This window comes from Mesorhizobium sp. WSM4884 (genome assembly GCF_029625675.1).
Classification (GTDB): Bacteria; Pseudomonadota; Alphaproteobacteria; order Rhizobiales; family Rhizobiaceae; genus Mesorhizobium.
The window spans coordinates 398,968-454,922 of record NZ_JARTVO010000001.1 but is presented as its reverse complement, the minus strand read 5'-3'; the positions used below and the strand labels follow the sequence as shown (position 1 = coordinate 454,922).

At 63.6% G+C, this 55,955-nt stretch carries 52 protein-coding genes, 4 pseudogenes and 1 riboswitch (1 of these 57 running past the window's edge); of the genes and pseudogenes, 25 read left to right on the top strand and 31 right to left on the bottom strand.

Translation table 11 applies throughout. The annotated features are described in order from the left end of the window. Positions 1-267: 267 nt before the first annotated feature. Entirely contained in the window at positions 268-966 is a 699-nt protein-coding gene (locus P9236_RS02075) for a B12-binding domain-containing protein (RefSeq protein WP_278072931.1), read from the top strand. Positions 967-1,048: 82 nt separating this feature from the next. Here P9236_RS02075 and P9236_RS02070 read toward each other — a convergent pair whose 3' ends face one another. Beyond that, positions 1,049-1,186, bottom strand: a complete 138-nt coding sequence (locus P9236_RS02070) for an entericidin A/B family lipoprotein (RefSeq protein WP_081296086.1) — start codon at positions 1,184-1,186, stop codon at positions 1,049-1,051. A 52-nt stretch (positions 1,187-1,238) separates the two neighbouring features. Between P9236_RS02070 and P9236_RS02065 the strand changes: the two genes are divergently transcribed. Beyond that, on the top strand, positions 1,239-1,868 hold the full coding sequence (locus tag P9236_RS02065) for a DUF1638 domain-containing protein (RefSeq protein WP_278072930.1): 630 nt from the start codon (positions 1,239-1,241) through the stop codon (positions 1,866-1,868). Positions 1,869-1,873: 5 nt separating this feature from the next. On the opposite strand, the gene P9236_RS02060 is transcribed toward P9236_RS02065, so the two are convergent. After that, positions 1,874-2,788, bottom strand: a complete 915-nt coding sequence (locus P9236_RS02060) for an NAD(P)-dependent oxidoreductase (RefSeq protein ID WP_278072929.1) — start codon at positions 2,786-2,788, stop codon at positions 1,874-1,876. A gap of 120 nt (positions 2,789-2,908) precedes the next feature. On the opposite strand from P9236_RS02060, the gene P9236_RS02055 reads away from it, so the two are divergent. The 9 genes and pseudogenes from P9236_RS02055 to P9236_RS02015 all read left to right on the top strand — a co-directional run bounded on the left by P9236_RS02055 (position 2,909) and on the right by P9236_RS02015 (position 11,260). Further along, positions 2,909-3,484, top strand: a complete 576-nt coding sequence (locus tag P9236_RS02055) for a DUF4893 domain-containing protein (RefSeq protein WP_278072928.1) — start codon at positions 2,909-2,911, stop codon at positions 3,482-3,484. Positions 3,485-3,549: 65 nt separating this feature from the next. Next, positions 3,550-4,332 carry a formyl transferase gene (locus tag P9236_RS02050; RefSeq protein ID WP_278072927.1) on the top strand — a complete coding sequence of 261 codons (783 nt, stop codon included), beginning with the start codon at positions 3,550-3,552 and terminating at the stop codon, positions 4,330-4,332. Positions 4,333-4,466: 134 nt separating this feature from the next. Further along, on the top strand, positions 4,467-4,769 hold the full coding sequence (locus P9236_RS02045) for a virulence factor (RefSeq protein ID WP_278072926.1): 303 nt from the start codon (positions 4,467-4,469) through the stop codon (positions 4,767-4,769). After that, on the top strand, positions 4,762-5,361 hold the full coding sequence (locus tag P9236_RS02040; protein ID WP_278072925.1) for a methylenetetrahydrofolate reductase C-terminal domain-containing protein: 600 nt from the start codon (positions 4,762-4,764) through the stop codon (positions 5,359-5,361). The genes P9236_RS02045 and P9236_RS02040 overlap by 8 nt, the downstream gene beginning before the upstream one ends. Continuing rightward, positions 5,358-6,449 (top strand): methylenetetrahydrofolate reductase, encoded by a 1,092-nt coding sequence (locus tag P9236_RS02035; RefSeq protein WP_278072924.1) that lies wholly within the window; start codon positions 5,358-5,360, stop codon positions 6,447-6,449. Before P9236_RS02040 ends, P9236_RS02035 begins: the two co-directional genes overlap by 4 nt. A 143-nt stretch (positions 6,450-6,592) precedes the next feature. Further along, positions 6,593-7,567, top strand: a complete 975-nt coding sequence (locus P9236_RS02030; protein ID WP_278072923.1) for a methyltetrahydrofolate cobalamin methyltransferase — start codon at positions 6,593-6,595, stop codon at positions 7,565-7,567. After that, a pseudogene (locus tag P9236_RS02025) lies at positions 7,506-9,679 on the top strand (ASKHA domain-containing protein). The gene P9236_RS02030 and the pseudogene P9236_RS02025 overlap by 62 nt, the downstream one beginning before the upstream one ends. Before the next feature lie 185 nt (positions 9,680-9,864). Further along, complete coding sequence (locus tag P9236_RS02020; RefSeq protein ID WP_164772365.1) at positions 9,865-10,050, top strand: hypothetical protein; 186 nt, start codon at positions 9,865-9,867, stop codon at positions 10,048-10,050. A 244-nt stretch (positions 10,051-10,294) separates the two neighbouring features. Then, complete coding sequence (locus P9236_RS02015; RefSeq protein WP_278072922.1) at positions 10,295-11,260, top strand: alpha/beta hydrolase; 966 nt, start codon at positions 10,295-10,297, stop codon at positions 11,258-11,260. A 2-nt stretch (positions 11,261-11,262) separates the two neighbouring features. Here the strand turns inward: P9236_RS02015 and P9236_RS02010 are convergent, their stop codons facing one another. After that, on the bottom strand, positions 11,263-12,162 hold the full coding sequence (locus P9236_RS02010; RefSeq protein WP_278072921.1) for a LysR substrate-binding domain-containing protein: 900 nt from the start codon (positions 12,160-12,162) through the stop codon (positions 11,263-11,265). A 218-nt stretch (positions 12,163-12,380) separates the two neighbouring features. Between P9236_RS02010 and P9236_RS02005 the strand changes: the two genes are divergently transcribed. The 3 genes from P9236_RS02005 (at position 12,381) to P9236_RS01995 (ending at position 14,315) form a co-directional block, all read left to right on the top strand. Continuing rightward, complete coding sequence (locus P9236_RS02005; RefSeq protein WP_126093284.1) at positions 12,381-12,566, top strand: hypothetical protein; 186 nt, start codon at positions 12,381-12,383, stop codon at positions 12,564-12,566. A gap of 336 nt (positions 12,567-12,902) precedes the next feature. Beyond that, on the top strand, positions 12,903-13,037 hold the full coding sequence (locus P9236_RS02000) for a hypothetical protein (RefSeq protein ID WP_095791071.1): 135 nt from the start codon (positions 12,903-12,905) through the stop codon (positions 13,035-13,037). 276 nt (positions 13,038-13,313) lie between these two features. Next, positions 13,314-14,315, top strand: coding sequence for a GlxA family transcriptional regulator (locus P9236_RS01995; RefSeq protein ID WP_278072920.1), 1,002 nt, complete (start codon positions 13,314-13,316; stop codon positions 14,313-14,315). Between the two features lie 13 nt (positions 14,316-14,328). On the opposite strand, the gene P9236_RS01990 is transcribed toward P9236_RS01995, so the two are convergent. The 18 genes and pseudogenes from P9236_RS01990 to P9236_RS01905 all read right to left on the bottom strand — a co-directional run bounded on the left by P9236_RS01990 (position 14,329) and on the right by P9236_RS01905 (position 32,007). Then, the gene (locus P9236_RS01990) at positions 14,329-15,120 is read right to left on the bottom strand and encodes an ABC transporter ATP-binding protein (RefSeq protein WP_278072919.1); all 792 of its coding nucleotides are present in this window, start codon (positions 15,118-15,120) and stop codon (positions 14,329-14,331) included. Beyond that, on the bottom strand, positions 15,117-15,893 hold the full coding sequence (locus P9236_RS01985; RefSeq protein WP_278072918.1) for an ABC transporter permease: 777 nt from the start codon (positions 15,891-15,893) through the stop codon (positions 15,117-15,119). Before P9236_RS01985 ends, P9236_RS01990 begins: the two co-directional genes overlap by 4 nt. Before the next feature lie 168 nt (positions 15,894-16,061). Next, the gene (locus P9236_RS01980) at positions 16,062-17,012 is read right to left on the bottom strand and encodes an ABC transporter substrate-binding protein (protein ID WP_278072917.1); all 951 of its coding nucleotides are present in this window, start codon (positions 17,010-17,012) and stop codon (positions 16,062-16,064) included. 170 nt (positions 17,013-17,182) lie between these two features. Then, on the bottom strand, positions 17,183-17,524 hold the full coding sequence (locus P9236_RS01975) for a beta/gamma crystallin-related protein (RefSeq protein ID WP_278072916.1): 342 nt from the start codon (positions 17,522-17,524) through the stop codon (positions 17,183-17,185). A 289-nt stretch (positions 17,525-17,813) separates the two neighbouring features. Continuing rightward, positions 17,814-18,434: a class I SAM-dependent methyltransferase gene (locus tag P9236_RS01970; protein WP_347405165.1), complete on the bottom strand. Its 621-nt coding sequence runs from the start codon at positions 18,432-18,434 to the stop codon at positions 17,814-17,816. 148 nt (positions 18,435-18,582) lie between these two features. Next, positions 18,583-19,431, bottom strand: coding sequence for a DUF1194 domain-containing protein (locus P9236_RS01965; protein ID WP_278072915.1), 849 nt, complete (start codon positions 19,429-19,431; stop codon positions 18,583-18,585). An 88-nt stretch (positions 19,432-19,519) separates the two neighbouring features. Continuing rightward, positions 19,520-22,081, bottom strand: coding sequence for an FAD-dependent oxidoreductase (locus tag P9236_RS01960; RefSeq protein ID WP_278072914.1), 2,562 nt, complete (start codon positions 22,079-22,081; stop codon positions 19,520-19,522). 144 nt (positions 22,082-22,225) lie between these two features. Continuing rightward, positions 22,226-23,005, bottom strand: coding sequence for a hydroxymethylpyrimidine/phosphomethylpyrimidine kinase (locus P9236_RS01955; protein ID WP_278072913.1), 780 nt, complete (start codon positions 23,003-23,005; stop codon positions 22,226-22,228). Continuing rightward, complete coding sequence (locus P9236_RS01950; protein ID WP_278072912.1) at positions 22,996-23,601, bottom strand: thiamine phosphate synthase; 606 nt, start codon at positions 23,599-23,601, stop codon at positions 22,996-22,998. Before P9236_RS01950 ends, P9236_RS01955 begins: the two co-directional genes overlap by 10 nt. Further along, a complete protein-coding gene (locus tag P9236_RS01945) occupies positions 23,598-24,371 on the bottom strand; it encodes a thiazole synthase (RefSeq protein ID WP_278072911.1) in 774 nt (257 codons plus the stop codon). Before P9236_RS01945 ends, P9236_RS01950 begins: the two co-directional genes overlap by 4 nt. A gap of 3 nt (positions 24,372-24,374) precedes the next feature. Then, on the bottom strand, positions 24,375-24,572 hold the full coding sequence (thiS, locus tag P9236_RS01940; protein WP_278072910.1) for a sulfur carrier protein ThiS: 198 nt from the start codon (positions 24,570-24,572) through the stop codon (positions 24,375-24,377). Beyond that, entirely contained in the window at positions 24,541-25,548 is a 1,008-nt protein-coding gene (thiO, locus tag P9236_RS01935) for a glycine oxidase ThiO (RefSeq protein WP_278072909.1), read from the bottom strand. Before thiO ends, thiS begins: the two co-directional genes overlap by 32 nt. Positions 25,549-25,551: 3 nt before the next feature. Further along, entirely contained in the window at positions 25,552-27,396 is a 1,845-nt protein-coding gene (gene thiC, locus P9236_RS01930; protein WP_278072908.1) for a phosphomethylpyrimidine synthase ThiC, read from the bottom strand. A gap of 104 nt (positions 27,397-27,500) precedes the next feature. Continuing rightward, a riboswitch (TPP riboswitch) is annotated at positions 27,501-27,617 on the bottom strand. Positions 27,618-27,697: 80 nt separating this feature from the next. Beyond that, positions 27,698-28,021 (bottom strand): annotated as a pseudogene (locus P9236_RS01925) (hypothetical protein); the annotation flags it as partial. An 8-nt stretch (positions 28,022-28,029) separates the two neighbouring features. After that, positions 28,030-28,599, bottom strand: a pseudogene (locus P9236_RS01920) (aminotransferase class III-fold pyridoxal phosphate-dependent enzyme); the annotation flags it as partial. Next, positions 28,599-28,913: pseudogene (locus P9236_RS01915) on the bottom strand (prenyltransferase); the annotation flags it as partial. The pseudogenes P9236_RS01920 and P9236_RS01915, both read right to left, overlap by 1 nt. A 191-nt stretch (positions 28,914-29,104) precedes the next feature. After that, entirely contained in the window at positions 29,105-29,368 is a 264-nt protein-coding gene (locus tag P9236_RS01910) for a hypothetical protein (RefSeq protein WP_278072907.1), read from the bottom strand. A 152-nt stretch (positions 29,369-29,520) separates the two neighbouring features. Next, positions 29,521-32,007 (bottom strand): mechanosensitive ion channel family protein, encoded by a 2,487-nt coding sequence (locus tag P9236_RS01905; protein WP_278072906.1) that lies wholly within the window; start codon positions 32,005-32,007, stop codon positions 29,521-29,523. 206 nt (positions 32,008-32,213) lie between these two features. Between P9236_RS01905 and P9236_RS01900 the strand changes: the two genes are divergently transcribed. The 5 genes from P9236_RS01900 (at position 32,214) to P9236_RS01880 (ending at position 38,971) form a co-directional block, all read left to right on the top strand. Further along, positions 32,214-33,473, top strand: a complete 1,260-nt coding sequence (locus P9236_RS01900) for a sarcosine oxidase subunit beta (protein ID WP_278072905.1) — start codon at positions 32,214-32,216, stop codon at positions 33,471-33,473. A 68-nt stretch (positions 33,474-33,541) separates the two neighbouring features. Next, positions 33,542-33,835 (top strand): sarcosine oxidase subunit delta, encoded by a 294-nt coding sequence (locus P9236_RS01895; RefSeq protein ID WP_278072904.1) that lies wholly within the window; start codon positions 33,542-33,544, stop codon positions 33,833-33,835. Next, entirely contained in the window at positions 33,832-36,825 is a 2,994-nt protein-coding gene (locus P9236_RS01890; RefSeq protein WP_278072903.1) for a sarcosine oxidase subunit alpha, read from the top strand. The genes P9236_RS01895 and P9236_RS01890 overlap by 4 nt, the downstream gene beginning before the upstream one ends. Then, positions 36,818-37,405: a sarcosine oxidase subunit gamma gene (locus P9236_RS01885; protein WP_278072902.1), complete on the top strand. Its 588-nt coding sequence runs from the start codon at positions 36,818-36,820 to the stop codon at positions 37,403-37,405. The genes P9236_RS01890 and P9236_RS01885 overlap by 8 nt, the downstream gene beginning before the upstream one ends. Positions 37,406-37,528: 123 nt before the next feature. Then, positions 37,529-38,971 carry an MFS transporter gene (locus tag P9236_RS01880; RefSeq protein WP_278072901.1) on the top strand — a complete coding sequence of 481 codons (1,443 nt, stop codon included), beginning with the start codon at positions 37,529-37,531 and terminating at the stop codon, positions 38,969-38,971. Positions 38,972-38,999: 28 nt separating this feature from the next. Here P9236_RS01880 and P9236_RS01875 read toward each other — a convergent pair whose 3' ends face one another. Continuing rightward, the gene (locus tag P9236_RS01875) at positions 39,000-39,704 is read right to left on the bottom strand and encodes a nitroreductase (RefSeq protein WP_278072900.1); all 705 of its coding nucleotides are present in this window, start codon (positions 39,702-39,704) and stop codon (positions 39,000-39,002) included. Between the two features lie 226 nt (positions 39,705-39,930). Between P9236_RS01875 and P9236_RS01870 the strand changes: the two genes are divergently transcribed. The 4 genes from P9236_RS01870 to P9236_RS01855 all read left to right on the top strand — a co-directional run bounded on the left by P9236_RS01870 (position 39,931) and on the right by P9236_RS01855 (position 46,785). Then, entirely contained in the window at positions 39,931-40,518 is a 588-nt protein-coding gene (locus P9236_RS01870; protein ID WP_278072899.1) for an XRE family transcriptional regulator, read from the top strand. Between the two features lie 23 nt (positions 40,519-40,541). Continuing rightward, positions 40,542-42,995, top strand: a complete 2,454-nt coding sequence (locus P9236_RS01865) for an FAD-dependent oxidoreductase (protein ID WP_278072898.1) — start codon at positions 40,542-40,544, stop codon at positions 42,993-42,995. A gap of 164 nt (positions 42,996-43,159) precedes the next feature. Then, complete coding sequence (locus tag P9236_RS01860) at positions 43,160-44,341, top strand: pyridoxal phosphate-dependent aminotransferase (RefSeq protein ID WP_278072897.1); 1,182 nt, start codon at positions 43,160-43,162, stop codon at positions 44,339-44,341. Next, positions 44,338-46,785, top strand: coding sequence for an FAD-dependent oxidoreductase (locus P9236_RS01855; RefSeq protein WP_278072896.1), 2,448 nt, complete (start codon positions 44,338-44,340; stop codon positions 46,783-46,785). Before P9236_RS01860 ends, P9236_RS01855 begins: the two co-directional genes overlap by 4 nt. Before the next feature lie 165 nt (positions 46,786-46,950). Here the strand turns inward: P9236_RS01855 and P9236_RS01850 are convergent, their stop codons facing one another. From P9236_RS01850 to P9236_RS01820, 7 genes are all read right to left on the bottom strand, one after another. Beyond that, positions 46,951-47,538 carry an NAD(P)H-dependent oxidoreductase gene (locus tag P9236_RS01850; RefSeq protein ID WP_278072895.1) on the bottom strand — a complete coding sequence of 196 codons (588 nt, stop codon included), beginning with the start codon at positions 47,536-47,538 and terminating at the stop codon, positions 46,951-46,953. Next, entirely contained in the window at positions 47,538-48,119 is a 582-nt protein-coding gene (locus tag P9236_RS01845) for an NAD(P)H-dependent oxidoreductase (RefSeq protein ID WP_278072894.1), read from the bottom strand. The genes P9236_RS01850 and P9236_RS01845 overlap by 1 nt, the downstream gene beginning before the upstream one ends. Beyond that, the gene (locus tag P9236_RS01840) at positions 48,119-49,519 is read right to left on the bottom strand and encodes an FAD-binding oxidoreductase (RefSeq protein WP_278072893.1); all 1,401 of its coding nucleotides are present in this window, start codon (positions 49,517-49,519) and stop codon (positions 48,119-48,121) included. Before P9236_RS01840 ends, P9236_RS01845 begins: the two co-directional genes overlap by 1 nt. Beyond that, positions 49,516-50,817 carry a cytosine deaminase gene (locus P9236_RS01835; protein ID WP_278072892.1) on the bottom strand — a complete coding sequence of 434 codons (1,302 nt, stop codon included), beginning with the start codon at positions 50,815-50,817 and terminating at the stop codon, positions 49,516-49,518. The genes P9236_RS01840 and P9236_RS01835 overlap by 4 nt, the downstream gene beginning before the upstream one ends. A gap of 451 nt (positions 50,818-51,268) precedes the next feature. Continuing rightward, positions 51,269-52,120 (bottom strand): ABC transporter permease, encoded by an 852-nt coding sequence (locus tag P9236_RS01830; protein WP_278072891.1) that lies wholly within the window; start codon positions 52,118-52,120, stop codon positions 51,269-51,271. Next, positions 52,107-52,925, bottom strand: coding sequence for an ABC transporter ATP-binding protein (locus P9236_RS01825; protein ID WP_278072890.1), 819 nt, complete (start codon positions 52,923-52,925; stop codon positions 52,107-52,109). The genes P9236_RS01830 and P9236_RS01825 overlap by 14 nt, the downstream gene beginning before the upstream one ends. 15 nt (positions 52,926-52,940) lie before the next feature. Continuing rightward, entirely contained in the window at positions 52,941-53,945 is a 1,005-nt protein-coding gene (locus tag P9236_RS01820; RefSeq protein ID WP_278072889.1) for an ABC transporter substrate-binding protein, read from the bottom strand. Positions 53,946-54,198: 253 nt separating this feature from the next. Between P9236_RS01820 and P9236_RS01815 the strand changes: the two genes are divergently transcribed. Both P9236_RS01815 and P9236_RS01810 read left to right on the top strand, forming a co-directional pair. Beyond that, positions 54,199-54,582 (top strand): RidA family protein, encoded by a 384-nt coding sequence (locus P9236_RS01815; protein WP_192255768.1) that lies wholly within the window; start codon positions 54,199-54,201, stop codon positions 54,580-54,582. A gap of 69 nt (positions 54,583-54,651) precedes the next feature. Beyond that, positions 54,652-55,449 (top strand): creatininase family protein, encoded by a 798-nt coding sequence (locus tag P9236_RS01810; protein ID WP_278072888.1) that lies wholly within the window; start codon positions 54,652-54,654, stop codon positions 55,447-55,449. On the opposite strand, the gene P9236_RS01805 is transcribed toward P9236_RS01810, so the two are convergent. Next, complete coding sequence (locus P9236_RS01805; RefSeq protein WP_278072887.1) at positions 55,446-55,955, bottom strand: tyrosine phosphatase family protein; 510 nt, start codon at positions 55,953-55,955, stop codon at positions 55,446-55,448. The genes P9236_RS01810 and P9236_RS01805 overlap by 4 nt on opposite strands. After that, positions 55,952-55,955, bottom strand: partial view of a threonine-phosphate decarboxylase CobD gene (cobD, locus tag P9236_RS01800; RefSeq protein WP_278072886.1) — the 3' end only. Its footprint extends 1,052 nt past the window's final position; the window shows 4 of its 1,056 coding nt (coding positions 1,053-1,056); its start codon lies beyond the right edge, outside the window — the gene reads right to left on this strand; it ends in the stop codon at positions 55,952-55,954. Before cobD ends, P9236_RS01805 begins: the two co-directional genes overlap by 4 nt.

Below are 55,955 nucleotides of genomic sequence, written 5' to 3'. Positions count from 1 at the left end.
CGTCCATCCTAAATTTGACCTGAATTGGCTCGCGGCCGGTTTGTCGCCGCTTCTTGCCGGATCGTAGCCATGCACCCTATTGGAAACGGCCCGCCAGCGCCAACGCCTGTCGCAAAATCGACAAGAAAAGCGCCAACTTTTCAGTCGCTTTCCTTTTGCGGGAAGTCGCAAATCAGCTATGGCTACCTTGCCCTCGCGGGTTAGGTATTGGCGCATCGATTTTTAAGCTGCAGCAAGCATTCCGAGCAGCAAGGAGCCCGAGAAAAAATGTCCGACGACGAGATCATCCTTTCCGAGCTTTCCGACGAGGAACTCGTGCAGCAGATGCACGACGACCTCTATGACGGGCTGAAGGAAGAAATCGAGGAAGGCACGCATATCCTTCTCGAGCGCGGCTGGCAGCCCTACACGGTGCTCACCGAAGCGCTGGTCGAAGGCATGCGCATCGTGGGCGAGGATTTCCGCGACGGCATCCTGTTCGTGCCGGAAGTGCTGCTGTCGGCCAACGCCATGAAGGCCGGCATGGCCATCCTGCGCCCGCTGCTCGCCGCCACCGGCGCGCCCAAGCAGGGCAAGATGGTGATCGGCACCGTCAAGGGCGACATCCACGACATCGGCAAGAACCTCGTCGGCATGATGATGGAAGGCGCCGGCTTCGACGTCATCGATCTCGGCATCAACAACGCGGTCGAGAAATATCTGGACGCGATCGAGCAGCATCAGCCCGACATCATCGGCATGTCGGCGCTGCTCACCACCACCATGCCCTACATGAAGGTCGTCATCGACACGATGAAGGAAAAGGGCATCCGCGACGACTATGTCGTCCTGGTCGGCGGCGCGCCGCTCAACGAGGAATTCGGCAAGGCCGTCGGCGCCGACGCCTATTGCCGCGACGCCGCGGTTGCGGTCGAGACCGCCAAGGATTTCATGAAGCGCAAGCACAACGTGCGCGCTTCCGCCTGACCCAAGGCATCAGGATGGATCGAAAAAAGCCGCGCCTTGCAGCGCGGCTTTTTTGTTCCCAGATGATGGAAAAGGCTGCCGATCAGTTGGCGACAGTGTCTTTGACCGCCCTTGCCGTCGATTTGACATCCTTGCCGACGCCCCGAATGGTGTTGGCGCAGGCGGTGAGTGCAAGCGCGCAGGCAAGGATGGCCATCGGCGCGATGCGTAGCAGTTTCATGAACGGTGTCTCCCTCGACAGATATTAGCCCCGCAGCGAAAGCCGGTCAGACTTGGTCAAAACGCAAAAAACGGAACCGAATCAAACGGACAGGCTGCTCGTCATCGCCTGCGGGATGATTGCGCGCGAAGTTTTGGCCGTCAAGCAACAGCTAAAGCTCGACCATCTCGAGCTGACCTGCCTGCCGGCCGAGTTCCATTTCTATCCGGACCGTATCGCGCCGGCGATGGACAAGGCGATCGAGAAGGCCAAAGCGGAAGGCTACGAGCATATCTTCGTCGGCTATGCCGATTGCGGCACCGGCGGCCTGCTCGATCGCGTCATCGAGAAGCATGGTGTCGAGCGGATGGCCGGCCCGCACTGTTTTGCCTTCTACCAGGGCATGGACGCCTATGCGAAGATCGCCGACGACGACATGATGTCGTTCTACATGACCGACTTCCTCTGCCGCCAGTTCGACGCCTTCTTCATCAAGCCGCTCGGCCTCGACCGGCATCCCGAGCTGATCAAGGACTATTTCGGCAATTACGAGAAGCTGATCTATCTCGCCCAGACCGACGATCCGGAGCTCGACAAGGTGGCCGAGAAAGCCGCGGCTATGCTCGGCCTCGCCTATGAGCGCCGCTCTACCGGCTATGGCGATCTGACAGGCGAATTGGCGCGGGCGGCGGCCGGCGCCTGACGGCCTCACGCCTCCGCTTCGAGCGCCGCCAGCACATCGGCAAAGCTCGTCTTGCAAACGAAGCCCAGCTTCTCCCTCGCTCGCGACGGATCGTAGACGCGGTCGATCGAGGAGAACATCGTCCAGCCTTTCCTCGCATAGAGCCTGGGATAATCAGGAAAATAGCGCGCAACGACCGACGGCGCGTCGGCGATCAGCTCGGTGCAATCCTGCGGCCGAAACGGCGTCGGCGCCGAGACGATGAAGATGTCGAAGCCGAGGCTCGGCGCCTTCTCCAGCGCCGCAACGTGGGCCTCGGCCGCATCCTCCACTGTTAGCCGGCGGAACAGCAATTCGTTCGCCTTGGTGTTGGCATCCGACTGCTCGATCGCATGCGCCATGTCGTCGGCTTCGGGAAAAAAGCGGGCCGTGCGCAGCACCACCACCGGCAGGCCGTGCTCGATATGATAGAGGCGGCAGAGATGCTCGGCGGACAATTTGGTGACGCCGTAGATGTTGCGCGGCTCGGGCGACATGTCCTCCGTCAGCCAGGCGGCCTTGCGCGCGCCGTCCTGGAAGCCGGCGCGGATCGCTTGTGAAATCATCAGCGATGTCGTCGAGGTGAAGACAAAGCGTTGGACTCCATGCGCCACCGCGGCGTCGAGCAGGTTGAGCGTGCCCTGTACATTCGTCGCGACGAAGTCCGAATTCTCATAGTGCTCGATATTCGGCTTGTGCAGCGCGCCGCTGTGGATGATGGCCTCGATGTCGTTCTCGCTGACAGTGCGCAGGACAAGCTCGCGATCGGCAACCGAGCCGACCACCTCGGTCTGCGACGACGCAACCGGGTCGAGGCCGATCACCTGATGGCCAAGGCCGTCCAGCCTCGGCGCCAGCGCGCTGCCCAGCCAGCCCGATGATCCTGTGAGCAAGATACGCATCGATCAAACCGTCATTTCCGCTGCCACGCTGTTAAGCACGGATGACAACGATCGGCGAATGGGTAAGTTGTGCGCCAGACCGAGAAAACGCTGTTCCAGCCTCCGATCCGGGAACCACCCATGACCCCTCGCCTGCTGCTTGCCGCCCTTTGCCTCATCGGCTTTGCCCTCCCGGCCTATGCCGATGGCGAGGTGCAGAAGCTGATCACCGCCGCCGACAAGGCGCGGCTCGACAAATATGGCGAGACGCGCAAGGCAGCCCTCGAGGAAGCGAAGACCGGCAATCCGGCCGAGGTCAAGCAACTCGGCCTGTTGCTCGCCAAGCCGCTGGTCGCTTTCTCCGACAAGGACCTGACCGGCAATTGGAAATGCCGCACCATCAAGGTCGGCGGCTTGAGCCCGCTCGTCATCTATGGCTGGTTCAAATGCAAGGTGAGCGACGACGGTTCAGGCTGGCGACTGCAGAAGATCAGCGGCTCGCAGCGTACCACGGGCCGCTTCTTCGACGATGGCGAGAAGCGCGCCATCTATCTCGGCTCGTTCTCGGTCAATGGCGACAAGGCCAAGCCCTATGGCAGCGGTCCCGAAAGCGACCAGGTCGGCTACGCCTTCCGCAACAGCGCCACCGAATGGCGCATCGAATTCCCCGCGCCCTATTACGAATCGAAGCTCGACATCATGGAATTCAAGCGCTGACGGCTCACCAAGGATTAACCCGCTCGCCCTAGCATGCGCCCGACTTTGAGAGCGGGGGGCTTGCCATGGCAGCGTCGGAACCCAGTCCGCGACAGATCGTGGTCGTCACCGAGGGCGGTCCGCACATCTGGGCGATCGTCAACGCCATCGCCGATCGTTTCGGCCCTGTCAGTGTCATCCTCGAAACCCCTGAATCCAAAAAGCGTTTGCTGCTCGGGCGGGCGCGACGCCAGGGCTGGATCTCGGCCATCGGCCAGCTCGGCACCATGGTGCTGACCAGACTCGGCAAGCGCTTCTTCGCGGGCCATACGGCGCGCCTGATTGCCGAGGAGAAGCTCGAGACAGAGCCTCGCCCAGGTCAGACGGTTATCCATGTCCCTTCTGCCAACGGGCCGGAGTGCCTCAAGGAGATTGCAAACCTCAAGCCGGGCGTCGTACTGCTCGCCGGCTGCCGGCTGCTGTCGAAAGACACGCTCGCGAAGATGCCCTGCCCGGTGCTCAACTACCATGCCGGCATCGCACCGAAATATCGCGGCATGAATGGCGGCTACTGGGCGCTGGCCTCCGGCGATCAAAGGAATTTCGGCACCACCGTGCATCTGGTCGACGCCGGCGTCGACACCGGTGGCGTGCTGAAACAGGCGCGCGGCGAGCCGAAGCATGGCGACACCATCGCCAGCTACGCGCTGCGCCAGGCCGCCTTTTCCCGCGACATCTGCGTCGAGGCAGTGAAAGATGCGCTGGCGGGAAAACTTACAACGATCGATCCCGGCCTGCCGTCGAGGCAGTGGTTTCACCCGACGATCTGGTTCTATCTCTGGACCGGCCTGACGAAGCGCGTCTGGTAGTCAGCCGGCAGCTCATTTCAGCATTCGCTTTGCGTCATCGACAGCGTCGCTTTTGAAGGCGCGCGCGTCGTCCCATAACAAGCGGCCCAAGGGCGCATGCGGCAATGCTCCAGACATCGAGGAGTTGAGAATTCATGGCCGATCTGATCGTCGTCTATTGGCGCGACATCCCTGCACAGGTCATCGTCAAGAAGGGCCGGCAGAGTGCCAAGCGCGAACTGCCGCTGCGCTTCACTGAGGCGATCGACATGTGCGCCATGCGCACCGGCGCCGGCGGCACCGACGACTACCTGGCCGAATGGCGCAAGGCCGATCCGGTTCCGGTCGGCGACGATATCGAGACCGAGGTCGAGAAGGCCTACCAAGAACTCGACGCGAAATACGACCGCGAGCGGCTGGTCGCTCTGGTCAAGGCTGGCGGGAAAGAAAATGTCTGAGAAGCAGCCGGCGGTTACCCAGGCCACATTGGTCAAGAAGGCAGCGCCGAAGTCCGATTACAAGCCTGCCGACGTGTCGCCGCAGCGGCGCGTCCAGCGCACTTTTGCTGTGAGATTATGGTCGATCCGCCATTCGCGGTTGCTCGAATGGTTCTACAGCAGGTTCGCTGACGTCTTCCTGCTTCTGCATCCTTTGTGGAAGGGCATCGGCTATGGTCGTGTCGAAGCTCCGGTGAAATTCGTCGAGAAGCGCGTCAAGGGCTTTATGTTCGACTGCCGCATGTGCGGCCAGTGCGTGCTTTCCTCCACCGGCATGTCATGCCCGATGAATTGCCCCAAGCAGCTTCGCAACGGCCCGTGCGGCGGCGTGCGCGCCAACGGCAATTGCGAGGTCGAGCCGGACATGCCCTGCGTCTGGGTCAAGGCCTGGGAAGGTTCGCGCAACATGGTGCATGGCGACAAGATCCTCACCGTGCAGAAGCCCGTCGATCAGTCGCTGCGCGAAACCTCAGCCTGGCTGCGAGTGACCGCGCAGGCTGCCGCCGCACGTGAAGCGGCTCAGAACGTGCAGAACCCCGGAGCTTCGGCATGACCGCCCGCCAGCGCGACGAGAATCCAGCGGGCATCCACCTGCCGCTCGATCCCCTGCCGGGCCACACTTCGCGCGGCCGGCTGGAGCGCGTGCTGCGCCGCGGCGAGTTCGCGGTGACGACCGAGCTCAACCCGCCCGACAGCGCCGATCCCGAAGACGTCTACAACCGCGCCAAGATCTTCGACGGCTGGGTCGACGCCATCAACGCGGTCGACGCCTCCGGTGCCAACTGCCACATGTCGTCGGTCGGCATCTGCGCGCTTTTGACCCGCATGGGTTACGCCCCGATTATGCAGATCGCCTGCCGCGACAAGAACCGCATCGCCATCCAGGGCGACGTCTTGGGCGGGGCGGCGATGGGCGTCGCCAATATGCTCTGCCTCACCGGCGACGGCGTTCAGGCCGGCGACCAGCCGGGCGCCAAGCCGGTGTTCGATCTCGATTCCATGTCGCTGCTCGAAACCATCCGCATCATGCGCGACAATGGCAAGTTCCTGTCCGGCCGCAAGTTGACGACGCCGCCGCAGGTCTTCCTCGGTGCTGCCGTCAACCCCTTCGCACCGCCTTACGATTTCCGCCCGATCCACCTCGGCAAGAAGATCGCCGCCGGCGCGCAATTCGTCCAGACGCAATACTGCTTCGACGTGCCGATGTTCAAAAGCTTCATGCAGAAGGCGCGGGACTTGGGGCATACGGAAAAAGTCTTCATCCTGTGCGGCGTCGGACCGCTCGCCTCCGCCAAGACGGCGAAATGGATCCGTTCCAACGTGCCTGGCATCCATATCCCCGACGCGGTGATCAAGCGGCTCGAGGGCGCGCAGGACCAGAAGAAGGAAGGCAAGCAGCTCTGCATCGACATCATCAACGAGGTGAAGGAAATCCCGGGCGTCGCCGGCGTCCATGTGATGGCCTATCGCCAGGAAGAATATGTCGCCGAGATCGTCGATGAATCGGGCGTGCTGAAAGGCCGCCAGCCCTGGAAGCGGGAGATCCGCCGCGACGATCAGTTGGTTGCCGAGCGGCTCGACCACATACTGCACGACGAGATTACCGAAACCCAGGTGGATATGGTGAAGACCGCGCACTGATGTATGTCGCCCAAAAGTGGGAACCGGTTTTGGGGCAACGACATACATGAACTTAGAATCCAAGAGCGCGGCTGGCACCATCCGCCTTGAACAAAATCAGATAACGATATAAAGAACTCTTTATATCCCGACGGAGAGATCGCATGACCCGCACCATCGTCGCCTCGGCCACCCGAGAAATCGTCATCGGCTTCGATCAGCCCTTCTGCGTGATCGGCGAGCGTATCAACCCGACCGGCCGCAAGAAGCTGGCCGCCGAGATGGTGGCCGGCAACTTCGAGACCGTCATCAAGGATGCGCTGGAGCAGGCCGCCTGCGGAGCCACCATGCTCGACGTCAATGCCGGCGTCACCGCCGTCGACCCCAATGCGACCGAGCCGGCGCTTTTGGTGCAGACGCTGGAGATCGTGCAGAACCTCGTCGACCTGCCGCTGTCCATCGACTCTTCGGTCACCGCCGCGATCGAGGCTGCGCTCAAAGTGGCCAAGGGGCGTCCGCTGGTCAACTCCGTCACCGGCGAGGAAGAAAAGCTCGAAGCCATTCTGCCGCTGATCAAGAAATACAACGTTCCCGTCGTCGCCATCTCCAACGACGAGACCGGCATCTCGATGGACCCGGATGTCCGCTTCGCGGTCGCCAAGAAGATCGTCGAGCGCTGCGCCGACCACGGCATTCCCGCGCACGACGTCGTCGTCGACCCGCTCGTCATGCCGATCGGCGCGCTGGGCGATGCCGGCCGCCAGGTGTTCGCGCTGCTGCGGCGCCTTCGCGAGGAGTTGAAGGTCAACACCACCTGCGGCCTCTCCAACATCTCCTTCGGCCTGCCGCACCGCCACGGCATCAACGCCGCCTTCATCCCGATGGTGATCGGCGCCGGCATGACGTCGGCGATCATGAATCCGGTCCGCCCGCAGGAAATGGAAGCCGTACGCGGCGCCAACGTTCTCAACGGTACCGACGAGAACTGCACCAACTGGATCCGCACCTACAAGGACTATAAACCGGCCGAAGGCGGCCATGCGGTTGCCGCGCCGGTGGCGGTAACCGCCCCCGGCGATGGCGCTGCTGCCGGCGGCCGTCGCCGCGGCGGCCGTGAAGCCCGCATGGCGAGGGCATAAGGTAGAGATTGTGACTTTTTCGACAGAGGGAGGTATTCGCGTATGAACCCTCCCCCGAACATAACCGATCCGCTCGTGCTGTTCATGCCGTCAGGCAAGCGCGGGCGGTTCCCTGTTGGCACGCCGGTGCTCGACGCCGCGCGCCAGCTCGGCGTCTATGTCGAGAGCGTGTGCGGCGGCCGCGCCACTTGCGGGCGCTGCCAGATCGAGGTGCAGGAAGGCAATTTCGCCAAGCACAAGATCATCTCGTCCAACGACCACATCTCGTCCAAGGGCGCCAAGGAAGAGCGCTACGAACGTGTCCGCGGCCTGCCGGAGCGCCGTCGCCTCTCCTGCTCGGCGCAGATCCTCGGCGACCTCGTCATCGACGTGCCCCAGGATACGGTCATCAACGCGCAGACCATCCGCAAGGACGCCGATACCAGGGTCATCGCTCGCGATACGGCGATCCGCATGTGCTATGTCGAGATCGAAGAGCCCGACATGCACAAGCCGCTCGGCGATCTCGACCGGCTCAAGATTGCCTTGATGAAGGACTGGGGTCTCAAGAACCTCGAATTCGACTTCTATCTGCTGCCGCAGGTGCAGGGCATCCTGCGCAAGGGCAACTGGACCGCCACCGCCGCCATCCACAAAGATGCCGACAGCGATATCGCGCGCGTCATCGCGCTGTGGCCCGGCTTGAAGAACGAGGCCTACGGGCTTGCCTGCGATATCGGCTCCACCACGATTGCCATGCATCTGGTATCGCTGCTCTCGGGCCGCGTCGCTGCCTCATCCGGCACCTCCAATCCGCAGATCCGCTTCGGCGAGGATCTGATGAGCCGCGTCTCCTACGTGATGATGAATCCCGACGGCCGCGAGGGCATGACGGTCGCCGTGCGCGAGGCCGTTTCCGGCCTCGTCGACAACGTCTGCGCCGAAGGCAACGTCCAGCGCAACGACATCCTCGACGCGGTGTTCGTCGGCAATCCGATCATGCACCACCTGTTCCTCGGCATCGACCCGACCGAGCTCGGCGGCGCGCCGTTTGCGCTCGCCGTGTCTGGCGCCGTGCGCATCAAGGCCTCCGACCTCGGCCTGAAGCTGAACCAGGGCGCGCGTCTCTATATGCTGCCTTGCATCGCCGGCCATGTCGGCGCCGATGCCGCCGCTGTCACGCTCTCTGAAGGCCCGCACCGCCAGGACGAGATGATGCTGATCGTTGATGTCGGCACCAATGCCGAGATCGTGCTCGGCAACAGCACGCGCGTGGTGGCGGCCTCCTCTCCCACCGGGCCGGCGTTCGAAGGGGCGGAGATCTCCGGCGGCCAGCGCGCCGCGCCCGGCGCCATCGAGCGCGTGCGCATCGACCCTGATACGCTGGAGCCGCGCTACCGCGTCATCGGTTCGGAACTCTGGTCCGATCAGCCCGGCTTCGCCGAGAGCGTGCAGGCGACTGGCGTCACCGGCATTTGCGGGTCCGGAATCATCGAAGTGGTGGCCGAAATGTATCTGTCCGGCATCATTTCCGAGGACGGCGTCGTCGATGGATCGCTGGCCGCGCGCTCGCCGCGTATCGTCCCCAATGGCCGTACCTTCTCCTACGTGCTGAAGGACGGCGAGCCGAAGATCACCATCACCCAGAACGACGTGCGCGCCATCCAGCTTGCCAAGGCGGCTCTTTATGCCGGCACCAAGCTTTTGATGGAAAAGCAGCACACTGACCATGTCGACAGCATCCATTTCGCCGGCGCCTTCGGCTCCTTCATCGATCCGAAATACGCCATGGTGCTGGGGCTGATCCCCGACTGCGATCTCGACAAGGTCAAGGCTGTCGGCAACGCCGCCGGTGCCGGCGCGCGCATGGCGCTCCTCAATCGCGGCTACCGCCGCGAGATCGAGGAGACGGTGGGCAGCATCGAGAAGATCGAGACCGCGCTGGAGCCGAAGTTCCAGGAGCACTTCGTCTACGCCATGGCGCTGCCGAACAAGGTCGACCCGTTCCCGAAGCTTGCGGCCGCAGTGAAGCTGCCGCCGCGCAAGGCAACGAGCGAGGATGGTGCTGCCGGCGATGCCACCCCGCGCCGGCGCTCACGCGAGGAGCGCGCGGCACGCCGCGGCCGCGAATAGGCCTGCTTCTCGCCAAACGCACTTCGATTTCATTTGCATGCAAATGTTTCCAGATCGCCAGATCCGGAAACCGAAACGCTGCTTTCGTGAAATCCGCTGGAAACATGTCGGGTGCATTTAGCCCGCCATCGAAGGGCTGGCGTGAAATGTCTTCAGGCCGACGCGACCTTCCGGAGGAAACCGCAATGTCGATGTTCGACAATCTCAGCCGCTTCGGCGTTACCATCAGGCAGGCCCATGCCAGGAACAAGGCTATCCGTGCGCTCAACGACCTGCCAGCGCATGTCCAGAAAGATATTGGCTGGCCGGCCTCGCCGCCGAGCGACCCGCAGGCAGCCCTTCACAAGCTGCTCCTGGGCACGCCGCGCTGATGACCTTCGCCGACAAATGCAAGCTGCTCGGCAAGCGCCGGGGCCTGCGAGCGGCCTCGGCGATCGGCGACAACAGGTTGCGCGCCGCGTTGCTGCCAGGGCGACGGTGACGCGCCTGCTATGGATTCAGGGCGTCGCATCACGCCGATGTGCCCGCGACGAATCTTGACATTTTCAACCGAGATACAATGTTGGAATAGCGGGGAACTCTCTTAGTCGGCTCTGCCGAAGTCCGTGTATTCACATGCCCAGTTTGAAAAGCCACGTCGTTTCGTTCATTCTCAGGCACAGCCGCAAGAAGGCCTTTTCCAGTCCCGAAAATCTGCAGCGCTGGATCGCCTACGCCCGCAAGACCGAAGACTATCATCCGCCGGCCCTTCTAAAGGCGCGGCTGGATATCGCCGAGACCAGCGTCGATGGCTTCCCGGTCTACGAGATAGCGCCGAAGGCCGGCGAGCATCGGCGCATCCTCTATCTGCATGGCGGCGCGTTCGTCTTTCAGATCACGTCCTATCACTGGGTGCTGATTGCCGAGATGGCGGAACGGCTGGGTTTTGGCGTCACCGTGCCGATCTATCCGATCGCGCCGGAGCACAATTTCCATGACATGTTCGGGATGGTCGGCGACGTCTACAGTCGCATGCTCGAAGAAACCGGCGCCGAGGACATCATCTTCATGGGCGATTCCGCCGGCGGCAACATGGCCGTGGTGCTCACCATGATGATTGCGGAGAAAGGCCTTCCCGCACCGTCGCGCCATGTGCTGATCTCGCCCGGCCTGGACATGTCGCTGTCCAATCCGGAGGTGTTCGAGGCCGAACGCAACGATCCCTGGCTCGGTATTCCGGGCGGGCTCGAGGCGATCCGGCTCTACAGCGCCGGCATCGACCGCTCCGACTGGCACATCAGCCCGCTCTACGGCGATCTCTCCGTGCTGCCGAAGACGCTGCTGCTCACCGGCTCGCGCGACCTGCTCAGCCCCGACAATCTGATCTTCGCGGAAAGGGCACGCCTTGCCGGCGTCGAGGTCGACGTCGTCTACGAGGAAGGCATGTTCCATGTCTGGCCGCTGATCGAGATGCCGGAAGCGCGACGCGCGCGCGATAGCATCGTCGACTTCCTCATTGGCGACCCGATGCCACGCCGCCTCGGCGCACGGCGCAGGACAAAAGCCACGATCGCAGCCAGCACCGCGCCGGCGGCCGAATAGCCTCAGAACTTGCCGGTTTCCCGGAACAGCTCGAACGTCGCGCGGATGTGATCGGCGACGGCCTTCACCGGCGCGCTGGCGTCGGGCGCCACCACCATGGCGAGGTTGTAGGTGCCGATATCGGGCATGCCGTCCTTCTGTCCGAGCTCCACCATATCGTCGCCAAGGAACGACTTCGGTAGCGGCGCCACGGCGAGATCCGCCATGATCGCCGCGCGCTGGCCGGCGGTGTGGGCGCTCATATAGGCGACGCGGTAGTTGCGGCCCTCGCGGCCGAGCGCTTCCAGGGCGCCAGCCCGCCAGGCGCAGCCCTCTTCCCACAGCGACACCGGCAGCGGTTCGCGCAGGTGCGCGCAGCCGCCCTTGGCGCCGGCCCAGACGATCGGCTCGGTCAAAAGCACCTCGGCGCCGAGCGCGCTGGTCTTGTAGGAATTGGTGAGCAGCGTGAGGTCGAGCGCGCGGTCGTCCATGCGGCGGCGCAGATTGATGCTCTGGTCGATGGTGACATCGACGGCGATCGACGGATGCGACTGCGCGAAGCGCTTCAGCACATGCGGCAGGATACGTTCGCCATAGTCGTCCGGGGAACCCAGCCGCACGACGCCGACAATGTCGGGAATGATGAACTTCGACACCACCTCGCGGTTGATCGACAGCAGCCGCCGGGCATAGCCGAGCAGCATCTCGCCATCGGTGGTCAACGTCACCGAACGCGCGTCGCGCGCGAAGACGGAACGGCCGAGGATGTCTTCCAGCTTCTTGATCTGCATGGAGACGGCAGAGGGGGTGCGAAACACGGCATTGGCGGCGGTGGTGAAGCTGCCGGTCTCGGCGATCGCCACGAAAGTGCGCAGCACGTCGAGGTCGAGCAGTGGAAGGGGGTGGTTAAGCGGGGCGTTCATTGGCTGCCTTCAATTTTTCTGATGCAAACGATCATCCCATTTCGTTTGATTGAACATCACTTCGGGCACATAGTCAACTCGATCGATGCAGAATGCCGCCACAAGCAGCCATCACACGACCACGACACGAACCTGCAATCGACATGAAATGAAGCTGAAACAGACCTGACGTAACGCATTTGCCGGGCGCCTCCCTGCCCGAATCGAGGAGAAAGAAAATGTCTATCCTGTCGTCTATCGGTCGGCTCGCGACCGAATTCAGCGCCGCCCGCGCCCGCTACCAGACCGAACGCGCAATCCATTCGCTGCCGATCGAGCTGCAGAAGGATATTGGCTGGCCGGAAGCCGCCGATGCCAAGACCGGTGTGCGCCTCGGCGTCGGAACCTGGGCCGGAGCGAAGTAGCTAAGTGTGTATCGAGTACTGAAGGCCTGCCGTGGCGTCAGACCGGCAGGCTTTTTTGTTTGCATTCAAACGGTTTTTTCAGCCATGCGGCAGCCGCATGACGCATATGAACCACTCGCATAGCACGGCAGCTTTCCATTTAACGCTTTGTAAATAACAGGAAATTTCGGGCATATTGCCCAAATATGTCGCAATCCGTGTCGCTTTTCATATCAAGCGCTTCGTTTTTGCGATTTAGTTTTTGCTGAAGCAAGCCTATATCCCGTGCAGCAAAAACGAGCTGCCCCACTCCATTAAGCGAAGGCGACCCGTCTGAGCAACCAAATGGAGATGATGATGAAGCTCTTTGCCCGCCTGTTCACCCGTCGCGAAATGAACCTGACGACCGCCCTCGAGCGTCAGCGCCTCGCCAAGACCATGCCCGGCCAGACGGGCGCCATGGCTGCCGCTCGCCTCGGCTTCGTTGCCTGAGACAGCTGTCGCCGACGGCACCTGATGCCGTCGCCCTGTATGGAATTCGACGCCGCCCGGCTTCGCCGAGGCGGCGTTTTTATTTTGACGGCGCCTTCATTGGGTATCTGAGGTGGTAGCCGCCGGGCGTACGCCATCGGCGATTGCCCATTTGCGACCCGTGTCGCAAATTTAATCTTCACTTAGCCGCCTACCCGATTGACAAGAATGATTTTTCCTGATGTCGCTATGCTATTAGCGACATTCTGTTCGCGTCATGGCCGCGTGAGGTTTATCGTGAATGCCGTAAAGCACCCGATCAAGAGATCGTTTGTATTCTTCCTTATCCCCGACTTCACCATGATCGCCTTCGCGACGGCGCTCGACCCGCTGCGCTCGGCCAACCGGATGCTCGGCTACGAGGCCTATAGCTGGCGTTTGGCCAGCATCGACGGCAAACCAGTGCGCGCCTCGAACGGCGTCGAATGCGCCGTCAACACCTCGCTCGAGGAAGAGCGCAAGAAGATGGCCGGGCCGGACAGGCCGAACATGGCGATCGTCTGCAGCGGCATCAATGTCGAGCGCTACCACAACAAGTCGGCCTTCGCCTGGCTGCGCGAGGAATACAACCGCGGCGTCGCGGTCGGCGGGCTTTGCACCGGCGCGCATGTCCTGGCAGCCGCGGGCCTGTTGTCAAACAAGCGCTGCGCCATCCATTGGGAGAACCTGCCGGGCTTCTCCGAAGCATTCCCGAAAGCCAATGTCTTTGCCGACCTCTTCGAGATCGATCAGAACGTCTACACCTGTGCCGGCGGCACCGCGGCGCTCGACATGATGCTGAAGCTGATCGGCGACGATTTCGACGAGAGCCTCGTCAACCGCGTCTGCGAGCAGGTTCTGACCGACCGCGTGCGCAGCCCGACCGACCGCCAGCGCCTGCCGCTGCGCGCCCGTCTCGGCGTGCAGAATTCCAAGGTGCTCACCATCATCGAACTGATGGAGGCGAACCTTGCCGAGCCGTTGTCGCTGATCGAGATTGCCGACCATGTCGACCTGTCGCGCCGTCAGATCGAGCGCCTGTTCCGCACCGAGATGGGGCGCTCACCTGCCCGCTATTATCTGGAAATCCGGCTCGACCGCGCCAGGCATCTGCTCATCCAGTCGTCGATGCCGGTGGTGGAAGTGGCGGTGGCCTGCGGCTTCGTCTCGGCCTCGCACTTCTCCAAATGCTACCGCGAGCTCTACGCTCGCTCGCCGCAGCAGGAACGCGTCGACCGCAAGCAGCTTCTGGCAGCTTGAGCCGTCGGGAAACCTAAGCGGATTGCGTCTGCGCCGTCCGCATCGCCTCGATGCGGATGTCCTCTGTGAGCTGCGCCTTCAGCGTGGAGAATTCCGGGCTGGTCTTCAGCGTGTAGTGGCGTGGGTGCGGCAGGTCGACCGATACATCGGATTTGATGCGGCCGGGACGCGCGCTCATTACGATCACGCGCGAGGCCATGAAGATCGCTTCCTCGATGTCGTGGGTGACGAACAGCACCGTCTTCTTGCGCCGCTCCCAGATGCCGAGCAGCAATTCCTGCATCAGGCCGCGCGTCTGGTTGTCCAGCGCCCCGAACGGCTCGTCGAGCAAAAGGATTGCAGGGTCGTTGGCGAGCGCGCGCGCGATCGCCGTGCGCTGCTGCATGCCGCCCGAAAGCTGCTTCGGCCAATGGTTCTCGAAGCCCTTCAGCCCGACGAGATCGACATAGGATGCAACGATGTCGTGGCGCGCGCGCTCGGGCATGTTCCGCTCGCGCAAGCCGAAGCCGATGTTTTCAGCGACCGTCAGCCAGGGGAACAGCGTGTAGGACTGGAACACCATGCCGCGATCCGGGCCCGGACGCGTGACGGCTTTGCCGTCGAGCAGCACGCGGCCGGTGCTTGGCGCCTCCAGCCCGGCGACGATCCTGAGCAAGGTCGATTTTCCGCAGCCGGACGGACCGAGGATGGTGATGAAATCATTGGCCGCGACCGCGAGGTCGACAGGCTGGAGCGCTTGCACCGGCTGTCCGCCGCTCGCCCCGGCAAAGGTCCGGGAAACGCCTTCGATCAGAAGCTTGCTCACGCCAGGGTCCATGGATAGAGCCAGCGGTTCAGCGCCTTGAAGGCGAAGTCGGACAAGAGCCCGATCAGCCCGATGACGATGATGCCGAAGATGATCTGCCCCGTCGCCAGCCGCGACTGGCTGTTGATGATCATGTAGCCGATGCCCGACGACGAGCCGATCAGCTCGGCGACGATGACATAGGTCCATGCCCAGCCGAGCACCAGCCGCAGCGTCTCGGCGATCTCGGGCGCGTTGGCCGGCATGATCACCCGCTTGACGATGCCGTTGTCCGTCGCCCCTAGCGTATAGGCGGCTTCGACCAAGTCACGACGAGTGCTGCCGACCTTGACCGCGATGATCAGGATGACCTGGAAGACCGAGCCGACGAAGATCACCAGCAGCTTTTCCAGTTCACCGATGCCGGCCCACAGGATGAGCAGCGGTATGAAGGCGGACGCCGGCAGGTAGCGGGCAAAGGACACGAACGGCTCCAGAAACGCCTCGACGGGCTTCCAGGCACCCATGGCTATGCCGATCGGCACGGCAATGATCGAGGCCAGCACGAAGCCGCCGAAGACACGCCAGATGGTGATAAGGATGTCGAGCCAGAAACGGTCCTCGACCAGAAGCCGCCAGCCGTCCTTCAGCATCGACAGCGGGTCGGCGAGGAAGATCCGGTTCACATGGCCGCCAAGCGTGATCCACGCCCAAAATGCCACGAAGAGCACGAAGAAGGCGATGCCGAGCAGGGTTCGAGCGACCGGCGGAACGGGATGCAAGGGACGCAGCATCAGGCACTGTCCTTAAAGCATGTCTCACGAAAGTGGGAATCGGTTTCGGGACAAAGACATGCGCAAAATAAAAACCTAAAGCGCAGGGAGCGAACCTGAAAGATCGTGACGCGCTTCAAGGAAAAAGGAACGGCGGCTTGTCGCCCCCGTCGATCGGGAGATGCGCGGTCAGTTGGACACGGCGCTGGTGTCGGCAAGCGTCGTCACATCGGGCGCTTCCTTGATCAGCCCCATCTGCAGCAGCAGCTCCGCCGCCGTCTTGGAAAAATCCTGGAAGTCCTTGGTGAAGAATTGCTTGTTCGCTTCCCGATCAGCCCATTTCAGGTACTTGGCGGAATCCTCGAATTCCTTGGCCGACTGTTTTACGTCGGCGCCCATGATTTCGTAGGACTTCTGCGGCTCCTTCTTGATCATGTCGAGGGCATCGAAATAGCTGTCGGCCAGCGCCTTGGCGGCATCGGGATTGGCCTTGAGGAACTCCGGCGTGCAGCCGACAGTGTCCATCACCATCGGATAGTCGAGCGTGGTCGCCAGGATATGGCCCTGGTCGGCCTTGTCGCGCACCGCCGAAATGAAGGGCTCGTAGGTGACGGCGGCATCGTTCTGCCCAGCGAGGAAGGCTTGTGCGGCCGCATCCGGCTCCAGATTGACGACCGTCACGTCCTTGGTCGACATGCCGTTCTTGTTGAGCACCCAGGCAAGCAGGAAATAGGGCGACGTGCCCGGGGCCGAGGACGCGACGTTCTTGCCTTTGAGGTCGGCGACCGTCTTGATGTCGTTGCGCACTACGATGCCGTCCGCGCCATAGGACTTGTCGAGTTGGAATATCTGCTTGGTGGTGACGCCGCTGGCGTTCCAAACCATCCAGGTCTCGACCGTGGTCGCCGCGCATTGCAGGTCGCCGCTCGCAATCGCCAGCGGACGGCTCGCCTGCGGAACCTTCTTCAGCGTGACGTCGAGCCCATGTTTCTCGAAAAGCCCGGCCTGCTTGGCCAAAGTCAGCGGCGCGAAGCCGGTCCAGCCGCTGATGCCGATGGTGAGCGACGTCGCGGCCATGGCCGGCGCCGACAATCCGACGATAGCCGTCAGTGCCGCCGCGAAAATGCTGATCCTGTTCATTTTGGTTCCCCTTTTGTCTGGTGAGGGGAAACTGTCTCACAGAGCCCAACAGGCTTGTCAATGAAGCAGGACCGGTCATCGGCCATGGTCCAAACTCAGGGCGCGGAAAACTCCTGAAAAGCCTTGCACGCGCCTCACCGGTTGCGGTCGCTCGCCCGGGCCGTCCGGCTTCAATACCGGTCGCAATAGCACTCGGCTGATGAGATGCGGTCGTTCCAGCCGGAACCTCCGAAATTGCGAACCCTGCGGTCGAGCTCGATCGAGCGGCCGCGCATCCCGGAATGCTCGTAGGCGACGAGCGTGCAGCCCGGGCGCACAAGCACCGAGGAGACGCGGTCGTTCCAGAACCCGCCCCCGAAACTGGTGGCGTCATCGGGACCCATTTCGAGCGAGCGTCCGCGGAAGTTCGCATTCTCGAACAGCACGCAGGCGGCCTCCCCGTAGAACTGAGCGCTGGCGCTGCCGGCGCAAAGCAGAGACGCAAACACGGTCGGAATGAGCAGGCGTTTCATTGTCGTTCTTCCTCGTTCAGTGACTTCGAGCGATGCCGCCGGCCCCAGGAGCACTTTGCCATCGTGCCGCGCGCGGAGGCAAGCTCGCGCCTGATCGTCCAGCCGCCAACCTCGGCCCTGCTATAACGCTCCAGACGGAAAACCGCTGCGCATTTCTCCCGGAATTGTTTGGTAGTGTTTCAGTTGATTTCGGCTCTCGATCCGAACCGGAACTTCGAGCTGACCCCACTTTGGTGCCACATGCGGACGTGATACACCGCCTCCATGCGGGCCCAGAACTCTGTGCGCGTCACGCCCGACTCGCCCGAACACTCAGCCACCAATCATCAGGCCTTCCCATGCACCGACGTATCCCGCTGACGACCCAGCCAGCGTCCGTGAGTGCGGACCGCAGGGCAGGTTCGCGCCAGTACGTCTCGGCATAGCGGCGGGGCGCGGCACCATGTGTGGATATATCCTCGCCATCGCCGTCTCGAACCGAGGCGTGCAGTCGCCCACCAGTTCGGGTCACCTCGGCAAGCCGTCCAAGGACCTTACCGAAATCCTCGCGCGCGACGTGAATCAGGCAGGCGCAGGCCCAGACGCCGTCATATGGCGTGCTAGGGCGCTGCGGGTCGGCCAGGTCGTCGGTCAGTGGATCCAACAGGTCGGCCCCGAAGCCATTCGAGCGAAGCAGTTCGACGAAACCCTTTGAAACGTCGGTGCGCCGGACGCTAATCCCCCGCTTCTCAAGTTCGAGTGCATCCCGCCCGCCCCCGCTTCCGATCTCCAGCACCCTGCCGGAGCCACCCAGTCCGGTCACGAAGGCATCGATCTCTGTCGCGACCCATCCGGGCATCGCCGCGGCCTCGGCAGCGTACTCCGCCGCAACCGCATCATAGGACCGCACTGTGTCTCGGTCCGTGCTCATCCCAGCGCTCCCCCAAGACAAGAGGCTCTGATAAGCGAGAGCCCCCTCAGCCCGTTGCGCCCCTTCACACTTGCTGCTGCTGGTGAATCGTGGGCGATTTGCTTTCCAGCCATAGCAGAAGTTCGATCTGAAACACTACGAATTGGCGTTAGCGGTTGTCCAGCATCCAACCGCGGTTGCGCCACATCTTCTCGCCGGCTAAGCAATCGGCGGCCGGCCTGTCGTCGGCCTGCACGACAGGCGGGTGAGCCGCCTCTTCGGCCGCCCATTGCTGCGATGCCGGACCGGCAAGTTCCAGCACCAGCTTGCGGCGGATTGCCTCCGGGAATTGCGTCCAGTCGTTGACCGGAATCATGAAGGCGCCCGGCCCGCCGATAACGCAGTCGCTGTAGTAGCGGTCGAGATTGGCGACGTCGAAGGCGCCGCTGAAACCTCCCCTAGTCATCAGCGGCAGTCCATTGATGGTGATGCCTTGCCTCACCACCTCGTCACGCGTGATATCGACCGGTGCGCCCTGATTGTTGGGGCCGTCGCCCGAAACATCGATGACGCGCTTGGTGCCCTGAAAGCCGCTTTCGGCGAAAAGGTCGCTGCCGAATTCAAGCGCGCCCGAGATCGAGGTGCGCCGCGCGCTGTCCGGCGGACTCGCATTGAGCTGGGCGACCACCCTCTCTGCATCGGCGCGATTGGCGATCACCGTCCACGGCACGACGACCCGCTGCCATCGGGTGCCGGCCCACTCGACATAGGTGACCGCGATCTTGCCGTAGGCGCCGTCGGCGATGGCCTTGAGCACGTTGTCATGCGTCAGTGCGGCCGCATAGCCGTGGCGCTGGATCTCGAGCTCGGCCGGCGACATCGAGAGCGACACATCGACCGCCAGCACCAGCTCGACATCGACCGGCTCTACCGCCGTCGATCGCGCGGTCAGGCCGAGGAGCAGCGCCAGCGCGGCGGCGCCCGAAAGCCAATGCCCTGTTCGACAGGAAGCCGACATGACGTGACGGTAAGCGATAATTGGGCATGAACAAAGTAAAAAGGCCCGGCGTCGACCGGGCCTTTTGCCTGTTCAGGCGAACACAGGCTCAGCTTCTCGGCTTGAGGTTCTCCGGATCGTAGAGCGGCTTGTAGCCGACGCCTGCGACTTCCACCGGATAGGTTTCGCCGAAATACTCGACCTGCAGCCTGCGGCCTTCCTGGCAGTAGGCCCAGGGCAGGTAGGCGAGCGCGATGTTCTTGCCGATGGTCGGGCCATAGGCAACCGAGGTGGTGAAGGAGCGGCGGCCGAGTTCGTCGACCAGCGTCTCGCCGGTCGCGGGATCCTGCACCGGCATGGTGCCGACCGGATAGCGCGCCACGCCCTTGGAATCGGTGTTCTCGGTCATCACCAGCGTGCACAGCATGGCGGGCTGGTGCTCGCGGGCGCGATACTCCAGATGCTTGGCCTTGCCGCAGAAGTCGTTCTCCTTGACCTTCGGGCGGGCAAGATCGGCTTCGAGCAGGTTGTACTCGGTCAAGAGGTCGGCGTTCTGCAGCCGCAGGCTCTTCTCCATACGGCGCGTGTTGGCGTAGGTCTCGACGCCGAACGGCATGACGCCGGTCGAGCGCAGCGCGTCCCAGACGGCCAGGCCGTCTTCGTAGCGCATATGGAGTTCCCAGCCCTGCTCGCCGACATAGGAGATGCGGAAGGCGGTGACATCCTTGCCGCCGATCCTGATCGGCTTGATCGCCGCGAAGGGAAAATTCTCCGGCGTAAGCCCATTCGGGTCCTCGACCACCTTCTGGAGCGTCGTGCGCGCGTTCGGCCCCCAGATGCCGATGGTGACGTATTTCTCGGTCACGTCGGTGACGGTGACATCGAAGCCTTTGTCCTGCGCGGTGCGCTGCATGTAGCGGAAGTCGCGCGGCCCGGCGTCGGCGCCGTCGATCACCCGGCAGCGGTCGGCCATGCGGATCACCGTGAAGTCGGCGCGCACCATGCCTTCCTCGTCGAGGAAGTGGGTATAGATGCCCTTGCCGATATTGTTGTCGCCGCCAATCTTGGCCGCGCACAGCCATTCCAGCAACGCGACATGGTCCGGCCCTTCGACGTCGTACATCGAGAAATGCGAGAGGTTGACGATGCCGCAATCCTCGCTCATCGCCAGGTGCTCGGCATTGGAGACGCGCCAGAAATGGCGGTTGTCCCATTCGTTCTCGCGTACCGGCACGCGGTTGCCGTATTTCTCGAGCAGATGCTCGTTGGCGGCGTAGCCGTGCGCCCGCTCCCAGCCGCCCAGCTCCATGAAATAGCCGCCGAGCTCCTTCTCACGCTCCCAGAACGGCGAGCGCCGGACGTTGCGGCCCTTGGAGAAGGGTTCGCGCGGATGCACCGCCGGATTGTAGACCTTCATCGCGGTCTCGGTGCAGCGATCCCAGATGAACTGCTCCTTCATCTGGTGCGGGTAGAAGCGCGAATAGTCGATGGCGTGGTGGTCGATCGACGTGCGGCCGTCGGTCATCCAGTCGGCGATCAGCTTGCCCATGCCCGGGCCGTCCTTGACCCAAATGGCGACGGCATACCACAGCCCCCTCACCTTCTGGCTTTCGCCCATGGACGGGCCGCCATCGGTGGTCACCTGCAGCAGGCCGTTGAAGGAATGGCCTTCATTGTAACCGAGCTCGCCGAGGATCGGCGTCAGTTCCATGGCGCGCTCCAGCGGCGCCATGATCTGCTCCATATCGAGGTCGCGCTGCGACGGCGACAGCCGCGCCTGGTCCTTTTCCAAGAGGTCGCGCGGGTGGCAGAGGCGCGGATTGGTCTCCTCGTAATAGCCCCATTCGATCTGCCCGCCTTCGGCGGTCTTCGGATCGCCGGTATCGCGCATATAGGCGGAGTTGCCCTGGTCGCGCAGCAGCGGCCAGCCGATCTCCTTGCCGGTGCCGGCGAACTCGTTGTAGGGGCCGAAGAAGGTCAGCGGATGGTCGATCGGCATGACCGGCAGGTCCTCGCCGACCAGTGCCGCGGTGAGCCGCCCCCAGATGCCGGTGCAGACGACAACATAGTCGGCTTCGATCGTGCCGCGCTCGGTCACCACGCCCTTGATGCGGCCATTCTCGACGACCAACTCCTTGGCCGAGGTATTGGCGAAAGCCTGGAGCTTGCCGGAGGCGACACCTTGATCGACGAGCTTGCCGGCCACCGTCTGCGAGCGCGGAATGACGAGGCCAGCGTCGGGATCCCACAGGCCGCCCTGCACCAGATGCTCCTCGATCAGCGGGAACTTCTCCTTGATCTCGGCCGGCTCGATAAGCCGCGCGCGGGTGCCGAAAGCCTTGGCGGAAGCGATCTTGCGCTTGATCTCGTCCATGCGTCCGTCGTCGCCGACGCGGGCGACTTCGAGGCCACCGATGCGGGCGTAGTGGCCCATCTTCTCATAGAAATCGATGGAGTAGAGCGTCGTCCAGCAGGACAGGAAGTCGTGGCTGGTCGTGTAGCAGAAGTCGGAGGCATGCGCGGTCGAGCCGATATCGGTCGGGATGCCCGACTTGTCGATGCCGACGATGTCGTCCCAGCCGCGCTCGATCAGGTGATGGGCGACCAATGCGCCGACGATACCGCCAAGACCGACGATGACGACCTTCGTCTTTTTCGGAAACTCTGCCATTGCCCGCGACTCCAAATTGGTAAAGCGGGCGGACTATAGGGCCGAGCGGTGGGGTGAATGAAGCCTGTTTGCGACATTGGAAAAAGACCGAGCGACCCTGACAGCCGAACGCGCCTCGTCCAGGGTGTCACCGGTGAGGATTTCCTATGCGCCAAGGCCGAATTCGCGCTCGATACCTCGCACAAGCTTCTCGAAGACAAGCCGCTTGCCTTCGCGCACGCTGTCCTCGAGCGGTTTTGCGCCGGCCAGATGCGCGGCGATCGCGCTCGCCAACACGCAGCCCGTCCCGCGCATCGATCCCGCGAGCCTGGGCATGTCGAAGTGGATAGGCTCCCGTCCAGAGTTCAACAGGATATCCGTTGATTTGGATCCCGTCGCGTGGCCGCCCTTGATGAGCAGCGCCCGCAGCCCTTCCGCAAGCAATCGCCCTCCCTGCCGCAGAGCATCGTCGTCGTCCACAGCCAAATCCGAACCGGCCAGGATCGCCAGTTCGATGAGGTTCGGCGTGACAAGACGGCAGAGCGGCATGAGATCGCGCTTCAAGACGCCGATCGCACCCGGCTCCAGCAATTGCCTGCCCGACGAGGAAGCCAGCACCGGATCGAGGACTGTCGGTATCCGCGGATTCTCGCGCAGCACCGCGGCAACCGCCGCGATGACGCGTCCCGTTGAAAGCATGCCGATCTTTATCGCCGAGACTTTGTTGGCCCTCAGCGCCGCGCGCATCTGATCGGCAACCAGGCCGGGTTGCATATGGTGGATTGCCGTAACGGATTGGTGTGTCTGCACCGTCACCGCGGTGACGGCAACGCAACTGCGCAAGCCGATTGAAGAGATCGTCTCGATATCGCGCGCAATTCCGGCGCCCCCGCTGGAATCCGATCCGCCGACGACGAGCACGTGCGGGTCTCGGTTCAGCGCCATGGGTCGGTCTTTTCGATCCATTCCCTGGTGCGCGCCTCGGGATCCGGGTTCAAGGTTATGTCCGTCACCACCGCGGCGCTGTCGGCGCCGGCTTCGAAAATGCCATCGAGCCGCCCGGGATTGAGGCCGCCGATGGCGACCAGGGGAGTGGGTGCAACGGCTCCCTTCCAGGCGCGAACTCTTTCGAGCCCCTGCGGCGCCCATTTCATCTTCTTCAGGATGGTAGGATAGACGGGACCCAGCGCGACGTAGTCGGGCCTGGCTGCCATGGCCGTCTGCAGTTCGGCATGATCGTGCGTGCTCAGCCCGAGCTTGATGCCGGCCGTCCGTATCGCCGGGAGGTCGGCGGCCTGCAGATCCTCCTGGCCGAGATGGACGAAGTCGCAGCGCTCCTCGATCGCCAACCGCCAATGATCGTTGACGATGAGCTGGCACTCATGCCGTGCGCACAAGGCTTTCGCCTTGCGGATTTCCGCGCGCAGCCTGCCCTCGTCCATGTTCTTGATGCGGAGCTGCACCAGCCCGACGCCGAGCGGCACCAGGCGCTCGATCCAGGCGGCGCTGTCGACGATCAGGTAGAAGGGATCGAGCTTCATGAGAAAACCGCCCTTCCGATTGTGGGCGTCGATGGCACAGCGACGTCGCGCGGCTCGAGCAGTCCCGAACCATAGGCTTCGCGGCCGGCATCGACCGCCTTGCTGAAAGCGCGCGCCATGCCCACCGGATCGCTAGCCTTGGCGACCGCCGTGTTGAGGAGCACGGCGTCAAAGCCGAGTTCCATGACGGTTGCCGCGTGCGACGGTCGTCCGAGACCTGCATCGACGATCAACGGCACGTCGGGGAAATGCCCGCGCATCGAGCGCAGCGCCATGATGTTGACCGGCCCGAGCGCCGAGCCGATCGGCGCGCACCACGGCATCAGAACCTTGCAGCCTGCCTCCAGCAGCCGCTCGGCAACGACGAGATCGTCGGTGGTATAGGGGAACACGTCGAAACCGTCCCCGCAAAGGATGCGCGCGGCCTCGACCAGGCCGAACACATCGGGCTGCAGCGTGTCGTGATTGCCGATCACTTCGAGCTTGATCCAGGACGTGCCGAAGACCTCGCGCGCCATCTTCGCGGTCGTCACGGCTTCCTTGACGGAATGGCAGCCGGCGGTGTTGGGCAGCACCCTCACGCCGAGCGAGCGGATCAGCGACCAGAATTGCTCGCCGGCCCTGCCGCCGGCCATTTCCCGGCGCAGCGAAACGGTGACCGCCGAGGTGCTCGACGCCTTGACAGCATCGGCAAGGATCGCCGGCGAAGGATATTGGGCGGTGCCCAGCAGCAGGCGCGAGGCCAACTTTGTCCCGAGAAGATCGAACATCGGCTAGCCTCCCTGCATGGGCGACAGGATTTCGATCCGATCGCCTTCGTTCACCCGCAATTCCGCCCGTTCGGCCGCAGGCACGACATCGCCGTTCAGCGCGGTGGCGAGCCAGCCGCCCTCATAGTCAAGCTCCTTCAAAAGGGCGGCGAGCGTCGTCGCCCTGACCTCAAGCGCTTCGCCATTGACGATCAGCTTCATTTTCAGACTCCAGGTCGGCAGATGAATTGAAGAGAAGGCCGGCAGCCTGCTCGGCCATTGCCGGCGAGAGCAGGAAACCGTGCCGGTAAAGGCCGTTGATCGTGATCGCGCCGTCCTTCCGACGCTTCACCCGCGGCAGATTGTCGGGATAGGCGGGGCGCACGCCCACTCCTGTCTCGACGATTTCGGCCTCACCGAACGCCGGATGGAGCGCGTAGGCCGCATTGAGGAGCTCCATCAGCGAACGGGAGGTGATCGGCCCGTCATGGTCGCTTTCGATCATGGTCGCGCCGACCATGAAGTGATGATCGGCCCGCGGCACGACATAGATCGGATGACGCGGATGGAGGAGACGCACCGGCCGGGTGAGCGAAACCTCCCGCGTGTGGAGGATCAGCATCTCGCCGCGCACGCCACGCAAATCGTCGTCGGCTCGCGCGATGCCCGTGCAGTCGATCACCTGGTCGAAGCCAGAAAGGTCCACCTCGTCCACCTCGAAAAGGAAGACGACTCCCATCGCACGCAGCTTGTCGGCGAGGGCTTCGAGAACCCGACGGGGATCGAGATGAGCTTCGCCGGCGAAGAACAGGCCCTTGCGGAAGCGACCGGCAAGATCGGGTTCGAGGGCGGCGATCGCCTCGTCGTCGACGGACTCGTGATTGCGGGTACGGGCCGCAAAGCGGGCAAGCTCGAAGGCGTCGCGCACATGGGCGATGACGAGAGTGCCGGCCGTCGTCACGAGCCCGGGCAGCACCCTTTCCCACCAGTCGGTCGAAATTCTGCCGAGACTGACAACCGTCTCTTCGGCGCTTTCGCGTTCGCACCAAGGAGCAAGCATGCCGCCGGCGAGCCAGGAGGCATTGCCGCCTATCTGGCTCCGAATTTCGGCAACCGTGACCGACGCACCTCGCGCGGCCAATTCATGGGCGACGGTGAGGCCTGCCACACCGGCGCCTTTGACAAGGACACGGCGCACGGCTCAGTCCGTCCTCTGATCGTCCTGCGCCAAAGCTTGTTCTCCCGCCCCGGGCGTTTCGACCGGCACGTAGAGATCGCCGCCCGCGCGGTATTTCTGCGCCATCGCCGCCATCCCCTCCTTCTGCGCTTCGGCGCGAATGTCGTGGGAGATGCGCATGGAGCAGAATTTCGGTCCGCACATCGAGCAGAAATGCGCTACCTTGTGCGCTTCCTTGGGCAAGGTCTCGTCGTGCATCGAGCGCGCGGTTTCGGGATCGAGCGACAGGTTGAACTGGTCTTCCCAGCGGAACTCGAACCGCGCCCGCGAAAGCGCGTCGTCGCGGATCTTCGCCGCAGGATGCCCCTTGGCGAGGTCGGCGGCGTGCGCCGCGATCTTGTAGGTGATGACGCCGGTCTTGACGTCATTGCGATCCGGCAGGCCGAGATGTTCCTTCGGCGTCACGTAGCAGAGCATGGCCGTGCCGAACCAGCCGATCATGGCTGCGCCGATGCCGGACGTGATGTGGTCGTAGCCCGGCGCTATGTCCGTGGTCAGCGGTCCCAGCGTGTAGAAAGGCGCCTCGCCGCAGACGGCGAGCTGCTTGTCCATGTTCTGCTTGATCTTGTGCATGGGAACATGGCCGGGGCCCTCGATCATCACCTGGCAGTCCTTTGCCCAGGCGATCTTCGTCAATTCGCCAAGCGTTTCCAGCTCGGCGAATTGGGCTTGGTCATTGGCATCGGCGATCGAGCCGGGACGAAGGCCGTCGCCAAGCGAGAAAGAGACGTCATAGGCTCTGGCGATGTCGCATATCTCCGCGAAATGCTCATAGAGGAAGCTTTCGCGGTGATGGTGCAGGCACCATTTCGCCATGATCGAGCCGCCCCTGCTGACGATACCGGTAACCCGGCCGACGGTGAGCGGGATGTGATGCAGCCGCACGCCGGCATGAATGGTGAAGTAGTCGACGCCCTGCTCGGCCTGCTCGATCAGCGTGTCGCGATAGACTTCCCAACTCAGATCCTCGGCGACACCGCCCACCTTCTCCAGCGCCTGGTAGAGCGGCACCGTGCCGATCGGCACCGGCGAGTTGCGCACGATCCATTCGCGGATGTTGTGGATGTTGCGGCCGGTCGACAGGTCCATGACCGTGTCGGCACCCCAGCGGATGGCCCAGACCATCTTTTCGACCTCTTCGGCCATCGAAGAGGTGACGGCGGAACTGCCGATATTGGCGTTGATCTTCACCAGGAAATTGCGGCCGATGATCATCGGCTCGCTCTCGGGATGGTTGATGTTGGCGGGGATGATCGCGCGGCCGCGCGCCACCTCGTCGCGTACGAATTCCGGTGTGACGAAGTCCGGCATCGATGCGCCGAACGCCTCGCCGTCCCGTTGCAGCCCGCTCCGCATGATCTCGCGACCGAGGTTTTCGCGGATGGCAACGAATTCCATTTCGGGCGTGATGATCCCGGCGCGCGCATAGGCAAGCTGCGTTACCGCCTTGCCGGCCTTGGCCCGCAGCGGACGGTTGCGGGTCGGAAACTCCGGCGTCAGGCGCTCTCCTGTCGCAAATCCATTGTCCTCCGGCCTGATATGGCGGCCGTCATAGGATTCGACATCGCCACGCGCCACGATCCAGTCTTGCCGAAGGGGGGCAAGCCCCCTCTCGATATCGGTTTCGATTGCGGGGTCGGTATAGGGGCCTGACGGATCGTAGACCGTCACCGGCGGTTCACCGGCAGTCGGGTGAACGGCGATCTCGCGCATCGGCACCTTGATCTGCGGGTGGAGGGCGCCGGATTTGTGGATCTTCCGCGACGCCGGCAGCGGTCCAGTCGATACGGTGGGGGTCAGGGCATTCATTTGAGGCTCCTTTGCTCGTTGCATTGGAGACCCAGTTCTGTGCCGGAAGGATGAAAAGACGCTTCGGTCTGCCTGCCTGAGACAGGTCTTCGGGCATGAACGCCCGCAAAGCGCTTGCACCGTCCCTACGCCAGTATGAACTGGATCAGGTTCAACGGGTCACTGCGCCGCAAAAGCCAGCAGTATCTCAGCCCCTTGCCGGGACTCCCCTGGTGAATGGCTTAGGTTGAACGGGCCAGCGTCATCTTGTCAAGCGCGTTTGGCCGGCATTGCGGCTCAACGCCATCGTGCATGGAAGCTTCTCCGCCATGTGGTTGCGGAAGCCGCCGCCATCGTCGGTCAGCGTCTTGTAGTCGCCGGCCTTGACGGTGCTGTAGGCATAATCATGCAGCGCCAGCGGATCGGGATAGCGGCCCTCCTCGGCGATTGCCAGATAAGGCAGCATGTCCCAGTTGACGTCGGGCATGAACCAGGCCGTCACGGCGGTCAGCAGGATGTAGAGCGAGAAGATCGCCGCACCGATCGGCGCGGCCCATCTTGCGTAAGCCCCCTCGCCCCAGGCAAGACCGGCGCCGGTCAGCCGGTCGAGCGGATCGGCGGGAGCGACGGGTGGCCTGGTCAGCAGCGTCTGTCTCAGCGGACCTGGCTTTTTACAAAATCCTTCACGATCGCCACAATGCCGAGCGACAGGAAGCTGTCGAAGGCGTCGACGAAGCGGTCGACATGCTCGCGCTGGCAGATCAGCGGCGGCTCGAGCCGAATGACGTTGCGGTTGTACTCGGTGAAGGCGACGAGCACGTCGTAGTCGCGTAGCAAGAGCGAGCCGACGAAGCCCGACAGCGAACCCTTCAGCTTGTCGTCGAGCACGCTCACCACAGGACGCAGCACCATCGGCAAGGTCTGCGAGAAATCGTGGAACTCGAGCCCGATCATAAGACCCTTGCTGCGCACATCCTTGATGATCTTCGGATATTTCGCCTTCAGCGCCTGCAGCCGCTGCAAAAGGGAGTCGCCGGTCGACGCAGCATTGTCGATCAGCGCTTCGTCGTACAGCACGTTGAGCGCCTCGATCGCGGTGATGCAGGCCTCGCCCATGCCACCGAAGGTCGCCATGGCGTGGATCATTGCCGTCTTCGGCGTGCCATAGGCTTTCATGTAGACGTCGCGCCTGGCGATTATGGCGCCGACCGCGGCCTGGCCGCCGCGATCGCCTCGGCGAATTTGCGCGGCGTGCCCGTCGCCAGCACGATCCTGCGGCGGTCCTCATGTTCGCTGCGAAGCCGCTCGAGCAGTTCAAGCCGGTAAGGCAGCGATGCCGGATCGATGTCGATGCGCGCTGCGATTTCCTGCTTTAGCCGCGCCGGACCGCCGATCAACCAGAGCGGCAGGACAAAGAGATAGAGCGGATTCTTCTTGAGCAGGATGAACAGGCCTTCCCACAGAAGGTCCGTTGCAATCAGCGCGCCGTCGAGATCGACCGCAAGCGGAATTGCGTTCCCGTCCGACCGCGCGTCCATTGCTCTGCCCTGCTCACCCCACGCCGTATTTCGGCGCCTACGCGATGGATATAACGGGGCATGACGGAGTTAAAACGCCCGGTTGCGGCGCGCTGTGCGGGGTATTTCCGGTGCTATCGTTAAGCAGCGGCTACCGGAAACGATAAAAGGCCGGGCGTTTGCCCGGCCTTCGCCGATCGCGTCTAAGGATTTTACTTGATCCGGGCAACGCCGCCCGAGATCTCGACCGTTTCTGAACCGGTCAGCGCTTCGAGGTCACCATTGGGCAGGGTGACGAAGCAGCCATTCGGGCAGAACTCCACCGTCTCGCCGGCGGCCAGCGCCAGCTCGGTCTTGCCGCCGCCTTCGGTCACGATCAACGTCCGCGTCTGAGCGTCCTTGTTGACCGCGCTGGCGGCAAAAGCCGAACCGCCCAGGGCCAAGAAAGCGATGGCGGTAACGACAGACTTCCACATTGCAATTCCGGTGTTCCCACACCGCCTCTGTTCAATTTCGCAAGGCATTCTCGCCCTTTGCGTGAGAGCTTATATGACAAGCAAGCTGAACCGCAACTGAATGCCGCATTCATGCCGCAATTGGTTTCACCGACGGGAAAATGGCGCAACGTCTAGCCTGGATCGGGCTTGCGGCCCCTTCGCTTCATCTTGGCGAGCCGTTCGCGTTCGGCCGCTGCTTCCGCTTCCAGCCGCTCGCGCTCGGCAAATTCCGCCTCGATCTTGTCGTCGTCGATCGGCCACGACTCGTGCTTCGTTGTCTCGACCACGGCGCGCGGCGTCGACGGGATCTCGATGTGCTCGTCCTCGAAGATATCGAAGATCGCGAAGCGTATATCGTTCTGGACGATGCTGCCGTTCATCACGTCGGCCACGAACACGCGGATTTCGAATTCGAGCGCGGCCGTTCCGAAGTTGGCGAAGAGCACGAAGGGCTCGGGGTTCTTGAGCACCATCGGATGGGCGCGGGCGATATCGAGCAGAAGCGCGTGCACCCGCTTGACGTCGCTGCCATAGGCGACGCCGACCCTGATGTCGACGCGGCCGAGCTTGTTGCGATGCGTCCAATTGCCGACCGCATTGTTGATGAGGTTCGAATTGGGCAGGATCACCGACTGCCGCTGGAACGTCTCGATTTCCGTCGCACGCACGCTGATCTTCTTCACCGTGCCGCTGATGTCGCCGGCGACAATCCAGTCGCCCACCTTGAACGGACGTTCGGCAAGCAGGATCAGGCCGGAGACGAAGTTCGAGACCACGTTCTGCAGGCCGAAGCCGATACCAAGTGACAGCGCGCCGGCAACGAGCGCCAGATTAGAAAGATCGATACCAGCCGCCGATATGCCGATAAGTGCCGCGAGCGCCACGCCTGCATAGCCCACCGCCAGCCGGATCGAGTTGCGCACGCCGGTATCGACCTTGCCGCGCGCCATCACCGACCCGTCGAGCCAGCCCTGGAACCAGCGTGTCAAGAAATAGCCGATGACGAAGACGACGATGCCGGTGAGGATGCCGAGCACCGAGATGGTGACGGAGCCGATGGTGACGCCCGTCGCCAGCTTGTAGGCCCAGGCCTCGATATCGCCGGGCTGGAAGCCCCACATCAGAAGGATCAACGGCAGGAACACCAGCACGATCATCAGGTTGATGGCAATGCTGACGACCAGGCCGAGCTGGTCGAGCGCCGTGTCCTCATAGCTGGAATTGGTCGACAGCCAGCGCCCGACCGAGGTGTCGGCGAAGCCGCCCTCCTCGCCGATCGCCCGCGCCGACAGGAAGCCTATATAGGCAGTGACCAGGATGGTGCCGGTGACCACGACCTGCACCGAGACGAAGAGGGCTAGGCCTATATAGCCGAGCAGCGCCGCTGCGATGGTGAACAGGCCAAGCCCGAAGGCAAGGAAGCGAAGCCATGCCGGCCAAGGACGCCATGCGCCGTCAGCCGCCCTGAATGGTCTCAGCAGCCCCATCAGGATCAGGATGACGCCGACGATGATGGTGGCGACAAAACCCCTGGCGATCGTCAGCGAAAGCGGGGAACCCATCTTCTCGTTGACGACCGAGAGGAAGTAATTGATGCCGAGAACCACGGCCATGGCGGTGGTCAGCCTCACCAGCCAGCGCGCAGGGCCGGTTGCAACTGGAATGAGCCGCCAGTTAGGCAGCCGCGGCTCGAGCGCCGCATTGGTCAGCCGGTTGACGCAGAACACCACTGCGATTACGGCGAGCAGCGCGTTGAGGAATGTGCCGATATCGCCGCGCAGCACGTTGTAATAGTTGAAGAAGAACACTGCGGAGGCCAAGAACGCGCCGAGCGCCGCAGTCGGCAGCAGCGTCGACCAGAACGCCACGGACAGCCGGCTGAGGTACGAAGGATCCTCCACGGATGGATTGGGCTCGAAAATGCGGCCGAACAGCCGCCGCCCGCCTATCAGGAGCACGGCTGCCAGCGCCAGCGCCATCAGCGTCGCGGCAAGGATTGCCTGAAATTTGAACTTGAACGCGAAGGTCAGCCAGGACGCCACTGCCTTGTAGAGGCCGGTGAACTGGTCATGCGCGTCGGAAAAGCCCTGCGGGCTCAACACATCGGTCAATTCGTAGCGTTTCGTCAGAACGCTGCGGAAAAGCTCGCTGCGCTTGATGGCGATATTGTCGACCAGGCCGCTGATGCGGATCGACAGGTTCTGCGCGCTGGCGACCACCGCGTTGATCTCGGCCTTCTCGGCCGTGAGCGCCGCACGCTCATTGGCGACGATCGCGGGCTCTTGCTGTCCTTGCGCGGGTGGCGGCCCCAGAACCTCGACGCGGTTGTTGATGTCGTTGAGGCGCGAACGGAATGCCAGCGCGCTGTTCAGCGCCGCTCGCGATATGTCCTCGAGCTGCAGGCGGATGTCGACGAGCCCGGCATCGTCTTCATCGGGATCGCTTATCTTCTTCTCCAGGCCGTCGGTCTTGGCCGTCAGGTCCTGGATGGCCTTGGTCTGATCGGCGATGAGCTGTGCGGAGCCCTGGCCAATCGCCTGCGCCATGGCGTGGGACGACGGCTGCGTCGCGACGACGACGGTGGCGACCAAGATCAGGCGTAGCAGTCGGAAAATCATGACGGACGGGCGACTCGCGGCCGAAAAATCTTCGAAAATTCCGCCCTTGATAAAGACCGCCATATCAGGCGGCAAGCCGTCCCGATCCGTGGAGCGATGGGCATGGATCGAAGTCGGTCTGTCGAAAAGCGATGGCGCAATCTTGGCTTTGCGGTTGTGGGCTGCTCTATAGTGTGCCGCCTCGCACCAACAGGACGACAGGAAGAATGGCGGAATATTCGGCCTTTTCGCTGCTCAAGAACGCGCTGAACGGCAACAAGGACTGGAAGCCGGCGTGGCGCAAGCCGGACCCGAAGGCGTCCTATGATGTAATCGTCATCGGTGGCGGCGGCCACGGACTCTCGACCGCCTATTACCTTGCCAAGGAACACGGCATCACCAATGTCGCGGTGCTGGAAAAAGGCTGGCTGGGGTCGGGCAATGTCGGCCGCAACACAACGGCGGTGCGCTCCAACTATCTTTTGCCGCAAAACACCCGCTTCTACGAGCATTCGATGAAGCTGTGGGAGAACCTCTCGCACGACCTCAACTACAACGTCATGTTCTCGCAGCGCGGCTGCCTCAATCTCGCGCACACGCCGGCCCAGCTCGACGACTATGCAAGGCGCGGCAACGCGATGCGCCATCTTGGCGTCGATGCCGAGTTGATGACCGTCGACCAGATCAAGCGGCTAGTCCCCGCGCTGGACGTCTCGGGCTCAGCCCGCTTTCCCGTCCTTGGCGGGCTGATGCAGCCACGCGCCGGCACCGCTCGGCACGACGCGGTCGCCTGGGGTTATGCGCGCGGCGCCGACCGGCGCGGCGTCGACATCATCGAGAATTGCGAGGTCACCGGCTTCCTGCGCGACGGCGACCAGGTCATTGGCGTGACGACGACACGCGGCGATATCCGCGCCAGGAAAGTGGCGCTTGCCGTCGCCGGCAGCACCGGCCATGTCATGCAGCTTGCCGGCATTTCGCACATGCCGATCGAAAGCCACGTTTTGCAGGCCTTCGTCTCGGAATCGCTGAAGCCGATCGTCGACACCGTTCTCACCTTCGGCATGGGCCATTTCTACATCTCGCAGTCCGACAAGGGCGGCCTCGTCTATGGCGGCGACCTCGACGGCTACAACAGCTACGCCCAGCGCGGCAGCCTGCCAATCGTCGATGAGGTGATGAGCGAGATGCTGGCGCTGTTCCCGGGCCTCGCGCGGGTGCGCTTGCTGCGTTCCTGGGGTGGGCTTTGCGACATGACGATGGACGGCTCGCCGATCATCACCACCGGCCCGCTGCCCGGCATGTATCTCAATTGCGGCTGGTGCTACGGCGGCTTCAAGGCTACGCCCGCCTCGGGCTGGTGCTTCGCCTGGACCATCGCCAAGGACGAGCCGCACGAGTTCAACGCCCCCTTCACGCTCGACCGTTTTTATCGTGGCCTGATCATCGACGACAAAGGCCAGGGCGCGACGCCGCGGCTGCATTAGACCATGATCCCAAAAAGTGGACGCCGGTTTTTGGAAAAGATCATGGTCAAACAAAAAGATAAAACGAGATGCTGATCACTTGTCCCTATTGCGGCCCGCGCGACGTCATCGAATTCACCTACCAGGGCGACGGCAACCGCGAGCGGCCGCAGCCGGCCTCGCAGGATCTCGATGCCTGGAATGCCTATGTCTACGACCGGCTGAACCCGGCCGGAGACCACAATGAAATCTGGCAGCATTCCGGCGGCTGCCGCGCGCACCTGCGGGTCGTACGCAATACCCTGACCCATGAAATCCTGAGTACGGCGTTCGCCCGTGGCGGACACAAATCCGCGGGCCATAAAGCGGGAGGCAACCAGTGAGCCCGCGCCGCACGGAAACCGGCGGCCGCATCGACCGGCTGCACACCATCCGCTTCACCTTCGACGGCGCGCCCTATACCGGCCATGCCGGCGACACGCTGGCTTCGGCGCTGCTCGCCAATGGCGTGACGCTATTCGGCCGTTCGTTCAAGTACCACCGCCCGCGCGGCCTGCTCGCCGCCGGCGTCGAGGAGCCGAATGCCCTGGTGACGGTGCTGCGCGGTGAAGTGCGCGAGCCCAACATCCCCGCCACCATGGTCGAGATCTATGACGGGCTGGTCGCTGTCAGCCAGAACCGCTCCCCCTCGCTCGCTTTGGATATCGGCGCGCTCAACCAGCTCGGCGGCAAGATCCTGTCGGCCGGTTTTTACTACAAGACCTTCATGGGACCGGTATTCGGCCCGCTGAAGGGCACGCGGTTCTGGATGTTCTGCGAGCATTTCATCCGTCGCGCCGCCGGCCTCGGCAAGGCGGGTGTTGCGCCCGACACCGCGCGCTACGAGCGCATGAACGCCTTTTGCGACGTGCTGGTCGTCGGCTCCGGCCCAGCCGGCCTGATGGCGGCGAAGGCCGCCGCCGACCAGGGTGCGCGCGTGATCCTGGCCGATCTCGAGGCAAAGTTCGGCGGTTCGGCCAGCTGGTCTGGCGAAACCATCGACGGCGTGCCGGCCGCCGACTGGGCGGCGCGCGTCGTCGGCCAGCTCGAAGGCAACGACAATGTCCGCCTACTGCCGCGCACGACCGTCTGGGGCTACTACGACGGCAACACTTTGGCCGCCCTCGAACGGGTGACCGACCATAAGGAAGTGCCGGCCAAGGGCGAGCCGCGCCAGCGCTACTGGGCGATCCGCGCCAAGACGGTGGTTCTCGCCACCGGCTCCTTCGAGCGGCCGCTGGTGTTTCCGGGCAACGATCGTCCGGGTGTCATGCTGGCACATGCGGCCGAACGCTACGCCAACGAATATGGCGTGCTGCCCGGCGAACGGATCGCATTGTTCACCAACAACGACAGCGCCTACCGCTCGGCCGTCGCCCTGAAGAAGGCAGGCGCTGCCGTCGTCGCCGTCATCGATGTCCGCGGCGACGTCTCGAACGAGATGCGCAGGCTGGCGAGCGAAGCCGAGGCCGAATTGTTCGCCGGCCATGCCGTAATCGCGACCGAAGGCGGCAAGGCGCTCACCGGCCTCAAGGTGCAACGCTTCGACGTGATGAGCGGTGCGCTCAGCGGCGATGAACGCAGCATCCATGCCGACTGCCTGGCGATGTCGGGCGGCTGGTCGCCGACAATCCATCTCGCCAGCCAGGCCGGTGCGAAGGCCATATGGGACACTGCCAGGCAGGCCTTCCTGCCGCCGCAGCCGACGCAGCGCTGGATCGGCGCCGGCGCCTTCACCGGCAGTTTTTCCACTGCCGAAGCCTTTGCCGAGGGCCGCGCGGCCGGCCTCCAGGCGGCCGGCGGAACGCCGTCCTCCGCGCCCCTGCCCGTTGTCGAGGCTGTTCCTGGCGATCCCGACCCGGCGCCGGTCTTCGAGATCAAGGCCAAGGGCAAGAGTTTCGTCGACTTCCAGCACGACGTGACCGCCGAGGACGTGCGGCTCGCACATCGCGAGGGCTTCGTCTCGGTCGAGCATCTCAAACGCTACACCACGCTCGGCATGGCGACCGACCAGGGCAAGAACTCCAACGTGCCGGGCCTAGCCATCATGGCCGAAGCGCTCGGCAAACCGATACCGGAAGTCGGCACGACACGCTTCCGCCCGCCCTATACGGCGGTCTCGATCGGCTCGCTGGCGGCCGAGCGCTTCGGCGATTTGAAGCCGGAGCGGCTGACGCCGATGCATGACTGGCATATTGCCAACGGCGCGATCATGTATGCGGCCGGCCTCTGGTATCGCCCGATGATCTACGGCCTCGCCGGCGAGACCGTAGAGCAGGCCTACGTACGCGAAGCCCAGGCGACACGCGAGAGCGCCGGCATCGTCGATGTCTCGACACTCGGCAAGATCGCCGTGCAAGGACCGGACGCGGCCGAGTTCCTCGACCGCGTCTACACCAACATGTTTTCCACCCTCGCCGTCGGCAAGGCCCGCTACGGCCTGATGCTGCGCGAGGACGGTCTTGCCTTCGACGACGGCACCACTTGGCGGCTCGGGGAGCAGGAATTCCTGATGACCACCACCACCGCCAATGCCGGCAAGGTGATGCAGCATCTGGAATATTTCCTCGACGTCATCTGGCCGGAACTGAAGGTCACCGTCACCTCGGTCACCGACGAATGGGCTGGCGCCGCGATCGGCGGCCCGAAGGCCCGCGCCATCCTTGCCTCTTGCGTCGAAGGCACCGCCGTCGACAACGCCACGCTTCCCTTCATGGGCATCGTCCATGGCCAGATCGCCGGCGCGCCGGTGATGATCTGCCGCCTCTCCTTCTCCGGCGAAATGGCCTTTGAGGTCTATTCCGGCGCCGGTTACGGCACACGGGTGTGGGAAGCGCTCATCGAGGCCGGCAAGCCGTTCGGCCTTGTCACCTACGGGCTCGAGGCGCTGGGCACCATGCGCATCGAGAAGGGTCACGTCACCGGCGCCGAGATCGACGGCCGCACCACCGCGCGCGACCTCCATCTCGACTGGATGCTGTCGAAGAAGAAACCCTTCATCGGTTCCGCTATGATGGACCGCGAGGGGCTGATCGCTCCGGACCGGCTGGAACTGGTCGGCGTGATCGCTCTCGACAACCGCGCGCTCAATGGTGGCGGACATATCGTCGAGGAACTGGACCAAGAGAACCCGCACGATTCGATCGGCCACATCACCGCCTGCTGCTATTCGCCGGCGCTCGGCAAATACATCGCTCTGGCGCTGGTCAGGGGCGGCAAGGCGCGCCACGGCACGCGCGCCTTCGTCTCCGACCCGCTGCGCAACCGGTTCGGGCCGGTCGAGATCGTCTCCAACCATTTCTACGATCCGGACGGGAGCCGCATGCATGGTTGAACGTCAATCGCCCCTGGCGCCCGTCTACCACCCAGGCTCGCATGGCAATTTCGAACATGGCGTCGATGTCATCCTGTCCGAAACGCGGCCAGGCTCGATCCTGCAGCTTGCCGCGTGGCCGGGCGAGGAGAAGCGCCTGATGTCCGGCATATACAAGGTGACGGGCCTTGCCCTTCCGGACGGCGCCGGCGGCGGCGTCAGCAATGGCGCGAAGTCGGCGTTCGGCTTCGCGCCGGGCAAGTTCACCGTGGTCGACGAGACCGAGGGCTTGGCCGCCGCGTTTACGGGCGTGATCACGCCCTCGGTCGGCACGCTCACCGACCTGTCGCACGGCCGCACGGCGATCCGCGTCGCCGGACCGAAAGCGGAATGGGTGCTGGCGAAATTCTTCGCCATCGATTTTGCCTTGCCGGCCTTCCCCTTGGGCGCAGGCCGCTCGACCAACCATCACGATGTTTTCGCTCAGATCCAGCGCACCGGCGCGGACCAGTTCGACATCTACGTCTTCCGATCGTTTGCTCGGTCGTTCTGGAAAGCCTTGTGCCACGCCAGCGAGGAAGTCGGCTACGAGGTTCAGTAGCAGGCGCCTGGCACTATCGACGGCCACAACTGCTGCTTGAGCCTTGGACCAGCGAAAACGATAGATAAGGAATCACGGGCTCCTGTCGGAGCCGCTCAGGCAACCAGTTCGACAATTCCTTCCATGACCGCAGAGACTACGGCGACAGCCACGACCCGCTTTGCTCCGGCGGGCGACCCGTCGCTGCTGTTGCCGGCAACCGTCGCCTGCGGCGTGTTCATGACCAGCCTCGACCAGAACGTCATCGTGACCGCGCTGCCAGGCATCGGCCAAAGCCTGGACCGCCCGCCGAGCCAGCTCGGTCTTTTGATCACCGTCTATGTCGCGAGCCTGATCATCACGATGCCTCTCGGCGGCTGGCTGGCCGATCGCTTCGGGCTGCGCAACGTCTACTGCTTTGCGCTGCTCGTCTTCGCCAGCGCCTCGGCGTTCTGCGGCCTGTCGGAAAACATCTGGATGCTGGTCGGCTCGCGCGCGCTGCAGGGTTTCGGCGGCGCGCTGATGGGCACGCTCGGCCAGGTCGTGATCCTGTCGAGCTTCCCGCGCGACCGCACGCTCAGGATCAACATGTATATCTCGCTCGCCGGCCAGTCAGGCCCCCTGGTCGGGCCGCTCGTCGGCGGCGCGCTGACCACCTACGTGTCGTGGCGCTGGATCTTTTACATCAACATACCGATCGCGCTGACCGCGGCATTGCTCGCGGCCTCGCTGTTTCCCACGACCACCAAGCCGGTCCGCACGCCGTTCGATTTTTCGGGCTTCCTGCTCGTCGGCAGCGGCATGGCGCTGCTCGTCTTCGGCATGGATTCGCTTGCCGCGAAGGATGTCGCGAGCGCCAGCATCGCCATGGAGCTCGGGCTGGCGATCGCCATCCTGACCGTCGCCGCGCTTTACTGCCTGCGCACCCGCAACCCGCTGCTCGACCTCAACCTGCTGCGCATCCGCACCTTCCGCGTCAGCTTCCTGACCGGCGGCGGTCTCGACACGATCGGGCTGAGTTCGGTGGTTTTCCTCTTACCGCTGATGTTCCAGCTCGGTTTCGGCATGAGCGCCGTCCAGGCCGGATCGCTGACCTTCGTCGCGGCGATCGGTTCGGTTCTGATGCGCTTCTTCATGCCGCGTATCCTCAACCGCTTCGGCTTCAGGCGCGTGCTGGTCACCAACACGCCGATTGTCGCCCTTTTGGTCGCGGGGTTTGCCTTGATGCAGGAAAGCACGCCCGCCTGGATCGTGCTCACCTACATCTTCGTCTTCGGCCTCTTCCGCTCCGTGCAGTGGGCCTCGACCGGCAATCTCGCCTATTCGGACATCTCGCCGGAGCAGCTCTCGCGCTTCAGCGCGCTCTATTACATCCTCTGGCAGCTGGCGGTCGCGATCAGCGTCGGCCTGGCGGCGGCGCTGCTGTCGCTGCTGGCAGGCGGCGGCCAGGCCAGCGTCGACGACTACCGCATCCTGTTCATCGTCGAGGCCCTGATCACGCTTTGCGCGCTGCTCGCTTATCTCAGGCTGACACCGCAGGACGGCGCCCATGTCAGCGGCCACGGTGCGCATATGAGCACGGACTAGCAGTCAGCGCGACCGGTCCCTGTCCGCGCTACTCAGCGAACGTCACCCATTCTTCGAGCGGCGCGCGGTCGGTGCGGAATTCATTCTCGGGCTTGGAGTTGTCCTCATAGCCCAGCGCCATGCCGCAGACGACGACTTCCTCGTCGGGAATGTTGAGCACCGGGCGGATCTGCCGGTGGTAGGGTGCGAAGGCGGCCTGCGGACAGGTATGCAGCCCCCTGCCTCGCGCGGCGACCATGATGTTCTGCAGGAACATGCCGTAGTCGATCCACGACCCCTTATTCAGCCGCCGGTCGACGGTGAAGATCATGCCGACCGGCGCGTCGAAGAAGATGAAGTTGCGATCGTGCTGCGCGCGCATCCTGTCGACCTCGCGCCGGCCGATGCCGATCGCGCCGTAGAGGCCGAAGCCGTTGGCCCGGCGCCGACTGAGATAGGGCTCGAAGAACTGGTCGGGATAGTAGCGGTACTCGTCCCACTCCGCCTTCTCGGCGCGAATGCCGGAATTGAGGATAGCGTCGCTGATGCGCTGCTTCACCTCGCCCTTGGTCACATAGACCCGCCAAGGCTGCATGTTGGTGCCCGACGGCGCCCGCGCCGCCACCGTCAGGATGGCGCGGATCGTTTCATCGTCGACCACGTCGGGCAAAAACGCGCGCACGGATCGGCGCGAAATGATCGCCTCGTCGACAATGGCCGCATCGAGCGCGATCCGGCTATTCTTATCCAGCATGGGCCGTCCCTTCAGGCATGGCCGGAACCCGGTTTCCGCAATGACCATCCGCAGACACAAAACTAGACTGGTCCCGATCGGACGCCCCACCCTCCGCTCGTAGGGGAGCCTTTGCATCAAGCGCCAAAATCGCGCAAGCAAATCTTGCAGCGTATGAAAATCCGCTTGATTTTTTCACTGGTTTGCACTCACATGAAAATCATTCATATTTTTTCATGAGTCACGATTGACCTCGACCGCTGTCAGACCGGAGCAGGACAATGGCGAGCGGCTGCTTGCCGGCGATATCCGTGCGCTGCGCAAGGCCCGCGGGCTGACGCTCAGCGAGGTCGCGTTCAAGCTCGGCCGCTCCGTCGGCTGGGTCAGCCAGGTCGAGCGCGGACTTTCGGTTCCTTCGCTCGGCGATCTCAGGGCCTTCGCCGAGCTCTTCGGCGTGCCGCTCAGCCTGTTCTTCAGCCATGACGTGCCTGTCGAGAAGGAACGCGGCGTGGTTGTGCGCGCGGGCAGCCGCCGCTCGCTTGGCACAAGCGAATCAGGCCTGGTGGAGGAGCTTCTGTCGCCCGACCTCGGCGGTAGCTTCGAGATGCTGCGCTCGGTCTTCGCGCCAGGCGCCGAACTGAAGACCGAGGCGCGCCGTCCGACCGAGGAAGCGGGCTATGTCGTGTCGGGCACTTTCGAGATCGAGATCGGCGGCGTCTGGCATCGGCTTGGCGAAGGCGACTCGTTCCGCTTCGAAGGCAAGCCGTTCCGCTGGCGCAATCCGGGCGCCGAGCCGGCAGTAGTCATCTGGGTGGTTTCGCCGCCGGTATATTGAGTTAGAGCTTGGGAGGAAGAAGCATGGCCGGTTTGCCGACCACGGCGCGCGTGGTGATCATCGGAGGCGGTGTCGTCGGCGCCTCCTCGCTCTACCACCTCTGCAAGGCCGGCTGGACCGACTGCGTGCTGTTGGAGAAGAACGAGCTGACCTCCGGCTCGACCTGGCACGCCGCCGGCAATGTGCCGACCTTCTCCTCGTCATGGTCGCTGATGAACATGCAGCGCTACTCGACAGAGCTCTACCGGGGTTTGGCCGAAGCGGTCGACTATCCGATGAACTACCATGTCACCGGCTCGCTCAGACTCGCCCACACCAAGGAGCGTATGCAGGAGTTCCAGCGCGCCAAGGGCATGGGCCGCTATCAGGGCATGGACATCGATGTCGTCGGCCTCGACGAAATCAAGCGGCGCTATCCCTTCATTGAGACGCACGAGCTGAAGGGCGCGCTTTACGATCCGAGCGACGGCGACATAGACCCGGCGCAGCTGACGCAGGCGCTCGCAAAGGGCGCGCGCGACATGGGCGCCCGGATCATCCGTTTCTGCCCGGTCACCGGCGTTCGCCGCGAGAAAGGCGAATGGGTGGTCGCGACGCCGCAGGGCGAAATCCGCTGCGAAATCGTCATCAATGCCGCCGGCTACCGCGCCGCCGAAGTTGGAAAAATGTTCGGCCGCGAAGTGCCGATGATGGTGATGAGCCATCAGTACATATTGTTTGAGGAGATCCCCGAGCTGGCCGCCTGGACGAAGGAACAGGGGCATAAGCTGCCGTTGCTGCGCGACGTCGACACGTCCTATTATCTGCGCCAGGAAAAGACCGGCATGAATCTCGGCCCCTATGAGCGCAATTGCCGCGCGCACTGGGCGACGCATAACGACCCGATGCCAGAGGATTTTTCCTTCCAGCTCTTCCCCGACGATCTCGACCGGCTGGAGCATTATCTCGCCGATGCCGTCGCCCGCGTTCCGATCCTTGGCACAGCCGGCCTCTCCAAGGTGATCAACGGCCCGATTCCCTACGCGCCGGACGGCAACCCGCTGATCGGACCGATGCCCGGCGTGCCGAATGCCTTCGAAGCCTGCGTCTTCACTTTCGGCATCGCGCAAGGCGGCGGCGCCGGCAAGGTGCTGGCCGAGTGGGTGACCGAGGGTCAGACGGAATGGGACATGTGGTCCTGCGACCCACGCCGCTTCACCGCCTTCGCGTCCGCTCCTGACTATTGTGTCGCCAAGGGCCTGGAGATCTACGGCAATGAATACGCCATCCAGTTCCCGCGCCATGCCTGGCCGGCCGGGCGCGACCGCAAGCACTCGCCGCTGCATGATCGCATCAAGGCGCTCGGCGGCCAGTTCGATGCCTACAATGGCTGGGAACGCGCGACCTGGTACGCCAAGCCCAGCGATGACATTTCGGAAGAAGCGACCCTCACCTTCCGCCGGGACGGGCCTTGGCAGCAGCGTGTGCGAGAGGAATGCCTGGCCGTACGCGACGCCGCCGGCATCCTCGACCTGCCCGGCTTCTCCCGCTTCAACCTCGAAGGTCCGGGCGCCGCCGAATGGCTGGCGCTGCAGGTCACCGGCCTGGTGCCGAAACCCGGCCGTATCGGCCTCGTCTATTTTGCCGACGACAAGGGCCGCATCGTCACCGAAATGTCGGTCGTGCGCCACGGCGAGGACCAGATGACGCTGATCACCGCGGCGGTGGCGCAGTGGCACGATTTCGAATGGCTGAAGTCGCGCATGCCGGCGGATGCGGCCTTCACGCTGACCGACCGGACGGAGGAATACTCGACGCAGATCCTCGCCGGTCCGAACTCGCGCGCCATCCTTGCCGAGGTCTGTGACGCCGATCTGACGCTGCCCTGGCTGACGCATCAGGAAACGACCATTGCCGGACGCTGGGCGAAGCTGGTGCGCGTTTCCTTCGCCGGCGAGCTCGGCTGGGAGATCCACACCAGGATCGCCGACACTTTGACGGTCTTCGACGCCGTCTGGGCCGCAGGGCAGAAGCAGGGGCTAAAACCTTTCGGCATGTATGCACTGGATTCGCTGCGGCTGGAAAAAGGCTACCGCGCCTGGAAGGGCGATCTGTCGACCGACTATTCGATCCTGCAGGGCGGGCTGGAGCGCTTCGTCAAATGGGACAAGCACGACTTCCGCGGCAAGGCAGCGCTGCTCAACGAAAAGCAGCAGGGCGTCAAGAAGCGCTTCGTCACGCTGGTCGTCGAGAATCCCGGCGATTGCGATGCGCCCTATATGTCGACGCTCTGGCATGACGGCAAGATCGTCGGCGAGACGACCTCGGGCGGCTGGGGCCACCGCGTCGATAAATCCATCGCGCTCGGCATGCTGCGTTCCGATCTGGCCGAGCCCGGCACGGCGATCGAGGTCGAGATCTTCGGCGACCGCTTCAAGGCGGTGGTGCAGAAGGATGAGCCGCTCTGGGATCCGAAGAATGAGAGGTTGAGAGCTTAGGACCTTTCCCGGCCATGGCGGTCCATTCTGGCGGAGGAATTTTGTGACAAGATCAAGCGAAGAACCGCAGGGCGTACCGGCGGTACGCACAAGGGGCCTTGCGCCGGAATTGGTGCAAAATAGCCCGTCAGAATGCGGCCGATATGGTCGGGAAAGGTTCTAGAATGCCAAAACCATCGAAGCGCATCACCGGCATCGTGCCTTCGGGCAAGGATGGCTGGGAAGTCCATTTCGCCGCCTGGACCCGGAGGGCAGCCGGCGAAGACATCATCGTGCTCTCGGTCGGCGATCACGACTTCGACACGCCCTCGGACACGATCGAGGCCTGCGTCAACGCCGTCCGCGGCAGCAATCACCACTATACGCCCTTGCCCGGCCTACCGCGCCTGCGCAAGGCGATGGCTGCGGCCTCCACCGCTTGCACCGGCATCCTGACGGAACCGGACGAGATCATCGCCACAGCCGGTGGCCAGGGCGCGCTCTACGCCGCCGTGCAGGGCGTGCTCGATGCCGGCGATCACGCCATCGTCGTCGCGCCTTACTACGCCACCTATCCCAACACCTTCAGCGCCGCCGGCGCCAGCTTCACCGTGGTCGAGACGCCGGCCGAGGACGGTTTCCAGCCGCACGCCGACATGATCCGCGCGGCGCTCAGGCCTAACACGCGCGCCATCCTGATCAACACGCCGAACAATCCGACCGGGGCCGTCTATTCGCGCGAACGGCTCCAAGAGCTGGCCGAAATCTGCAAGGAACGCGATCTCTGGCTGCTGTCCGACGAGGTCTACTGGACGCTTGGCGGCGGCGAGCACATCTCGCCGCGCTCGCTGCCCGGCATGGCCGAGCGCACGCTGGTCATTAATTCGATGTCGAAGAGCCATGGCATGACCGGCTGGCGCATGGGCTGGCTGACCGGCCCGAAAGCGATGATAGCGCTGATGACCGACCTCAACCTGGTGACGACCTACGGCCTGCCGGCGTTCATCTCGATCGCCTGCGCCGAGGCGCTGGAGAACCACTACGGCGTGAAGGAAATCGCCGAGCGCTACGCGGCGCGCCGCACCGTCTTCCTCAATGCCATACGCGGCGCAAATGAACTCACCGTGCACGGCTCCGAAGGCGGCATGTATGTCATGCTCGACATCACGGCCGTCGAGCCCGACGACGAGAAATTCGCTTGGGCGCTGCTCGACAAGGAAAAGGTCGGCGTCATGCCGGGCTCGAGCTTCGGCGAGGCCGCAGCCGGCCACATCCGAATCAGCCTCTGCCAGCCCGAACCTGTCCTTCAGGAAGCAGCGCTTCGCGTACGCCGCTTCGCTTCCAACTATCGCCGCGAGGCCGCATGACCAAGACCATTCCCAGTAAAGCCCGCGCCGTCATCATCGGCGGCGGCGTCTCGGGCTGCTCGGTCGCCTATCATCTGGCCAAGCTCGGCTGGACCGACATCGTGCTGCTCGAACGCAAGCAGCTCACCTGCGGCACGACCTGGCATGCGGCCGGCCTGATCGGCCAATTGCGCGCCTCGCAGAACATGACGCGGCTGGCGAAGTATTCCGCCGACCTCTACGTCAAGCTCGAGGCCGAAACCGGCGTCGGCACCGGCATGCGCCAGGTCGGCTCAATCACCGTCGCACTGACCGAGGAGCGCAAGCACGAGATCTACCGGCAGGCCTCGCTGGCCCGTGCCTTCGATGTGGACGTGCGCGAGATTTCGCCGAGCGAAGTCAAGGAGATGTATCCGCATCTCAATGTATCGGACGTAGTCGGCGCCGTGCATCTGCCGCTCGACGGCCAGTGCGATCCGGCCAACATCGCCATGGCGTTGGCCAAGGGCGCGCGCCAGCGCGGCGCCACGACCATCGAGAATGTGAAAGTCACCAAGGTCCATACCAGAAATGGCCGCGTCTCCGGCGTCTCCTGGGCTCAGGGCGAGGATCAGGGCACGATCGAGACCGACATCGTCGTCAACTGCGCCGGCATGTGGGCGCGCGAGCTTGGACGGCAGAACGGCGTCACCATTCCTCTGCATGCCTGCGAGCATTTCTATCTCGTCACCGAGCCGATCCCGGGTCTGTCTCGCCTGCCGGTGCTGCGCGTGCCGGACGAGTGCGCCTACTACAAGGAGGACGCCGGCAAGATGATGCTCGGTGCCTTCGAACCGGTGGCGAAACCCTGGGGCATGGACGGCATTCGCGAGGATTTCTGCTTCGACCAGTTGCCTGAGGACATGGACCATTTCGAGCCGATCCTGGAAATGGGCGTCAACCGCATGCCGATGCTGGGCACGGCCGGCATCCACACCTTCTTCAACGGCCCCGAAAGCTTTACCCCCGACGACCGCTACTATCTCGGCGAGGCGCCGGAGCTGTCCGGCTACTGGATGGCGACCGGCTACAATTCGATCGGCATCGTTTCCTCAGGCGGCGCCGGCATGGCGCTGGCGCAGTGGATCAACGACGGCGAGGCGCCCTTCGATCTCTGGGAGGTCGACATCCGCCGCGCCCAGCCGTTCCAGAAGAACCGCCGCTATCTCAAGGAGCGCGTCTCCGAAACGCTTGGCCTGCTCTATGCCGATCATTTTCCTTACCGCCAGATGGCGACCTCGCGTGGCGTGCGCCGCTCGCCTCTGCACGAGCATCTGAAGGCGCGCGGCGCCGTGTTCGGCGAGGTGGTGGGCTGGGAGCGCGCCAACTGGTTCGCTAGGCCCGGCCAGGAGCGCGAATACCGCTATTCCTGGAAGCGGCAGAACTGGTTCGACAACCAGCGCGAGGAGCATCTTGCCGTGCGCAACGGCGTCGGCCTGTTCGACATGACCTCCTTCGGCAAGATCCGCATCGAGGGCCGCGATGCCTGTGCCTTCCTGCAGCGGCTCTGCGCCAACGACATGGACGTCGCGCCCGGCAGGATCGTCTATACGCAGATGCTCAACGCCAAGGGCGGCATCGAGAGCGACCTCACCGTGACGCGGCTGTCGGAGACGGCCTATTTCCTCGTGGTGCCGGGCGCCACGCTTCAGCGCGACCTCGCTTGGCTGAGGCGGCATATCGCCGACGAGTTCGTCGTCATCACCGATGTGACCGCCGCCGAAGCCGTCATCTGCGTGATGGGTCCGGACTCGCGAAAGCTGATCCAGAAGGTCAGCCCCAACGATTTCTCCAACGAAGCCAACCCGTTCGGCACTTTTCAAGAGATCGAGGTCGGCATGGGGCTCGCCCGCGCCCATCGCGTGACCTATGTCGGCGAGCTCGGCTGGGAGCTCTATGTCTCGACCGAGCAGGCCGCTCATGTCTTCGAGGCGATCGCCGACGCTGGTGCCGATGTCGGGCTGAAGCTCTGCGGCCTGCACACGCTCGATTCCTGCCGTATCGAAAAAGCCTTCCGCCATTTCGGTCACGACATCACCGACGAGGACAATGTGCTGGAGGCCGGCCTCGGCTTTGCGGTGAAGACGAGCAAGCCCGATTTCATCGGCCGCGACGCGGTGCTGCGAAAGAAGGGAGCCGGGCTGAGCCGCCGCTTGGTGCAGTTCCGCCTCAAGGACCCCGAGCCCCTGCTCTTCCACAACGAAGCGATCCTGCGCGACGGCAGGATCGTCGGCCCGATCACCTCCGGCAATTACGGCCACCAACTCGGCGGCGCCATTGGCCTCGGCTATGTGCCGTGCCAGGGCGAGAACGAGGCGGAAGTGCTGGCATCGTCCTACGAGGTGGAAATCGCCGGTGAGCGTTTCGCCGCGGAAGCATCGCTGAAGCCGATGTACGATCCGAAGGCGGAACGGGTGCGGATGTAGCGCCTCTTTCCTTCTCCCCTTGTGGGAGAAGGTGGATCGGCGCGCAGCGCCGAGACGGATGAGGGGTGTTCCAGCGGAGTGAGACGCTGGCTTTCCCTGGAGCACCCCTCATCCGGCCGCTACGCGGCCACCTTCTCCCACAAGCGGAGAAGGGGAAACCGGCGCTCAAAACCTCTCCAGCCTCACCCGCACCTTCGCCAGGAATGCCGCCCGGCTCTTCGGCGTCGAGGAATCCATCAGATAATGCGCCAGAAAGAAGGTCTTGCAGCGCGTGGCGCAGAGCGCGCGCATGCCGCGCAAGATCGTCTTGCGGCCGGGCTGGCCGACAACGACGCTCCACCAGGTCGGCGCGCCGCAAGTGGTGATCACGCCGACCTTGGTCACATGCCGCATCAGCGACGTGATCCGTCCCTTGCCGACCGGCAGCTTGAAGGCGATGTCGGTTGCCCAGACGCGATCGAACCACCCCTTCAGCATGGCCGGCAGGCCATACCACCAGGTCGGATAGATGAAGAGGATCGCCTCAGCCCATTGCAGGTGCTCGAAATGCGGCTCGAGTACCGGATCCTCAGGCGCGCGGTCGTTGTAGGAGCGCCGCTCCTCGCAGCTCATCACCGGATTGAAATTCTCGGCATAGAGATCGAGGAGCCGTACGTCCCATCCTCGTCGTGTCAGCACTTCTATCGCCGTGTCGCGAATCGCCGCGCAATAGCTCTCCGGAACCGGATGGCAATAGACCACCAGCACGCGCATCAGAATTGATCCATGGTAGCCGCGACCGTAGCCATGAAGGCTTTGCGCGTCTGATCCGTCGAAAGGTTCATCGAATAATGCGCGAGATAGGAGACGGGCGCGCCAGGCTTGATGGTGGCCCGCAGCATACGCTTCACGATCTTGCGCGGCGGATCGCCCATCAGCATGGCGCGAAAACGGCTGCCGCCATAGGTGGTGACGGCCGTAAGCTTGCGGATGTTGTGCAGCGTCGGCCGAACCTTGCCGTCGACCAGCTTGAATGACACACCGGGCAGGAAGACGCGGTCGAAGAAGCCCTTCAGGATCGCCGGATAGCCGTAGTTCCAGACCGGAAACGACAATACCAGCGCCTCAGCGCTGCGCAGCCTGTCGACGTAGCCGGCGACCGTATCGTTCGGCCCACGCTGGTCGTGATAGCCGAGCCGCTCGGCGCGCGTCATCCGTGGATCGAAATCCTCGGCATAGAGATCGCAGTCGTCGATCTTGTGGCCCGCCGCGGAAAGCCGCTCGACGATCGTCCGGTGTAGGCCTGCATTGAAGCTGGTCTCCACCGGATGCGCGTAGAGCACGAGGATGTTCATCAACTCGCCTTTTGCAGGCCCTTGAACAGGAAGGGCTTGCCCGAGCGGTAATCGTAGCCGGGGTTCTCCCAGGCGATCATCTTGCCGGGGTTGAGCAGGCCTTGCGGGTCGGTCTCATGCTTGAAGGCAAGCTGCACCTCGTCGGTCTGCTTCATACCGCCTTCTTCCAGCGTGTAGCGATGCGGGTTGAAGATCCAGCAGCCATTGTCCTCGTGGATGCGGATGATCTCGTCGAGCCGCTCTTCCGTGGTGTAACGCACCAGCGGCAGGCCGGCGGCGCCGATCGCGCCGTCGAAGCGGATGAATTCGAGATGCGCCGGCACCTCGTCGCCAAACCGGTCGACCATCGCCTTGACGTGGGCGAGATGGTCGGGCGACGGATAGCGCGCCTGCAGGTAGGTGATGGTCGGATCGACCCGGATGGCGCGCAGCGTCGTGTGGTTCCAGGTCAGCTCGTAGGCCGGCGGCAGCCCCTTGAGATCAGCCTCCTGGTCGGCGCGGAAGACGATCTCACCCTTGCCGCTGCGCACGAAGGCGAGGAAGGCGTCCATGGCATGCGGCGCGATCATGCATACCACGATGCTCTGCTCGCGCCGGAAGAATTTCTGGTGCCGCTTGAAATAATCGTAAGGGATGGGCGCGGCGATCGGCGTGATCAGCTTCGCCAAAATGCCGTCCTGGGCGGCGAGATCGTTGCCGAAGCCGGCCGCGTCCATGAAATCGTCGAAACCGACAATGACGTCGATCCAGTCGTAGGACGCCGTCAGCGGCATCTCGACCTCGGTGATGATGCCGTTGGTGCCGTAGGCGTGCATCACCTTGAGAACCTCCTCGCCGGTGAGGTCCATGACGCGCGGCTCGGCCTCCATCGTCACGGTTCTCAGCCGGATGACATTGCCGAGGTCGCGCAGCCCGCCCCAGCGGATCGAGCCGACGCCACCCGAGCCGCCGGCGACGAAGCCGCCGATCGAGGCCGTGTTGTAGGTCGACGGCGACATGCGCAGTTCCTGGCTCGAGTGCGCCCGCGTCGCCTTGTCGATTTCGGCCAGAACCGCGCCCGGCCCGGTCACCACGCGGCCCGGCGCGATCGCCTTCACCTCGTTCATCTCGGCGAGATTGAGCACCACGCCGCCGGACAGCGGCATCGCCTGACCATAATTGCCGGTGCCGCTGCCGCGCGGCGTGACCGGCACGCCGTGGCGGTGGCAGGCGGCAAGCACGCGGATCACCTCGCCCTCATTCTTCGGCGTGACGATCAGGTCGCCGCTGACATGGTCGAGCTGCTGCTTCAGAACCGGGCTGTACCAGTAGAAGTCGCGGCTCTTCTGCTGGACGATGGCGGGATGGTCGTCGATCTTGAGCCCTTCGAGATCGCGCTTCAGCGCTTCGATATCCATCATTCCACCATCAGTTCATCGAGTTCGGCATAGTCGGGCAGCCTGCGTTCAATCGCCCGGCCGTCGCGCACGACGATGCGATCCGATTCGGGCCGCGACAGCAATTCGGTCCAGCTCCGTCCCTTGAAGACGACGAAGTCAGCGCTGCCGCCGGCAGCAAGCGTGCCGGCGCCGTCGAGCCGCATCACCTCTGCCGGCGTCGCCGCCACGGCCTTCGGCCAGTCGCCGACCGGGTGGTCGAAATGCAGGATGCGGGTCGCCATGCGATAGACCTCAAGCATGTCGAGATCTCCATAGGCGTAAAACGGATCGCGCGTGTTGTCGGAAGCGACCGCCACCTTGATGCCGCGCGCCTTCATCTCGTGCAGCAGCGTCACGCCGCGCCAGCGCGGGGTCGTGTTGTTGCCGCGCCTGTCCTGGAGATAGAGATTGCACATCGGCAGCGACACCACGGCGAGCCCCGCCTTCGCCACTTTGTCCAGCGTGTCGAGCACCTCGAGGTCCGGCTGGCGCGAGAGCGAACAGCAATGGCCGACGAGGATGTTGCCGTCAAAACCGTTCCACAGCGAAGCTTCGGCGATCTTCTTCAGCGAGATCGCCGCGACGTCGTCGGTCTCGTCGGCATGGAAATCGAGGTCGAGCCCGTGCTTGATGGCTTCAGCAAACACCTTGTCGAGCAATTCTTCGAGGTCGGGCACCATATAGGTAACCACGCCGAGCACGCCCTTGGCCGCTGCGACGCGTTTCGCCAGCCGCTCGAACCAGGCCATGTCGCGCACGCCTTCGATGCCGAGCAGGCAGGCAGCCTGCAGCTCGACGCGCCCGCGCCATTTTTCCCGCATCGTCTCGAACACAGGCCAGGAGATCTCCTCTTGCGGCGGCACGCTGTCGAGATGCGTGCGCACGGCCTTGGTGCCATGCGCGTAAGCTGAGCGCAGCGAGAAATCCATGCGCCGCGCGACGTCCTCCGCGCTCCAGCGGGCGGCGCGGTCGGCGCCGGTGGCATTGAGCGCGCCCATGAAGGTGCCGTCGGGATTGGGCTTTCGCGGCCAGATATGGCTCTTGTCGATATGGGTGTGGCAGTCGACGAAGCACGGCAGCACGATGCGGCCGCCAAGGTCGATCGCCTCGGCCGGTGCCACTGCCCGGTCGTGCGCGGCAAGGTCGGCGATCTTGCCATCGGCGATGGTAATGGCGGCCAGTGCAAACCCGTCCGGGTCGAAAGCGGCGGCAAGACCCGGCGTGAGGGATCGATGAAGCCGAACGTTGGCCAGGCGATAAGAACCAGAGGTTGGTATCAAGGCCTGCCCCCCGCTGTCCTATGCAACATAGTTCCCCAAAGGGGTCGGTTGGGTCGGAGACACGCTGAACGGCTGTGCGGAGACATCGCGAACAGTTTTGCACCGCCGCGAAGCTCGAAAGGAACGGCATGGATCCTAGGGTCTGCGCGTCCGCTTCGCTCCCGCTCCGCCCGAGGATGACGAAGAGGAAGGATGCCCGCACCAATCGCAAACGTCGGGGATACCGCAGCTCCTACCAATCTCCAGCGTTGGCGAATTGCATCCGCTTTCTTGTCCTTCGTCATCCACGGGCGGAGCGGAAGCGAAGCGGACGCGTAGACCCGAGGATCCATTCCGTTACGATCCCCCCAGAATGCGGCGGCACAAAAACTGTTCGCGATGTCTCCGCACGCCTGTTCGCTGTGTCTTCGGCTCAACCAGCCCCTCACTATTCTCAATCACATCACGCACCCTACCGCTCCTGCTTCAACGCGCTCTCGTGCCAGCGGCGCAGGATGAGATGCGACACCAGCGACAGCGCCAGGAAGATGAGGATGCCGGTCAGCGAGATCAGGATCAGCGCCGCGAACAGCCTCGGCGCGTTGAGCCGGTAGCCGGCCTCGATGATGCGCGAGGCAAGTCCGGACGACTGCCCCTGCGCGCCGGCAACGAACTCGGCGACCACCGCACCGATCAGCGACAGACCGCCGGCGATCTTCAGCCCGCCGAGGAAATAGGGCATCGCCGCCGGCAGGCGCAGATAGCGCAACTGCTGCCACCGCGTCGCGCCATTGAGCTTGAACAGGTCGCGCAAATTGCGGTCGACCGAGTTCAGCCCGAGCGTCGTGTTGGAAAGGATCGGGAAGAAGGCGACGATCCAGGCGCAGAGCAGAAGCTTCGTCGTCTGGTTGTTGATGTAGATGTTGATCAACGGGAAGATCGCGACGATCGGCGTCACCTGCAGCACGATGGCGAAGGGGAAGAACGACATCTCCACCCATTTCGACTGCGCGAACAGCACCGCCAGCCCGACCCCGCCGATGACGGCAAGCAACAGGCTGAGGAAGGTGATCCTCAGCGTCACCAGGAGCGACGAGAACAACAGGCCGGCATCGTCATGCAGCGTCTGCAGCACCACGCCAGGGCGCGGCAGGATGTATTGCGGGATCTCGTTCCAGACGCAGATGCGGTCCCACAGCCAGATCGCCAGCACCATGATCGCCAAGGGCAGCACCCACTTGCCGATCCGCTCCAGACGCTCCTGGCGAACGCGGCGCGCCTCCTCCGCGTCGAGCTGCAGCACGGTGTCTTCAGTGGCCGTCATGATGAGGTCCGGCGGTTGAGTTGATGGCATTCACCAGCACCTCCGAGGCCTGCCGGCAAAGCGCGGCATAGTCGGGCGAAGTCCGGAACGCCTCGTCGCGCGGATATGGCGCATCGACGGCAAGCTCGCCGAAGACGCGGCCCGGTCGTGCCGCCATGACGACGACGCGGCTCGACAGGAACACGCTTTCGAAAACGCTGTGGGTGACGAAGACGACGGTGAAGCGCTCGTCCTGCCAAAGCTCCAGTAGGTCGTTGTTGAGTTTGAAACGGGTGATCTCGTCGAGTGCGGCAAAAGGCTCATCCATCAGAAGGATGCGCGGCTTTGTCACCATGGCGCGAGCGATCGAAACGCGCATCTTCATGCCGCCGGAAAGCTCGCGCGGCACGGCATTCTCGAAGCCGGTGAGGTGGACGCGCGACAGCATTTCCATCACGGCGGGCTTGGCCCCGGCGCGCGACACGCCCTTCAGCCTGAGCGGCAGCCAGACATTGTCGAAGACGCTGGCCCAGGGCAGCAGCGTCGGTTCCTGGAAGACGAAGCCGATATTCGACCGGTCGATCGAGCCGCGCCAGTCGAGTTGGCCGGAGGTCGGCGTCGACAAGCCGGCGATCAGCCTCAGCGCCGTCGACTTGCCGCAGCCCGACGGGCCGAGCAGGCTGAGGAAATCGCCTTCCCGGATCGCCAGGTCGACCTTGCTCAGCGCCGTCACGCCGTTGGAAAAGACCTTGCCGACATTGCGCAGCGAAAGCAGCATCGGGCTCTCGCTCGATGCTGCTTTCTGCGCCACTTTCTCCTGGATCATCTCAGGCAGGCCGCCTTATTTCTTTAGCTCCAGCCCGACACCCTTGTTGATGAAGGCGAGGGTATAGGCCTTCTTGATGTCGATGCCCGGCTGCGCGACCTTTGCCTTGACCATCTTGTCGTAGAAGCTCTGGATGCGCGCATCGGTCATGGCGCCGATACCGAGCTTTTCCGAATCGCCGGAATCGACAATGCCGAACTTCTTCAGCTGCTCGATCGAGAAGGCGATCTGCTCATCCGTCATGTCCGGATTGTCCTTCTTGATCATCTCGTTGGCCGCCTTGTTGTCGCCGTAGAGATAATTGTACCAGCCTTTGGCCGAGCCATCGACGAAGCACTGCACCACTTCCGGCCGCTTGTCGATCGTGTCCTGCATCACCTCGATGGTCGTCGCGTAGGTATCCCAGCCGTTGTCGGCGAGCAGGAACTGGTTCGGCACGAAGCCGCCCTGCTTCTGCACGGCAAAAGGCTCGGATGTGACATAGCCTTGCTGGATCGACTTCTTGTTGGCGATGAAGGGCGCCGGATTGAACGTGTAGGGTACGCGCTTGGCGGCATCGAAGCCGAGATCGGTCACCATCCACTGGAAGAAGGTCTGCGCGCCCTCGTCGCCGAGGATGTATTGGTCGGCGTTCTTGAGGTCCTCCCATTTATCGAGCCCCTGCCCCGGCTGGGACATGATGACCTGAGGATCCTTCTGGAAGTCGGCGGCGACGACGCGCATCGGAATGCCCTGCTGCACGGCGTCGAAGGCCGAGAGCAGGTTGCCACCCATGTAGAAATCGATCTTGCCGGCAAGCAGCATGGGCCGGCCGCTGACCTGCGGGCCGCCCTGCATGATGGTCACGTCGAGGCCGCAGGCGGCATAGGTGCCGTCGGCGATCGCCTGGTAGTAGCCGCCATGTTCCGGCTCGGCCAGCCAGTTGGTGCCGAAGGTGACCTTCTCGTTGGCCGCTGCGCCCAGCGTGCTGGCTGCAAGCAGCGCGATCGCACCCGCCAGGATCTTTTCTTTTCCGTACATTAACATCACCCTCTCTTCGCTCCGGCGCGCTGTGCGCTGGGCTCGACACCGTTGGTTCAAGAAGCAAGACACATGCCACCGCCTGGGCCGCCTGCTTGCGCGGCAGTCATTGCCGAGACCGGACGGGTCATGCTGTACGGGAGGCATCGTGCCTATTTTTTGGACGCCTGTCCATAATCGCCCGGGTGGCATGCACCGCATCTTGAAGCTTTCGTGAATCCGGCCTTAGTCTGCCTGCGGACAGGAGAATGCCATGCTCAAATATCTCGCCCCCCAATCGATCAAGCCGCCCTTTGCCCGCTATAGTCACGGCGTCGAAATCCCAGTGGGAAAGCGCATTGTCCTGTGCTCCGGCCAGCTGGGCATAGCGCCGGATGATGCCGTCCCCGAGGATGCCGGCGCGCAGACCGAGCTCTGCTTCAAGAACATTGCCGCGATCTTAAGCGAAGCCGGGCTGACGCTGAACGATGTCGTGCGCATCAACGCCTTCGTCACCGACCGCGCACATCTGCAGGCCTATATGGATGTCCGCAACCGCCTCTTTTCCGATCCGGCGCCGGCCTCGACGCTTATGATCGTTTCGGGCTTTGCCCGCCCGGAATTCAAGGTCGAGGTGGAAGTGCTGGCAGCCGGCTAGCGGTTGCCTGCGGACGCCAAGCGCTCTAGACCGCTCCAGTCCGGACAAACGGACCTTCGGGAGACGACATTGACAAAAAAACGTGTGTGGTGGGGCGACTACCGGACGACCGAATACGCCTCGATCGACGCGGAGGCAACGATCGCCGTGCTGCCGGTGGCGGCGATCGAGCAGCATGGCCCGCACCTTCCGGTTTCGACCGACACCTCGATCATGATGGGCATGCTGGAGACGGTGATCGCGCGCCTGCCCGAGGACCTCGATATCCGCATCCTGCCGATCCAGGCAGTCGGCAAGTCGAATGAGCATCTGCATGCGCCGGGCACGCTCACCCTGCCGGCCACCACGCTGGTGGATGCATGGACCGAGCTTGGCCTGTCGATCGCGCGTGCCGGGGTGAGAAAACTGATCGTCGTCAACTCGCATGGCGGCAACGAGGAGATCATGGGCATCATCACGCGCGAATTGCGCGTGCGCGCAAGAATGCTGGCGGTGAAGACGAGCTGGCAGCGCTTCGGCCGGCCGGCCGGCATGTATACCGAGCTGGAAGACCGCCACGGCATCCATGGCGGCGATGTCGAGACCTCGCTGATGCTGCACTTCCGGCCGGATCTCGTCGACATGGGCAAGGCCGATAATTTCGTCTCGCATGTGGGTCGCGCCGAAAAGGAATTCGCCCTGCTGCGCCACACCGGAACGCACGCCTTCGCCTGGATCGCCAGCGACCTCAATCCGAACGGCGTGGTCGGCGACGCCAGCATCGCCACCGCCGAAAAAGGCCGGCTGACCGCCGAGCATCAGGCGGATGGTTTCATCGGCCTTGTCAGAGATGTTCGTAAGGCGAGGCTTGCGGACTGGCTGCTTTAAGCCTGGATATCCAGCTCGAACGGCGTCCCTTCAAACGCGTCGGCGCCGCGCCCGATTGCTTCGATCGCCGCAATCATCCGGCCGTCACGCCCGAGCAAGGTATCGGCGACGGCAATCAGCCGGGGATTGGGCGTCGCTGACGGCGAGAGAAAGCGTAGCGTCTTCGCCAGTTCCGCCTCGTCGCGCTTGGGCGCCAGCGCTGCCGCGATGATATAGGCCGATGCCGTCGAGCGGCTGATGCCGGCATAGCAGTGCACGACCATGGGCTTTACCCGATCCCAGCGATAGGCGAAGTCGAGCAGCGCGCGCACATGCTCCTCGCCCGGCATGGTCATGCCTTCCTGCGCGACTGCGATATCGTGCATGACCAGATGCAGATGATTCTCCGCCAGGATAGAAGCCGGACGTGTCACTTCGGTGCCCGCCGCGAGCAGCGACAGCAGTCGCTCGGCGCCAGTCCTCGCCACCGTCTCTTCCAGCTTCGACAGCGAGCAGACGTGAATCAT

Excerpts from the sequence above, each read along its gene's own strand:
- P9236_RS01970 (WP_347405165.1), bottom strand. The coding sequence starts at position 18,434 with ATGAGCACGGACCGAGACACAGTGCGGTCCTATGATGCGGTTGCGGCG.
- P9236_RS01885 (WP_278072902.1), top strand. The coding sequence starts at position 36,818 with ATGGTTGAACGTCAATCGCCCCTGGCGCCCGTCTACCACCCAGGCTCG.
- P9236_RS01895 (WP_278072904.1), top strand. The coding sequence starts at position 33,542 with ATGCTGATCACTTGTCCCTATTGCGGCCCGCGCGACGTCATCGAATTC.
- P9236_RS02035 (WP_278072924.1), top strand. The coding sequence starts at position 5,358 with ATGACCGCCCGCCAGCGCGACGAGAATCCAGCGGGCATCCACCTGCCG.
- P9236_RS01965 (WP_278072915.1), bottom strand. The coding sequence starts at position 19,431 with ATGTCGGCTTCCTGTCGAACAGGGCATTGGCTTTCGGGCGCCGCCGCG.
- P9236_RS01855 (WP_278072896.1), top strand. The coding sequence starts at position 44,338 with ATGACCAAGACCATTCCCAGTAAAGCCCGCGCCGTCATCATCGGCGGC.
- P9236_RS02005 (WP_126093284.1), top strand. The coding sequence starts at position 12,381 with ATGTCTATCCTGTCGTCTATCGGTCGGCTCGCGACCGAATTCAGCGCC.
- P9236_RS02050 (WP_278072927.1), top strand. The coding sequence starts at position 3,550 with ATGGCAGCGTCGGAACCCAGTCCGCGACAGATCGTGGTCGTCACCGAG.
- P9236_RS02070 (WP_081296086.1), bottom strand. The coding sequence starts at position 1,186 with ATGAAACTGCTACGCATCGCGCCGATGGCCATCCTTGCCTGCGCGCTT.
- P9236_RS01975 (WP_278072916.1), bottom strand. The coding sequence starts at position 17,524 with ATGAAACGCCTGCTCATTCCGACCGTGTTTGCGTCTCTGCTTTGCGCC.
- P9236_RS02040 (WP_278072925.1), top strand. The coding sequence starts at position 4,762 with ATGTCTGAGAAGCAGCCGGCGGTTACCCAGGCCACATTGGTCAAGAAG.
- P9236_RS01985 (WP_278072918.1), bottom strand. The coding sequence starts at position 15,893 with ATGCTGCGTCCCTTGCATCCCGTTCCGCCGGTCGCTCGAACCCTGCTC.
- P9236_RS01825 (WP_278072890.1), bottom strand. The coding sequence starts at position 52,925 with ATGATCCAGGAGAAAGTGGCGCAGAAAGCAGCATCGAGCGAGAGCCCG.
- P9236_RS01910 (WP_278072907.1), bottom strand. The coding sequence starts at position 29,368 with ATGTGGAAGTCTGTCGTTACCGCCATCGCTTTCTTGGCCCTGGGCGGT.
- P9236_RS02020 (WP_164772365.1), top strand. The coding sequence starts at position 9,865 with ATGTCGATGTTCGACAATCTCAGCCGCTTCGGCGTTACCATCAGGCAG.
- P9236_RS01815 (WP_192255768.1), top strand. The coding sequence starts at position 54,199 with ATGCTCAAATATCTCGCCCCCCAATCGATCAAGCCGCCCTTTGCCCGC.
- P9236_RS01900 (WP_278072905.1), top strand. The coding sequence starts at position 32,214 with ATGGCGGAATATTCGGCCTTTTCGCTGCTCAAGAACGCGCTGAACGGC.
- P9236_RS01840 (WP_278072893.1), bottom strand. The coding sequence starts at position 49,519 with ATGATGGATATCGAAGCGCTGAAGCGCGATCTCGAAGGGCTCAAGATC.
- P9236_RS01980 (WP_278072917.1), bottom strand. The coding sequence starts at position 17,012 with ATGAACAGGATCAGCATTTTCGCGGCGGCACTGACGGCTATCGTCGGA.
- P9236_RS02015 (WP_278072922.1), top strand. The coding sequence starts at position 10,295 with ATGCCCAGTTTGAAAAGCCACGTCGTTTCGTTCATTCTCAGGCACAGC.
- P9236_RS01830 (WP_278072891.1), bottom strand. The coding sequence starts at position 52,120 with ATGACGGCCACTGAAGACACCGTGCTGCAGCTCGACGCGGAGGAGGCG.
- P9236_RS02000 (WP_095791071.1), top strand. The coding sequence starts at position 12,903 with ATGAAGCTCTTTGCCCGCCTGTTCACCCGTCGCGAAATGAACCTGACG.
- P9236_RS01955 (WP_278072913.1), bottom strand. The coding sequence starts at position 23,005 with ATGGCGCTGAACCGAGACCCGCACGTGCTCGTCGTCGGCGGATCGGAT.
- P9236_RS01880 (WP_278072901.1), top strand. The coding sequence starts at position 37,529 with ATGACCGCAGAGACTACGGCGACAGCCACGACCCGCTTTGCTCCGGCG.
- P9236_RS02045 (WP_278072926.1), top strand. The coding sequence starts at position 4,467 with ATGGCCGATCTGATCGTCGTCTATTGGCGCGACATCCCTGCACAGGTC.
- P9236_RS01865 (WP_278072898.1), top strand. The coding sequence starts at position 40,542 with ATGGCCGGTTTGCCGACCACGGCGCGCGTGGTGATCATCGGAGGCGGT.
- P9236_RS01820 (WP_278072889.1), bottom strand. The coding sequence starts at position 53,945 with ATGTACGGAAAAGAAAAGATCCTGGCGGGTGCGATCGCGCTGCTTGCA.
- P9236_RS01945 (WP_278072911.1), bottom strand. The coding sequence starts at position 24,371 with ATGTTCGATCTTCTCGGGACAAAGTTGGCCTCGCGCCTGCTGCTGGGC.
- P9236_RS01845 (WP_278072894.1), bottom strand. The coding sequence starts at position 48,119 with ATGAACATCCTCGTGCTCTACGCGCATCCGGTGGAGACCAGCTTCAAT.
- P9236_RS01905 (WP_278072906.1), bottom strand. The coding sequence starts at position 32,007 with ATGATTTTCCGACTGCTACGCCTGATCTTGGTCGCCACCGTCGTCGTC.
- P9236_RS01860 (WP_278072897.1), top strand. The coding sequence starts at position 43,160 with ATGCCAAAACCATCGAAGCGCATCACCGGCATCGTGCCTTCGGGCAAG.
- P9236_RS01850 (WP_278072895.1), bottom strand. The coding sequence starts at position 47,538 with ATGCGCGTGCTGGTGGTCTATTGCCATCCGGTTCCGGAGAGCTATTGC.
- P9236_RS01960 (WP_278072914.1), bottom strand. The coding sequence starts at position 22,081 with ATGGCAGAGTTTCCGAAAAAGACGAAGGTCGTCATCGTCGGTCTTGGC.
- thiS (WP_278072910.1), bottom strand. The coding sequence starts at position 24,572 with ATGAAGCTGATCGTCAATGGCGAAGCGCTTGAGGTCAGGGCGACGACG.
- thiC (WP_278072908.1), bottom strand. The coding sequence starts at position 27,396 with ATGAATGCCCTGACCCCCACCGTATCGACTGGACCGCTGCCGGCGTCG.
- P9236_RS02030 (WP_278072923.1), top strand. The coding sequence starts at position 6,593 with ATGACCCGCACCATCGTCGCCTCGGCCACCCGAGAAATCGTCATCGGC.
- P9236_RS02010 (WP_278072921.1), bottom strand. The coding sequence starts at position 12,162 with ATGAACGCCCCGCTTAACCACCCCCTTCCACTGCTCGACCTCGACGTG.
- P9236_RS01875 (WP_278072900.1), bottom strand. The coding sequence starts at position 39,704 with ATGCTGGATAAGAATAGCCGGATCGCGCTCGATGCGGCCATTGTCGAC.
- P9236_RS01805 (WP_278072887.1), bottom strand. The coding sequence starts at position 55,955 with ATGATTCACGTCTGCTCGCTGTCGAAGCTGGAAGAGACGGTGGCGAGG.
- P9236_RS02075 (WP_278072931.1), top strand. The coding sequence starts at position 268 with ATGTCCGACGACGAGATCATCCTTTCCGAGCTTTCCGACGAGGAACTC.
- P9236_RS02055 (WP_278072928.1), top strand. The coding sequence starts at position 2,909 with ATGACCCCTCGCCTGCTGCTTGCCGCCCTTTGCCTCATCGGCTTTGCC.
- P9236_RS01950 (WP_278072912.1), bottom strand. The coding sequence starts at position 23,601 with ATGAAGCTCGATCCCTTCTACCTGATCGTCGACAGCGCCGCCTGGATC.
- P9236_RS02060 (WP_278072929.1), bottom strand. The coding sequence starts at position 2,788 with ATGCGTATCTTGCTCACAGGATCATCGGGCTGGCTGGGCAGCGCGCTG.